This window comes from Corynebacterium glyciniphilum AJ 3170 (assembly GCF_000626675.1).
GTDB classification, from domain to species: Bacteria; Actinomycetota; Actinomycetes; order Mycobacteriales; family Mycobacteriaceae; genus Corynebacterium; species Corynebacterium glyciniphilum.
On sequence record NZ_CP006842.1, the window covers coordinates 1,823,484 to 1,881,154 of the forward strand.

Annotated in this window: 54 protein-coding genes and 1 tRNA gene (2 of these 55 cut by a window edge); 37 read left to right on the forward strand and 18 right to left on the reverse strand. The window is 66.1% G+C overall.

The features are described from left to right. On the reverse strand, window positions 1-619 hold the 5' portion of the coding sequence (locus CGLY_RS08570; RefSeq protein WP_038548566.1) for an ABC transporter ATP-binding protein. It extends 314 nt beyond the left edge of the window; only the first 619 of its 933 coding nucleotides appear in the window; it begins with the start codon at window positions 617-619; its stop codon lies off the left edge, out of view. A gap of 26 nt (window positions 620-645) precedes the next feature. Then, on the reverse strand, window positions 646-2,313 hold the full coding sequence (mptB, locus tag CGLY_RS08575; protein ID WP_320406883.1) for a polyprenol phosphomannose-dependent alpha 1,6 mannosyltransferase MptB: 1,668 nt from the start codon (window positions 2,311-2,313) through the stop codon (window positions 646-648). 190 nt (window positions 2,314-2,503) lie between these two features. Here mptB and CGLY_RS08580 point away from each other — a divergent pair, with 190 nt between their 5' ends. The 7 genes from CGLY_RS08580 to CGLY_RS08610 are packed head-to-tail and all read left to right on the forward strand — an operon-like array spanning window position 2,504 to window position 8,815. Further along, entirely contained in the window at window positions 2,504-3,163 is a 660-nt protein-coding gene (locus CGLY_RS08580) for a helix-turn-helix transcriptional regulator (protein WP_081803845.1), read from the forward strand. Between the two features lies 1 nt (window position 3,164). Continuing rightward, window positions 3,165-4,619 carry a Fe-S cluster assembly protein SufB gene (sufB, locus tag CGLY_RS08585; protein WP_038548571.1) on the forward strand — a complete coding sequence of 485 codons (1,455 nt, stop codon included), beginning with the start codon at window positions 3,165-3,167 and terminating at the stop codon, window positions 4,617-4,619. Window positions 4,620-4,622: 3 nt separating this feature from the next. Next, entirely contained in the window at window positions 4,623-5,816 is a 1,194-nt protein-coding gene (gene sufD, locus CGLY_RS08590) for a Fe-S cluster assembly protein SufD (RefSeq protein ID WP_038548574.1), read from the forward strand. A gap of 48 nt (window positions 5,817-5,864) precedes the next feature. Then, window positions 5,865-6,629, forward strand: a complete 765-nt coding sequence (sufC, locus tag CGLY_RS08595) for a Fe-S cluster assembly ATPase SufC (RefSeq protein ID WP_038548577.1) — start codon at window positions 5,865-5,867, stop codon at window positions 6,627-6,629. Between the two features lie 6 nt (window positions 6,630-6,635). Then, window positions 6,636-7,913 carry a cysteine desulfurase gene (locus CGLY_RS08600; RefSeq protein WP_052539922.1) on the forward strand — a complete coding sequence of 426 codons (1,278 nt, stop codon included), beginning with the start codon at window positions 6,636-6,638 and terminating at the stop codon, window positions 7,911-7,913. After that, a complete protein-coding gene (gene sufU / locus CGLY_RS08605) occupies window positions 7,910-8,356 on the forward strand; it encodes a Fe-S cluster assembly sulfur transfer protein SufU (RefSeq protein ID WP_038548580.1) in 447 nt (148 codons plus the stop codon). Before CGLY_RS08600 ends, sufU begins: the two co-directional genes overlap by 4 nt. Before the next feature lie 9 nt (window positions 8,357-8,365). Further along, on the forward strand, window positions 8,366-8,815 hold the full coding sequence (locus CGLY_RS08610) for a metal-sulfur cluster assembly factor (protein WP_052539923.1): 450 nt from the start codon (window positions 8,366-8,368) through the stop codon (window positions 8,813-8,815). A 102-nt stretch (window positions 8,816-8,917) separates the two neighbouring features. Here CGLY_RS08610 and CGLY_RS08615 read toward each other — a convergent pair whose 3' ends face one another. Further along, window positions 8,918-10,072: a lycopene cyclase family protein gene (locus CGLY_RS08615; protein WP_038548583.1), complete on the reverse strand. Its 1,155-nt coding sequence runs from the start codon at window positions 10,070-10,072 to the stop codon at window positions 8,918-8,920. 474 nt (window positions 10,073-10,546) lie between these two features. On the opposite strand from CGLY_RS08615, the gene CGLY_RS08620 reads away from it, so the two are divergent. Both CGLY_RS08620 and CGLY_RS08625 read left to right on the forward strand, forming a co-directional pair. Continuing rightward, on the forward strand, window positions 10,547-12,175 hold the full coding sequence (locus CGLY_RS08620; RefSeq protein ID WP_038548586.1) for an ABC-F family ATP-binding cassette domain-containing protein: 1,629 nt from the start codon (window positions 10,547-10,549) through the stop codon (window positions 12,173-12,175). A gap of 30 nt (window positions 12,176-12,205) precedes the next feature. Further along, window positions 12,206-13,588, forward strand: coding sequence for an alpha-hydroxy-acid oxidizing protein (locus CGLY_RS08625; protein WP_038548589.1), 1,383 nt, complete (start codon window positions 12,206-12,208; stop codon window positions 13,586-13,588). Here the strand turns inward: CGLY_RS08625 and CGLY_RS08630 are convergent. The 5 genes from CGLY_RS08630 to CGLY_RS08650 all read right to left on the reverse strand — a co-directional run bounded on the left by CGLY_RS08630 (window position 13,566) and on the right by CGLY_RS08650 (window position 19,560). Further along, the gene (locus tag CGLY_RS08630) at window positions 13,566-14,342 is read right to left on the reverse strand and encodes a hypothetical protein (RefSeq protein WP_038552137.1); all 777 of its coding nucleotides are present in this window, start codon (window positions 14,340-14,342) and stop codon (window positions 13,566-13,568) included. The genes CGLY_RS08625 and CGLY_RS08630 overlap by 23 nt on opposite strands. A 14-nt stretch (window positions 14,343-14,356) precedes the next feature. Continuing rightward, window positions 14,357-15,727, reverse strand: coding sequence for a PFL family protein (locus tag CGLY_RS08635; RefSeq protein WP_038548592.1), 1,371 nt, complete (start codon window positions 15,725-15,727; stop codon window positions 14,357-14,359). A 13-nt stretch (window positions 15,728-15,740) separates the two neighbouring features. Beyond that, window positions 15,741-16,007 carry an ACT domain-containing protein gene (locus CGLY_RS08640; protein WP_038548595.1) on the reverse strand — a complete coding sequence of 89 codons (267 nt, stop codon included), beginning with the start codon at window positions 16,005-16,007 and terminating at the stop codon, window positions 15,741-15,743. Window positions 16,008-16,107: 100 nt separating this feature from the next. Beyond that, the gene (locus CGLY_RS08645) at window positions 16,108-16,683 is read right to left on the reverse strand and encodes a TetR/AcrR family transcriptional regulator (RefSeq protein ID WP_038548598.1); all 576 of its coding nucleotides are present in this window, start codon (window positions 16,681-16,683) and stop codon (window positions 16,108-16,110) included. Between the two features lie 75 nt (window positions 16,684-16,758). Then, complete coding sequence (locus CGLY_RS08650; protein ID WP_038552141.1) at window positions 16,759-19,560, reverse strand: aconitate hydratase; 2,802 nt, start codon at window positions 19,558-19,560, stop codon at window positions 16,759-16,761. Window positions 19,561-19,892: 332 nt separating this feature from the next. Here CGLY_RS08650 and CGLY_RS08655 point away from each other — a divergent pair, with 332 nt between their 5' ends. Further along, on the forward strand, window positions 19,893-20,375 hold the full coding sequence (locus tag CGLY_RS08655; RefSeq protein ID WP_038548601.1) for an Rv1476 family membrane protein: 483 nt from the start codon (window positions 19,893-19,895) through the stop codon (window positions 20,373-20,375). A 519-nt stretch (window positions 20,376-20,894) separates the two neighbouring features. After that, window positions 20,895-22,775, forward strand: coding sequence for a DIP1281 family NlpC/P60 protein (locus CGLY_RS08660; protein WP_052539927.1), 1,881 nt, complete (start codon window positions 20,895-20,897; stop codon window positions 22,773-22,775). Between the two features lie 27 nt (window positions 22,776-22,802). Here the strand turns inward: CGLY_RS08660 and CGLY_RS08665 are convergent, their stop codons facing one another. Beyond that, window positions 22,803-23,666: a hypothetical protein gene (locus tag CGLY_RS08665; RefSeq protein ID WP_052539930.1), complete on the reverse strand. Its 864-nt coding sequence runs from the start codon at window positions 23,664-23,666 to the stop codon at window positions 22,803-22,805. Between the two features lie 25 nt (window positions 23,667-23,691). Here CGLY_RS08665 and CGLY_RS08670 point away from each other — a divergent pair, with 25 nt between their 5' ends. Genes CGLY_RS08670 through CGLY_RS08680 form a run of 3 tightly spaced genes read left to right on the forward strand, consistent with a single transcriptional unit; the run spans window position 23,692 to window position 26,270 of the window. Then, complete coding sequence (locus CGLY_RS08670; RefSeq protein ID WP_038548604.1) at window positions 23,692-24,558, forward strand: DUF3097 domain-containing protein; 867 nt, start codon at window positions 23,692-23,694, stop codon at window positions 24,556-24,558. 17 nt (window positions 24,559-24,575) lie between these two features. Then, window positions 24,576-25,013, forward strand: a complete 438-nt coding sequence (locus CGLY_RS08675; RefSeq protein ID WP_038548607.1) for an NfeD family protein — start codon at window positions 24,576-24,578, stop codon at window positions 25,011-25,013. A gap of 3 nt (window positions 25,014-25,016) precedes the next feature. Further along, complete coding sequence (locus CGLY_RS08680) at window positions 25,017-26,270, forward strand: SPFH domain-containing protein (RefSeq protein WP_052539932.1); 1,254 nt, start codon at window positions 25,017-25,019, stop codon at window positions 26,268-26,270. On the opposite strand, the gene CGLY_RS17140 is transcribed toward CGLY_RS08680, so the two are convergent. The 3 genes from CGLY_RS17140 to CGLY_RS08690 all read right to left on the reverse strand — a co-directional run bounded on the left by CGLY_RS17140 (window position 26,167) and on the right by CGLY_RS08690 (window position 27,665). Then, window positions 26,167-26,796 (reverse strand): DNA-binding protein, encoded by a 630-nt coding sequence (locus CGLY_RS17140; protein ID WP_081804050.1) that lies wholly within the window; start codon window positions 26,794-26,796, stop codon window positions 26,167-26,169. The two genes, CGLY_RS08680 and CGLY_RS17140, sit on opposite strands and share 104 nt — an antisense overlap. Before the next feature lie 23 nt (window positions 26,797-26,819). Next, the gene (locus tag CGLY_RS08685; RefSeq protein WP_081803846.1) at window positions 26,820-27,497 is read right to left on the reverse strand and encodes a TVP38/TMEM64 family protein; all 678 of its coding nucleotides are present in this window, start codon (window positions 27,495-27,497) and stop codon (window positions 26,820-26,822) included. Window positions 27,498-27,576: 79 nt separating this feature from the next. Then, a tRNA-Leu gene (locus CGLY_RS08690) sits at window positions 27,577-27,665 on the reverse strand. Window positions 27,666-27,914: 249 nt separating this feature from the next. On the opposite strand from CGLY_RS08690, the gene CGLY_RS08695 reads away from it, so the two are divergent. Next, window positions 27,915-28,472 (forward strand): YbhB/YbcL family Raf kinase inhibitor-like protein, encoded by a 558-nt coding sequence (locus tag CGLY_RS08695; RefSeq protein ID WP_038548610.1) that lies wholly within the window; start codon window positions 27,915-27,917, stop codon window positions 28,470-28,472. Between the two features lie 14 nt (window positions 28,473-28,486). On the opposite strand, the gene CGLY_RS08700 is transcribed toward CGLY_RS08695, so the two are convergent. Further along, window positions 28,487-29,593, reverse strand: a complete 1,107-nt coding sequence (locus CGLY_RS08700; protein ID WP_038548613.1) for a quinone-dependent dihydroorotate dehydrogenase — start codon at window positions 29,591-29,593, stop codon at window positions 28,487-28,489. 12 nt (window positions 29,594-29,605) lie between these two features. Beyond that, window positions 29,606-30,748 carry a hypothetical protein gene (locus CGLY_RS08705; protein ID WP_227590225.1) on the reverse strand — a complete coding sequence of 381 codons (1,143 nt, stop codon included), beginning with the start codon at window positions 30,746-30,748 and terminating at the stop codon, window positions 29,606-29,608. 141 nt (window positions 30,749-30,889) lie between these two features. Between CGLY_RS08705 and CGLY_RS08710 the strand changes: the two genes are divergently transcribed. Genes CGLY_RS08710 through CGLY_RS08720 form a run of 3 tightly spaced genes read left to right on the forward strand, consistent with a single transcriptional unit; the run spans window position 30,890 to window position 33,460 of the window. Next, entirely contained in the window at window positions 30,890-31,717 is an 828-nt protein-coding gene (locus CGLY_RS08710; RefSeq protein WP_038552156.1) for an undecaprenyl-diphosphate phosphatase, read from the forward strand. 52 nt (window positions 31,718-31,769) lie between these two features. Beyond that, the gene (gene mshC, locus CGLY_RS08715; RefSeq protein ID WP_038548619.1) at window positions 31,770-33,065 is read left to right on the forward strand and encodes a cysteine--1-D-myo-inosityl 2-amino-2-deoxy-alpha-D-glucopyranoside ligase; all 1,296 of its coding nucleotides are present in this window, start codon (window positions 31,770-31,772) and stop codon (window positions 33,063-33,065) included. Then, entirely contained in the window at window positions 33,062-33,460 is a 399-nt protein-coding gene (locus tag CGLY_RS08720) for a hypothetical protein (protein ID WP_038548622.1), read from the forward strand. Before mshC ends, CGLY_RS08720 begins: the two co-directional genes overlap by 4 nt. A 17-nt stretch (window positions 33,461-33,477) precedes the next feature. Here the strand turns inward: CGLY_RS08720 and CGLY_RS08725 are convergent, their stop codons facing one another. Beyond that, a complete protein-coding gene (locus CGLY_RS08725; protein ID WP_038548625.1) occupies window positions 33,478-34,302 on the reverse strand; it encodes a thioesterase family protein in 825 nt (274 codons plus the stop codon). Between the two features lie 58 nt (window positions 34,303-34,360). On the opposite strand from CGLY_RS08725, the gene CGLY_RS08730 reads away from it, so the two are divergent. The 6 genes from CGLY_RS08730 to CGLY_RS08755 all read left to right on the forward strand — a co-directional run bounded on the left by CGLY_RS08730 (window position 34,361) and on the right by CGLY_RS08755 (window position 39,632). Beyond that, window positions 34,361-35,032, forward strand: coding sequence for an HAD family hydrolase (locus tag CGLY_RS08730; protein WP_265101945.1), 672 nt, complete (start codon window positions 34,361-34,363; stop codon window positions 35,030-35,032). 42 nt (window positions 35,033-35,074) lie between these two features. After that, a complete protein-coding gene (locus tag CGLY_RS08735; protein WP_038552162.1) occupies window positions 35,075-35,338 on the forward strand; it encodes a phosphoribosyl-ATP diphosphatase in 264 nt (87 codons plus the stop codon). Between the two features lie 59 nt (window positions 35,339-35,397). Further along, window positions 35,398-36,243 carry an ATP phosphoribosyltransferase gene (hisG, locus tag CGLY_RS08740; protein WP_038552165.1) on the forward strand — a complete coding sequence of 282 codons (846 nt, stop codon included), beginning with the start codon at window positions 35,398-35,400 and terminating at the stop codon, window positions 36,241-36,243. 42 nt (window positions 36,244-36,285) lie between these two features. Beyond that, entirely contained in the window at window positions 36,286-37,806 is a 1,521-nt protein-coding gene (gene aspA, locus CGLY_RS08745) for an aspartate ammonia-lyase (protein ID WP_081803847.1), read from the forward strand. Window positions 37,807-37,901: 95 nt separating this feature from the next. Next, window positions 37,902-38,693, forward strand: coding sequence for a DUF1266 domain-containing protein (locus CGLY_RS08750; RefSeq protein ID WP_144313657.1), 792 nt, complete (start codon window positions 37,902-37,904; stop codon window positions 38,691-38,693). Window positions 38,694-38,702: 9 nt separating this feature from the next. Continuing rightward, on the forward strand, window positions 38,703-39,632 hold the full coding sequence (locus CGLY_RS08755) for a Sir2 family NAD-dependent protein deacetylase (protein WP_038548631.1): 930 nt from the start codon (window positions 38,703-38,705) through the stop codon (window positions 39,630-39,632). Window positions 39,633-39,646: 14 nt separating this feature from the next. Here CGLY_RS08755 and CGLY_RS08760 read toward each other — a convergent pair whose 3' ends face one another. The 3 genes from CGLY_RS08760 to CGLY_RS08770 are packed head-to-tail and all read right to left on the reverse strand — an operon-like array spanning window position 39,647 to window position 43,301. Then, a complete protein-coding gene (locus CGLY_RS08760) occupies window positions 39,647-40,453 on the reverse strand; it encodes a RecB family exonuclease (RefSeq protein ID WP_038548634.1) in 807 nt (268 codons plus the stop codon). Then, entirely contained in the window at window positions 40,450-41,868 is a 1,419-nt protein-coding gene (locus CGLY_RS08765) for an FAD-binding oxidoreductase (RefSeq protein ID WP_038552170.1), read from the reverse strand. Before CGLY_RS08765 ends, CGLY_RS08760 begins: the two co-directional genes overlap by 4 nt. Before the next feature lie 23 nt (window positions 41,869-41,891). Next, window positions 41,892-43,301: an FAD-binding oxidoreductase gene (locus tag CGLY_RS08770; protein WP_052539936.1), complete on the reverse strand. Its 1,410-nt coding sequence runs from the start codon at window positions 43,299-43,301 to the stop codon at window positions 41,892-41,894. 74 nt (window positions 43,302-43,375) lie between these two features. Between CGLY_RS08770 and CGLY_RS08775 the strand changes: the two genes are divergently transcribed. The 13 genes from CGLY_RS08775 to CGLY_RS08835 all read left to right on the forward strand — a co-directional run. Beyond that, on the forward strand, window positions 43,376-45,367 hold the full coding sequence (locus CGLY_RS08775) for a thioredoxin domain-containing protein (protein WP_052539938.1): 1,992 nt from the start codon (window positions 43,376-43,378) through the stop codon (window positions 45,365-45,367). Between the two features lie 37 nt (window positions 45,368-45,404). Continuing rightward, complete coding sequence (locus CGLY_RS08780) at window positions 45,405-46,241, forward strand: tRNA (adenine-N1)-methyltransferase (RefSeq protein ID WP_038548637.1); 837 nt, start codon at window positions 45,405-45,407, stop codon at window positions 46,239-46,241. 56 nt (window positions 46,242-46,297) lie between these two features. Beyond that, window positions 46,298-47,932: a proteasome ATPase gene (gene arc, locus CGLY_RS08785; RefSeq protein WP_038548640.1), complete on the forward strand. Its 1,635-nt coding sequence runs from the start codon at window positions 46,298-46,300 to the stop codon at window positions 47,930-47,932. After that, window positions 47,929-49,467: a depupylase/deamidase Dop gene (gene dop, locus CGLY_RS08790; protein ID WP_227590226.1), complete on the forward strand. Its 1,539-nt coding sequence runs from the start codon at window positions 47,929-47,931 to the stop codon at window positions 49,465-49,467. The genes arc and dop overlap by 4 nt, the downstream gene beginning before the upstream one ends. Window positions 49,468-49,526: 59 nt before the next feature. Continuing rightward, a complete protein-coding gene (locus CGLY_RS08795; protein WP_038548643.1) occupies window positions 49,527-49,751 on the forward strand; it encodes a ubiquitin-like protein Pup in 225 nt (74 codons plus the stop codon). Between the two features lie 29 nt (window positions 49,752-49,780). After that, window positions 49,781-51,187 carry a Pup--protein ligase gene (pafA, locus tag CGLY_RS08800; RefSeq protein ID WP_038552182.1) on the forward strand — a complete coding sequence of 469 codons (1,407 nt, stop codon included), beginning with the start codon at window positions 49,781-49,783 and terminating at the stop codon, window positions 51,185-51,187. Then, window positions 51,184-52,185 (forward strand): helix-turn-helix transcriptional regulator, encoded by a 1,002-nt coding sequence (locus tag CGLY_RS08805; protein WP_052539940.1) that lies wholly within the window; start codon window positions 51,184-51,186, stop codon window positions 52,183-52,185. The genes pafA and CGLY_RS08805 overlap by 4 nt, the downstream gene beginning before the upstream one ends. Then, the gene (locus CGLY_RS16750) at window positions 52,182-53,231 is read left to right on the forward strand and encodes a WYL domain-containing transcriptional regulator (RefSeq protein WP_052539943.1); all 1,050 of its coding nucleotides are present in this window, start codon (window positions 52,182-52,184) and stop codon (window positions 53,229-53,231) included. The genes CGLY_RS08805 and CGLY_RS16750 overlap by 4 nt, the downstream gene beginning before the upstream one ends. A gap of 65 nt (window positions 53,232-53,296) precedes the next feature. Further along, window positions 53,297-53,557: a Sec-independent protein translocase subunit TatA gene (gene tatA / locus CGLY_RS08815; RefSeq protein WP_038548646.1), complete on the forward strand. Its 261-nt coding sequence runs from the start codon at window positions 53,297-53,299 to the stop codon at window positions 53,555-53,557. Between the two features lie 3 nt (window positions 53,558-53,560). Next, window positions 53,561-53,770, forward strand: coding sequence for a Sec-independent protein translocase subunit TatA (tatA, locus tag CGLY_RS08820; RefSeq protein WP_038548649.1), 210 nt, complete (start codon window positions 53,561-53,563; stop codon window positions 53,768-53,770). 85 nt (window positions 53,771-53,855) lie between these two features. Then, window positions 53,856-54,773 (forward strand): twin-arginine translocase subunit TatC, encoded by a 918-nt coding sequence (gene tatC / locus CGLY_RS08825; RefSeq protein WP_052539944.1) that lies wholly within the window; start codon window positions 53,856-53,858, stop codon window positions 54,771-54,773. Further along, the gene (locus CGLY_RS08830) at window positions 54,760-57,483 is read left to right on the forward strand and encodes a DEAD/DEAH box helicase (RefSeq protein WP_038548652.1); all 2,724 of its coding nucleotides are present in this window, start codon (window positions 54,760-54,762) and stop codon (window positions 57,481-57,483) included. Before tatC ends, CGLY_RS08830 begins: the two co-directional genes overlap by 14 nt. Before the next feature lie 30 nt (window positions 57,484-57,513). Next, window positions 57,514-57,671, forward strand: partial view of a M24 family metallopeptidase gene (locus tag CGLY_RS08835; RefSeq protein ID WP_038548655.1) — the start only. The gene runs 946 nt beyond the window's last position; 158 of the gene's 1,104 nt are visible here — the first part of the coding sequence; its start codon is at window positions 57,514-57,516; its stop codon lies off the right edge, out of view.

Sequence of the window (57,671 nt, forward strand, 5' to 3'; positions counted from 1 at the left end):
TGATCACGACCTGGTCAGCCAGTGCCTCTGCCTCGTCCATCAGGTGGGTGGTGAGGACCACGGAGACCCCGTCGTTACGCAGGGCGGAGATCAGGTCCCACACCGCCAGGCGGGACTGCGCGTCCAGCCCTGCCGTCGGTTCATCGAGAAAGACAAGTTCAGGACGCCCCACCAGGGCAAGCGCCAGGGAGAGCCGCTGCTGCTGCCCACCGGACAAACGGCGGTAGTTGGCCTTTTCATGGCCACTGAGCCCCACCGTCTCCAGCAACCACGCCGGATCCAGGGGGTCTGCGGAGTAGGACGCCGCAAGACCGAGCATCTCGCCGACGCGGATCCCCGGGTAGGCTCCGCCCCCCTGGAGCATCACCCCGATACGTCCCCTCAGGCGGTCGGTGTCTTGGCTGGGATCAGTGCCGAGCACGTCGACGGTCCCTTCGTCGGGCACGAGGAAGCCCTCGCACATCTCGACGGTCGTCGTCTTACCGGCACCGTTGGGCCCCAGGAGCGCGAGCACCTCGGCCCGTCCGACCGTCAGGTCAAGACCGTTGACCGCGGTGACGTCCCCGTACCGTTTGACGACACCCCGCAAGCGGAGTGCAGATCGACTGCCCGCGTCCATCCCTGCGCTAACCACGGTCCCAGAGTCTAGCTGGTGGCCTTCCTGCGTTGGTAAAGCAGCCAGCCGATGATGATGAACACCACCGAGAACAACGCCGACATCAGGTACATCACCGACACGGTCGACGGCGGCAGGTTCAGGCCCCGGGGCAGGATGAAGTAACTGAGGATCACTGAGTACGCGACCACGGCCACCCGGAAGGTACTGCGGTTGGCCCACGCGGCCAGCGGCATGACGGCCCAAAGCACATACCAGGGGTGGACGACCGGGAAGAACACCACGAGGAAGAAGGTGGCCACGCCCAGGCCGCCGACGGGGTGGACCCGCCCCCGGAATGAGGCCCACAGCATACGCACCACCCAGAAACCACCGATCAGCAGACCGATCAACCGCGCTGTCGACAATGCCGCGTCGGTGTGGTCACCCAGCCCCAGCCACGATCCACTGTTCGCGGTGAGCAGCCCGATGTCGGTGGTCACCGACATCCAACTGATCACCTCGGTCGCACCGCCCTGGACCAGAATCCATCCGAAACCCAGACCGGACCCCAGGGACACGACGACGACCACCACGGCCGTCCCGACGGCGTACACCAGCGCCGCGACAACCAGGTCGCGAAACCGTCCGCCGAGGTAGCGGGCGAGGGCGACGCCGACGAAGCCGAGCGCCAGGAATGCGGTGACTTTCACCATTCCGGCAGCGCTGATCAGGATGACACCGGCAGAGCCCCACAGCCAGCGGCCGGATACGGAAGCGCGACCAGGATCCACGGCACGTAGACCGCATTCCACTCCGGCAAGGAGCAGTCCCATCATGATCGCCTCATTATGGACACCTGCCACCAGATGCAGGTACACCAGCGGGTTCAGGATGCCGAGCCACAGGGCCGCCTGCGGCTGCACACCGCAGCGACGCGCCAGCCGGACGAGCGCCCACGCGGCGACGAAGACCCCGGCCACCGACATCAGCCGGTGGATGATCACCCCGGCGGCAATAACGTCGCCGGTCAGTTTCGAGATGATCGCCGCCATACCGACAGCCACCGGACCGTAGGGGGCAGGGGAGTGCGACCATTCGAAAGGGACCGACCGGGCGAGGTCATTGTCCACCCCGAGCAGGTCGACCGGCCCGGCGGAGTAGGGGTCCAAACCCTGGGCTGCGATCGACCCCTGTGCGAGATAGGAGTAGATGTCCTGGGTGAACATCGGTGCGGTCACCAGCAGCGGAAGCACCCAGAGCACACCGATGCGGACCAGCGAGGCCATCGGCAGCAGGGGAGAGGACGCGTCCTTGGCGGGCACACAGTACCGCCAGAGCAGCAACCAGCCCACGATCAGCAGGCTGATCCCGACGAACACGGCGACGGTGGTGGTGTGCAGCATGCGGGAGAGGAATCCGCTCACCGGCAGCGACCACAGCGAGTTGCCGACCACCGGCAGCGCCCCTGCGCCGACACCACCGACACCGATCAGGACCGATCCTACGATCCCGGTGACGATCCCGAGGCGCAGCCGCAGCAGTTCGGCACCGGTGAAACGACGCGCGGTACCGACAGGGCTGTCGGTGTGCAGGAGGGCACTGCGCGAGCCGGCGGTACCGATGTTCGGCAGGAGGCCGAACATGCCCCCGAGGCCGCGGATCCGTCGACCTGCGCCGGCGGAGACGGTGCTGTCAGAGGGAGGTGGCTGGGTCACACCGGCATTCTACGGGCCGGGGTACGCGCGGCGGGCAGGACACCCGTCTGTTGCGAAAATACGGGGTTCGGTAGAACAGAGAAACAACAGGTCAGGCTGCCCTTATTAGACAACGGGAATGATTTACGCGACACTCGTGTTGTCTAATCATGACCCACTGTCACAACTGTCGTCGAGGAGGGAACAGCTCATGAGCGAACGGGACACCCGCCGTGAAGTTCTGGCGCAGATCCTCCGGAACGGTCCGGTCAGTGCCACCGACATCAGCGAAGCACTCGGCTTGAGTGCCGCCGGTGTCCGTCGGCACCTGGACAACATCGTCTCCGACGGACTCGCCGAGACGATCGAGGCGCCCCGCTCCGTCGGAGGACGGACCCGTGGTCGCCCTGCCAGACTGTACCGGTTGACCGACGCTGGACGAGGACGTTTCGGCCATGATTACGACACACTCGCGCTCCTGGCCCTGCGGGCCCTCCGGGAGACGGGTGGTGATGACGCGGTCGCCGACTTCGCCGACCAGCGGATGCAGGATCTGTTCGGGTCAGTCGACGACTCCGTCCCGGAGACTGTCGTAGACCGGGCGGAACGCATCGCCGAGGCACTGACCGAGCGCGGCTACGCCGCCACGGTCGACGAAGCGGCAACCGGCGTCCAGATCTGTCGTCACCACTGTCCGATCCAGGATGTCGCCCATGAGTTCCCCGAACTCTGCGCGGCGGAGCACCGGGTGGTCACCGAACTCCTCGGCCACCACACCCAACCGCTGGCGACCATCGCCGACGGCAACGGAATCTGCACGACGCATATCCCGCTGACCACAATCCACCCTTCATCCACGAAGGAGAGCTGACATGACTCAAGCTGCACAATTACCCGACAACAAGGCCCAGAACAAGCCACAGACCGATGACGAGATCATTGACTCCATCGGTGCCTACGGCTATGGCTGGCACGACTCCGACGCCGCCGGCGCCGCTGCCGAGCGCGGTCTGTCTGAGGCCGTCGTCCGGGACATCTCGGCCAAGAAGAACGAGCCCGAGTGGATGCTCGAGCGTCGTCTCAAGGCTCTGAACACCTTCGACCGTAAGCCGATGCCGACCTGGGGAGCCGATCTCGAGGGCATCGACTTCGACAACATCAAGTACTTCGTCCGCTCCACGGAGAAGCAGGCCCAGACGTGGGAAGACCTGCCGGATGACATCAAGGAGACCTACGACAGGCTCGGTATCCCCGAGGCGGAGAAGCAGCGACTGGTCGCCGGTGTCGCCGCCCAGTACGAGTCCGAGGTGGTCTACCACCAGATCCGTGAGGACCTGGAGGGCCAGGGCGTGATCTTCCTGGACACCGACACCGCGCTCAAGGAGTACCCGGAGCTGTTCAAGGAGCACTTCGGCACGGTCATCCCGGCCGGCGACAACAAGTTCTCCGCACTGAACACCGCCGTGTGGTCCGGCGGATCGTTCATCTACGTGCCCAAGGGTGTGCACGTCGACATCCCGCTGCAGGCCTACTTCCGGATCAACACCGAGAACATGGGCCAGTTCGAGCGCACGCTCATCATCGTCGACGAGGATGCCTACGTCCATTACGTCGAGGGCTGCACCGCCCCGATCTACAAGTCAGACTCGCTGCACTCCGCAGTCGTGGAGATCGTCGTGAAGAAGGGCGGCCGCTGCCGCTACACGACGATCCAGAACTGGTCGAACAACGTCTACAACCTCGTCACCAAGCGCACCCGTGCCGAGGAAGGCGCCACCATGGAGTGGGTCGACGGCAACATCGGCTCCAAGGTCACCATGAAGTACCCGGCCGTGTGGATGACCGGGCCGCACGCCAAGGGTGAGGTCCTCTCCGTCGCTTTCGCCGGCGAGAACCAGGTGCAGGACACCGGCGCGAAGATGGTGCACATGGCGCCGTACACCTCCAGCAACATCGTCTCCAAGTCCGTGGCCCGCTCCGGTGGGCGTGCCGCCTACCGCGGCCTGGTCCAGATCAACAAGGAGGCCCACCACTCCAAGGCGAACGTGGAGTGTGACGCCCTCCTGGTCGACTCGATCTCGCGGTCGGACACATACCCGTACAACGACATCCGCAACGACCACGTCACCCTCGGTCACGAGGCCACCGTCTCCCAGGTGTCCGAGGACCAGCTGTTCTACCTCATGAGCCGTGGGCTCGAGGAGGACGAGGCGATGGCAATGATCGTCCGCGGCTTCGTCGAGCCCATCGCCAAGGAGCTCCCGATGGAGTACGCCCTGGAGCTCAACCGCCTGATCGAACTGCAGATGGAAGGATCGGTGGGTTAACCGATGACCACTCCCGTAACAACTCCGGCGACCACCCCCGCCAACAGCATGCCCACCAAGGGCGACCGGTTCCAGTCCGCCGACCCGGCGGCATTCCCGGTCCCGCACGGCAAGGACGAGGACTGGCGTTTCACCCCGCTACGCCGCCTGCGCGGCCTTGAGGACACCTCGGCGGGGAAGGCAGCCCCGGCCGCCCGGCCCACCGTCACCGTGGACACCGGTGACCAGGCCGGTGTGAGCTACACCGAACTCGCCATGGACGACGAGCGCACGGGCCGCGCCGGACTGCCCGTCGACCGTCCCGCCGCTGAGGCATGGGTCAACAGCACCGTGGCCGATCACGTGCTCGTGGCGAAGAACACCGTCCTTGACGCGCCGGTCATCGTCACCCTTACCGGTTCGGGCGACGATGTGACGACCTACGGCACCACCGTTATCGAACTCGAGGCACATGCCGAGGCGATCGTCGTCCTGCGATACCAGGGCGAGGGGGTCCACTCCGACAACCTGGAGTTCGTCGTCGGCGACGGCGCCCGGCTGACCACGGTGGTGTGGGAGGACTGGGGCCGTACCGCGGTGCACCTGTCCAACTCGCATATCCTCGTCGGTCGCGACGCCACGGTGCGTCACACCGTCGCCACCTTCGGCGGCGATGTCGTGCGATCCGTCCCGCACGTCCGTTTCACCGGCCCCGGCGGGGATGCGGAACTGCTGGGTGTGTCCTTCGCCGATGCCGGACAGTACTTCGAACAGCGCCTGCTGGTCGACCACAGCATGCCGAACTGCCGCTCCAACGTGCTCTACAAGTCGGCGCTGCAGGGCGAAACCGGGCGCCACGGCTCCGAGGCCCGCACCGTATGGATCGGCGACGTGCTGATCCGTCCCGAGGCAACCGGCACGGACACCTACGAGACGAACAAGAACCTCGTGCTCACGGAGGGCGCGCGCGCCGATGCCGTGCCGAACCTGGAGATCCAGACCGGTGAGATCGTCGGTGCCGGACACGCCGCCACCGTCGGACGCTTCGACGACGAGCACATGTTCTACCTGAAGTCCCGCGGCATCTCCGACGAAGACGCCCGCCGACTGATCATCCGCGGCTTCTTCACCGATGTCATCCGCCGTGTCCCGGTCAAGAGCATCCGCGAGAACCTCGAGGACGTCGTCGAGCAGGAACTCGCCAACACCGTCCTCTGATCCAGCTGAACATTCTCCATACTCCCGGTAAGGAACAACGAACACACAATGAGCACTCTCGAGATCAAGAACCTCCACGCACAGGTGGTCCCCCAGGACGAGAACGAGGATCCCAAGCCGATCCTCCACGGCGTCAACCTCACCGTGAACTCCGGTGAGACGCACGCCATCATGGGCCCGAACGGCTCCGGCAAATCCACCCTGTCCTACGCGATCGCCGGCCACCCCCGGTACGAGATCACCGAAGGCGAGGTCCTCCTCGACGGCGAGAACCTGCTGGACATGGATGTCTCCGAGCGCGCACGCGCCGGACTCTTCCTCGCCATGCAGTACCCGGTGGAGGTCCCCGGCGTGTCCATGGCCAACTTCCTGCGTTCCGCGGCCACCGCCGTGCGCGGCGAGGCGCCGAAGCTGCGCCAGTGGGTCAAGGAGGCACGCACCGCCATGGACGAGCTGGAGATCGATCCGGCGTTCTCCGAGCGTTCCGTCAACGAGGGGTTCTCCGGCGGCGAGAAGAAGCGCCACGAGATCCTGCAGCTGTCGCTGCTGAAGCCGAAGTTCGCCATTCTCGACGAGACCGACTCCGGCCTCGACGTCGACGCCCTGCGCACCGTCTCTGAGGGCATCAACCGCTACAAGGAGCGTGAGGACGGTGGCCTGATCATGATCACCCACTACCAGCGCATCCTGAACTACGTGAAGCCCGACTTCGTCCATGTCTTCGCCAAGGGACGTGTCGTCGAGTCCGGTGGCCCCGAGCTCGCCCAGGAACTCGAGGAGCACGGCTACGAGCGATTCACCGCAAAGGCCTGATAACGAATGACCCCACTGGACACCGCCGCCATCAGGGCGGACTTCCCGATCCTGTCACGCACGGTACGGGACGGTCGTCCACTCGTGTACCTGGATTCCGGTGCGACCGCGCAACGGCCGCTCCAGGTCCTCGACGCCGAGCGGACCTTCCTCACGGAGCACAACGCCCCGGTCCACCGTGGTGCCTACGAGATCGCCGAGGAGGCGACCGACTCCTACGAGTCGGCACGCGATGCCGTTGCCCGGTTCGTCGGCGCCGCCGACGAGGAGATCGCGTTCACCAAGAATGCGACGGAGGCGCTCAACGAGGTCGCCTTCATGCTGGGCGACCCCCGCGCGGGCGACCTGGCGGTCGGCCCCGACGACGAGATCGTCATCTCGGAGATCGAGCACCACGCTAACCTGGTGCCGTGGCAGGAACTCGCGCAACGCACGGGTGCCACCCTGCGGTGGTACTCGGCCACCCCGGACGGGCGCATCGACCTCGACAGTCTCGAGCTTTCGGAGCGCACCAAGGTCGTCGCACTGAGCCACCAGTCCAACGTGACCGGAGCCCAGCTCGACGTCACGGAGGCCGTACGACGTGCCCGCGCCGTCGGCGCTCTCTTCGTCCTGGACGCGTGCCAGTCGGTGCCGCACATGGCGGTGGACTTCCACGCCCTGGACGTCGACTTCGCCGCATTCTCCGGGCACAAGATGCTCGGCCCCAACGGCGTCGGCGTGCTCTACGGCAAGTCACACCTGCTGGAGAGCCTGCCGCCGTTCCTCACCGGTGGCTCCATGATCGAGATCGTCACCATGGAGAAGACGACGTACGCGGCGCCGCCGCAGCGTTTCGAGGCCGGCACCCAGATGACCTCACAGGTCGTCGGTCTGGGTGCGGCCGTCGAGTACCTCCAGAAGATCGGCATGGACAACGTTGCCGCGCATGAGCACGGCCTCACCGGTTATGCCCTCGAGCGTCTGTCCGCGGTGGACGGACTGCGGATCATCGGACCGACCGAGAACGTGGACCGGGGTTCGGCGGTCAGTTTCGTCGTCGACGGAATCCACCCGCACGACCTCGGTCAGGTCCTCGACGACAACGGCGTGTGCATCCGTGTCGGCCACCACTGTGCCTGGCCGGCGCACCGGGCGCTCGGTGTCCAGGCGACGGCCCGCGCCAGCTTCTACCTGTACAACACCGAAGACGAGGTCGATGCACTGGTCGACGCCATCCGCGCCGCCCAACGGTTCTTCGGTACCGTCGCCGAGGAGGACCAGAACGTGAGGCAGCCCCAGTGAAACTTGAGCAGATGTACCAGGAGGTCATCCTGGACCACTACAAGCATCCACAGTATGCGGGGCTCAGGACGCCGTTCAATGCCGAAGTCCACCACGTCAACACCTCCTGCGGCGACGAGGTCACCCTCCGTGTCACCCTGTCAGAGGACCTGGGTACGGTCACCGACATCTCCTATGACGCCACAGGATGCTCGATCAGTCAGGCGGCGACATCGGTGATGGCTGAGGAGCTCACCGGGCTGAGCGTGCCCGAGGCCATGGCGAAGCTGGCGGAGTTCGAGAAAATGGTGACCTCCCGCGGCACCGTCGAGGGTGACGAAGACATTATCGGCGACGGTGTGGCCTTCGCCGGCGTGTCAAAATACCCTGCCCGAGTGAAATGCGCGCTGTTGGGCTGGAAGGCCTTCGAGGCCGCCACGAGCGAGTCAACCAACAAGAAGTAAGGATCCACCATGACTGACGACACCACTACCGACACGGCCACCGGCACCGCCGCTGAGCCGTCGTCCCCGCAGATGGACCCCAATCCACTGGACGCTGTCCCGGAGCCCCCGAAGGAGATCTCACAGGAGGATGTGATGCTCTCCGACCAGATCGAGGAGGCGATGCTCGACGTCATCGACCCTGAGCTGGGGATCAACGTCGTGGACCTCGGCCTCGTGTACCAGGTCTGGGTGGAGCGCACCGACAAGGGCACCGAGGCGGTCATCAACATGACGTTGACCTCGCCGGCGTGTCCGTTGACCGACATGCTGGAGGACCAGGCCACGACCGCCGTGGTGGACGGGATCGAACAGGTCTCGGCCTTGCGGATCAACTGGGTCTGGTCCCCGCCGTGGGGCCCGCACATGATCAACGCCGACGGGCGCGAGCAGCTGCGTTATCTCGGCTTCAGCGTGTAGCGGAGCACCGAGACACGTCCGACACGTCCCCACCCCGGAAATAACCACCATGTGGGGTCCGCCTACAGGCCTGTAGGCGGACCCCACATGGTGGTTTTCTCGTCAGGAAGCAGAGCGCCCGACAGCCATGCCCCACAGCACCCGGGGCACCGGGCGAAGGAACGGCAGGACCCGCCGGGGAAACCGGGCCAGCGACAGCATCGTCACGGCCACGCGTCCACCGTGTTGCCCGGCCAGGTAGAAGGTCTGCCGTCGCGGAGGCAGGTCGAAAAAGGCATCGAAGAACTGCTGGAGCGTCGCCCCGTCGGACATAGTGACCAGTTCCGCACCGAACAGTCGGAGACGGTAGGCCAGTGCAGCCGAGAACCGTTCCTGCCAGGGGAGTGAACCACGGTCGAGAAGGTGGAGCATCCGGTCGACGGTCGCCGCTGATTCGGCGACGGAGTAGCCGGTCGCCGGGTGGGTCATCCCACCCGCTGCTCCGAAGACCGCAACGCCGTCGCGGAGTCCCGTGTACCACCCGCGTGCGCGGCGTGCGACAGGGAAGTGGACCGTCTCGGTGGTGATGACATGCGACGGTCCCGACACCGGAACAGTTCCGGGGACGCGGGCGGCGAGCCGTTGCTTCAGTAGGTCGATCATCGGGCGCGTTCGCTGCCTGGTCACCAGGACCGTCTCCTCATACAGCGTCCCGCCCTCGACAGGTTGTACATAGAGGAAACTGGGGGGCTCTGCAGAGTCTTCGTCCGGGCAGGCGGGACGCCAGTCCATGAACACAGCGGGGGAGTGCAGGCCAGCCGGTGATTCCAGGACAACGCCGTACGCGATCTGACGGATGTCCCCGGGACGGTCGACGACGCCCCGGCAGTCCACGACAACCTCGACACCGAGCGCTTCCGGACTGAGGTCAGTAATCCTGCGGCGGTGCAGTCGCAGCCGGTTCCCGGCGGCAGTCAGTCGCCCCCGGGTGGCGTCCCGGTCAATTATTCCGTACGGCCGGCCGCTCAAGGCACGACGCCGGGGCGTGTTCACGTCAAGGGACGAAGAGACAGCAGAGAAGGCGAGCACGGAGCGCGTCCACGGGGGGAGGCCGTCCAGGAAAACCCCATAGGTGTTGGTCCACCGGGGAAGCAGGAGGCCACCCGCAGGGGTCACCTCGCACCGGGGGTCGTAACCGTCCACCGTCCAGCCGATCGCCGCGGCGCGGTGGGCAAGAAGCGCTCCGGCCGGGCCGAGGCCGATGACGGCGATGTGCATGCGAGTGGCCTCCTGGATTGATCGGTCACCAGAGTTCGGTCCCAGAGTACGGGCGGGTCACTGACGCCAGACCCGGCGGCACCCCCGCACCCGCAGCTTTTCTATAGGCTTACTTAGCATCAGCAAAAGGTATGCTCATAGGCGCGAACGTACCACAGCGGAGCGACGCCACATCAGCCCCGGCTCCGGGGCTTTACCCCCGAGCTTAACGCAGAGGGTAAGTATCGTTCACGAAACACTATCCAAATCAGCCTGGAAAGTTTATATTGATATCTGTCCGACAGGCCCCGGCCGGAAGGACCAGATGTCCGGAGGCTCAGGGGGGCCTGTTGTTCCGGAACTCAGCGGAAGTGGTGGGTGGGTCGCCCGCGAACCTCGACCAGAGGATCGACGCGGCTCTCTCCCTAGGGGGGAGAAGGAGAGCGCGGCGCCCACCTCCACGACTGCCGGGCGTCGGTGATACGATGGACCGTTGTGATTGTTACTCAGGACCTCGAGGTGCGGGTGGGGGCTCGCACCCTCCTCAACGCGCCCGGCCAGCAGCTCCGCGTCCAACCGGGCGACCGTATCGGCCTCGTCGGCCGTAACGGCGCCGGGAAGACGACCTCTATGCGCATCCTCGCCGGCGAGGGCGAGCCCTACGGCGGCACCGTGACGCGTGCCGGTGAGATCGGCTACCTCCCGCAGGACTCCAAGGAGGGTGATATCGAACAGACCGCCCGTGACCGTGTGCTCTCCGCCCGCGGCCTGGACCAGTTGCGGTCCTCCATGGATCGTCAACAGGAGCTCATGGAGTCCGGCACCGACTCGCAGCGTGACGCCGCCATCATCAAGTACAGCCGCCTCGAGGAGCGCTACGCCTCTCTCGGCGGCTATGAGGCAGACTCCGAAGCAGCCAGGATCTGTGACGGTCTCGGCCTGCCCCAGCGCATCCTCGATCAGCAACTCAAAACTCTCTCAGGTGGCCAGCGTCGTCGTGTGGAGCTCGCGCAGATCCTCTTCGCCGCGACGTCGGGGTCGGGACGGTCGGCGACGACGCTCCTGCTTGATGAGCCCACCAACCACCTTGACGCGGATTCGATCTCCTGGCTCCGGGACTTCCTCCAGCGCCACGAAGGTGGCCTGGTCATGATCTCCCACGACGTCGAACTCCTCGAGGCCGTCGTCAACAAGGTCTGGTTCCTCGACGCCGTGCGCGGTGAGGCCGATGTCTACAACATGACCTGGAAGAAGTACCTGGACGCCCGGGCCACCGACGAGGCTCGTCGCCGCCGCGAAAAAGCCAATGCGGAGAAGAAGGCCGGAGCGCTGCGTCAGCAGGCCGCGAAGCTCGGCGCGAAGGCCACCAAGGCGGCCGCCGCGAAGCAGATGATCGCCCGCGCGGACCGCATGATCGATGATCTCGACGAGGTCCGCCAGGACGACAAGTACGCCAACATCTCCTTCCCTGAGCCCGCTCCCTGCGGGAAGACACCGATGAACGCGACGGGTCTGACGAAGATGTACGGCTCACTGGAGGTGTTCGCCGGCGTCGACCTTGCGGTGGACCGCGGTTCGCGTGTGGTTGTCCTGGGCTTCAATGGTGCCGGTAAGACGACCCTGCTGAAACTCCTCGCCGGTGTGGAGCGAACCGACGGAGAAGGCGGCATCGTCAGCGGATACGGTCTCAAGGTGGGCTACTTCGCCCAGGAGCACGACACGATCGACCCGGCTGCCAGCGTCTGGGACAACGCTATCCAGGCCTGTCCTGAAGCTGGTGAGCAGGATCTCCGTGGCCTTCTCGGCGCATTCATGTTCTCCGGAGAGCAGCTCAACCAGCCGGCGGGGACGCTCTCCGGCGGCGAGAAGACCCGACTCGCCCTGGCGACGCTGGTGAGTTCGCGGGCGAATGTCCTGCTGCTGGACGAGCCGACCAACAACCTCGACCCGCAATCGCGCGAACAGGTGCTCAACGCACTGCGTACCTACACCGGCGCGGTCATCCTCGTCACGCACGACCCGGGGGCGGTGAAGGCGCTCGAGCCGGAACGCGTGATCGTGTTGCCGGACGGCGACGAGGACCTGTGGTCGGACGCTTACATGGATATCGTGGAACTCGCCTGACCGGGCTTTCCCGGACGATACTGTCGGGGGATGGAAACAAACGGCACTCCCGACACCGCCCCACCCTCCCGACCCGGGCCCGGACGTGCCCGGCAGGACGCTATCTACCGCTCCGGCGTGTCCGGCATCCGTCCACGAGTGCCTACCGACGCCGCAGGTCTGGAGCGGGCGGCACGCCGGGCACTGTCCAGGAAAGCGTGGGCCTACATCAACGGCAGCGCCGGGGAGGGTCGGACGTACGACAATAACCGGAGCGCTTTCGACAGCTACCGCATCCTTCCCCGTATGGCACATGGCGTCAAGGATCGAAGCTTGTCGACGACAGTGTTAGGGCAGGAGCTGTCGTCACCACTCCTCCTCGCCCCCGTCGGCGCCGGCGCACTCGTCCATCCGGACAGCGATCTGATGATCGCCCGCGCCGCCGGACGTGCTGACGTACCGTACGTGGTGAGCAACCAGGGTAGCTCTCCGTTGGAGGACATCGCCGCGGCATGCCGGAATGCGCGCAACCCCGATAAGTCAAGGGAATATGCTGGACACTGGTTCCAGTTGTACTGGTCGACAGATGAACAGTTGGTCGACAACCTCATCGCACGCGCCGAGGACAGCGGTGCGGGAGCACTCGTGGTCACGCTCGACACCACCGTGTTGGGCTGGCGACCGCAGGACCTGAACCTGGGCTCTCTGCCGTTCTCCCGGGGACAAGGCATCGCCCAGTACACGTCTGACAACCGCTTCCTCCGGATCGTCCGACAGCGTCTCCGTGATCACGTCTCCGGTGGCACCGGCGGAGTCCGCGTCACGCCGGCGGCGGTGGCGTCCCTGCTCTCCATCGCCCGCCACCATCCGGGCCCCACGCTGCGCAATCTTCTGGCTCCGGAGCCACGGGCGTCCGTGGAGACGTTCCTGGACATCTACTCGAACCCCGGCCTGGACTGGGACCTGCTGGCCACACTGACGCAGCGCACGTCGCTGCCCGTCGTGTTCAAGGGAATCCTGCATCCCGACGATGCGGAGCGCGCCTTCGAGGTCGGCGCGGACGCGATCATCGTGTCCAACCACGGGGGACGTCAGGTGGACGGTGCCGTAGCGTCGCTCGATGCCCTGGTCGAGATCAGGGAACGCATCGGTGAGGGGCCGACCGTCCTGCTCGACTCCGGCATCCGGACCGGGAGGGACGTCGCTGTCGCAGTGGCCCTCGGTGCGGATGCCGTCCTGCTGGGGAGGCCCCACATGTACGGGCTCGCCGTGGCGGGCGAGCAGGGCGTCCGGGAGGTCGTGGAGAATGTTCTGGCGGACCTGGACTTGACCATGGCACTGGTCGGGGCCCCGGACATCGCCGGACTCCGGCAGATGGAGCTGCGGCGCTCAGCCCCGGGCCCGTCCCGCGTCAGCGCACGCCGGCAGCTCTGAGGGCGGCACCGATCTGCGTCAACGACAGGTTCGTGGTGACGGTCGCAGAACCTGCCATGGTCTCCTTCGAGCCTGCCACGTACCGCACGACAGTCCACCCGTTGGTGTACTCGGGTTCGAATGCATCCACCGGATTGGGGGCACTGACCAGGTCATGCGGGATGCCGTCACGGTTGGCCAACGCCTGAAAAGGATCCGTGACCACGGTGAACGTCGGGGTCCCGTCAGTAGGGTGCACCTCGGCCACGGCCCGGAACCAGTACCTGTTGTCCTGGTTGGCGCCCTGGCTGTTGGCCCTGCCATGCGTCACCCGGCGGTCGACCCACACCGCCCCCACGCGGGCTGGTGCGAAGCGCAGCCAGCCGTTCTGCCACGCCGTCGCGAGCGCGACAAGCCGCTTCCTGCGACTCCGGGCAGACACCACCGTGAACACGAGTATTCCGGCCCCCAACACCAGCAGAACGCTCCCCACGCCAGTACCGGACACCGAACCCGCACCGAGAAGCAGCAGTCCGACCACAGCGACAGCGCAGGCGGACACAACGAGCACGAGTTGAGCGGTTGCCAGTCCGAAGAGCCGGGCACCGGCGACGGGCATCGTCCCGGTGTCCCGGAGCGCCTCTGTCACCGCAACGTCGTCCGGCGGCAGGGGACAGGGCGTGTTGAATCGCCCCGCCGCATACTCCGTCGAGATCAGATCACCCGGGTCAGCAATAACGGTGGCACTTCGGGCGTGGGTGAATATCCGTGGCACGTCCACCCCCTCCCTCAGTTACGGAAACCGTGGACCGGGGCGGGAATGTATCCGCCGCGTGCAATGAACTCCGCGCTGCTGACGGTACTGACCGGCATGACCGGGGCGTGACCGAGCAGCCCGCCGAAGTCGACGTCGTCACCGGGGACAGTACCGGCCGCTGGAACCACCCGCACGGCGGTGGTCTTGTGATTCATCACGCCGATGGCCGCCTCGTCGGCGATCATGCCTGCGATGGAGGAGGCAGGTGTGTCTCCGGGAATCGCGATCATGTCCAGGCCGACCGAACAAATCGCAGTCATCGCCTCGAGTTTCTCGATGGTCAGGTTTCCCGCACGGACAGCGTCGATCATTCCGGCGTCCTCCGACACCGGGATGAACGAGCCGGAGAGGCCGCCGACACGTGAGCAGGCCATCATGCCACCCTTCTTCACCGCGTCGTTGAGCAGTGCCAGGGCAGCGGTGGTGCCGTGTCCGCCGACCTGCTCGAGCCCCATGTGCTCCAGAATGTGGGCGACCGAATCACCGATGTCAGCGGTCGGGGCGAGGGACAGATCCACGATCCCGAAGGGGACGCCGAGTCGGTCGGCGGCCATCGTCCCGACGAGCTGGCCGGTGCGGGTCACCTTGAACGCCGCCTTCTTGATCTCCTCGGCGATCTCGTTGAGCGAGGCCTCCGGCCCCAGGGCGGCAACGGCACGGTCGACGACCCCCGGGCCGGAGACACCGACGCTGATCACACAGTCGGGTTCTTCGATCCCATGGAACGCACCGGCCATGAACGGGTTGTCCCCGACAGAGTTGGCGAAAACCACCAGTTTCGCGCAGGCGATGGAACTACGGTCCGAGGTCGCCTCGGCGCAGTCCTTGACGACCTGCCCCATCTCACGCACGGCGTTCATGTTGATGCCGGCACGCGAGGACGCGATGTTGACCGAAGAACAGACCACGTCGGTCTCGCTGAGTGCCTCCGGAATCGACCGGATCAGGCGCTTGTCACCGGCGGAGCCGCCCTTCTCCACCAGCGCAGAGTATCCACCGATGAAGTTCACGCCGACGGCCACGGCCGCGCGATCGAGAGCACGGGCGAGGTCAACGGGGTCGCACCCCGGTACCGCCGACGACACCAGCGCCACCGGGGTGACGGCGATCCGCTTGTTGACGATCGGGACGCCGAGTTCCTCCTCGATGCCGCTGCAGACGGGCACGAGCTGTTCGGCGCGGGCGGTCACCAGGTCGTAGACGGCCTCACAGGTGGCTTCCGGGGTGGCACGGACGGCCGGAAGAAGGTTGATCCCCATCGTTACCGTACGTATGTCCAGACGGTAGCGCTGGATCATCTCGATGGTTTCGAGGATGGAGGACGAAGGCAGGAATGCAGTCATTGGTCGGCGTACCTCAGATTTCGTGCATCGCGTCGAAGATCGCCTGGGACTGGATGGTGATGACCAGTTTCTCCCTCTGCTCCACCTCGGACATCCGCCCGTTGACGTCGGTGACCGACAGTGTGTCGGGAAGTTCAACGTGCAGGATCATCGTGAACCAGTCGTCCATGATGGTCTGGGAGACATTCCGGATGTTGATCTCCAGCTCAGCACATGCGGTCGACACGGCTGCGATGATTCCGGTGTGGTCCCGTCCTGTAACGGTCATGATCGCGATCATGGGACACCATGCTACTTGTCTGATAAAGAACGGCACCCACCGGGCCTGTAGGGCTCTGATCGGTGGGCGCCGTGTGCCGAGCGGTGCGTGGGCGTGGTGGTCAGTTCCGGTTCTCCGTGGAACGCAGGGACTGCTCGACGATATCGAGTGCCTCGGGGAGCAGTCCGCTCTCGCGGTCCGACACCAGGTGCGCCATAACCCCCTCCAGCACCAGTTCCAGGAGTTGGAGCGTGGTGGCGGTGGAGATGTCGGTCCGGAGTCGTCCGGACTCGCGTTGCTCCTCGAGTCGCTCGGTAACTGCCGTGCGCAGGGCCATCTGGTCCTGTTCCCAGGCGTCCCGCAACTGATCGTCGTGGCGGATCCTGCGGGTGATCTCCACTCGCAGGCCCCACCATTCGGCGAGTTCGGGATCCTCCAGGAGGTAACGGATCAGGCCGATCATGCCCCGGTTCCCGGCGAGGTCGGTCATACGGACCATGTCGCGGTGGGCCACTTCCCGGAACAGGGTCTCCTTGTTCCGGAAGTGGTGGAAGATCGCCCCCCGCGACTTGCCGGTCTCCTTCTCCAGGCGCGAGACCGTGGCACCGTCGTACCCGTAGGTGACAAAACAGGTCCTGGCCGCACGCAGGATGTCGGTGCGCCGCTCGGAAAGGTCGGTTTCACTGACCTTAGGCATGGACAGTGCCCCTTTCCGGTACACGTCCGCCCGCCTCACGGAAGCCGCGGGGCGGGCGGGGGATGAACACGGGTCTTACTTGTTGTTCATCATGTTGCGCAGGACGTACTGCAGGATGCCGCCATTGCGGTAGTAGTCGGCTTCACCGGGGGTGTCGATCCGGGTGACCGCGTCAAACTCGATGACGGTGCCGTCTTCCTTGGTCGCGGTGACGTGGACGGTGTCCGGGGTGGATCCCTCGTTCAGCGCCTCGATACCGTCCAGGTCGAAGGTCTCGGTGCCGTCCAGGCCCAGGGACTTCCAGGACTCGCCCTCCGGGAACTGCAGCGGGATGACGCCCATGCCGACAAGGTTCGAGCGGTGGATACGCTCGAAGCTCTCGGCGATGACAGCCTTGACGCCGAGCAGCAGGGTGCCCTTGGCAGCCCAGTCACGGGAGGAACCGGTGCCGTACTCCTTGCCGCCGAGCACCACGAGGGGCGTGCCCTGCTCGCGGTAGTTGACCGAGGCGTCGTAGATGAAGGACTGCGGTCCACCCTCCTGGGTGAAGTCGCGGGTGTAGCCGCCGGTCACGCCGTCGAGAAGCTGGTTCTGCAGGCGGATGTTGGCGAAAGTGCCGCGGACCATGACCTCGTGGTTACCACGACGGGCGCCCAGGGAATTGTAGTCCTTACGCTCAACACCCTTGGAGTCCAGGTACTGGGCGGCAGGGGTGCCCGGCTTGATCGACGATGCGGGGGAGATGTGGTCGGTGGTGACCGAGTCTCCCAGCAGTGCCAGGACGCGGGCGCCCTCGACGTCGGACACCGGGCCCGGGGTGGGCTCCATGCCGTCGAAGTAGGGGGCCTTGCGGATGTAGGACGAGTTCTCGTCCCACGCGAAGGTCTTGCCCTCCGGCACGGGCAGGGACTGCCAGCGCTCGTCGCCCTTGAAGACGTCGGCGTAGTCCTCGGAGTAGAGCTCCTTGGTGATGGAGGACTTGATGACGGACTCGATCTCCTCGGTGGACGGCCAGATGTCCTTGAGGAAGACGTCGTTGCCGTCGTTGTCCTGACCGAGCGGCTGGGTCTCGAAGTCGAAGTCCATGGTGCCGGCGATGGCGTAGGCGATCACGAGGATCGGGGACGCCAGGTAGTTCATCTTGATGTCGGGGGAGATGCGTCCCTCGAAGTTACGGTTACCCGACAGCACGGCGGTGGCGGCCAGGTCGGCCTCGTTGATGCCCTCGGAGATCGGCTCGGGGAGCGGCCCGGAGTTACCGATGCAGGTGGTGCAGCCGTAACCCACGAGGTAGAAGCCCATGGCCTCGAGATCCTTCCACAGGTCGGCCTTCTCGAAGTAACCGGTGACGACCTGGGAGCCGGGAGCGATGGAGGTCTTGACCCACGGCGCGGACTGCAGACCAAGCTCGGCGGCCTTGCGGGCCAGCAGACCCGCACCGACCATGACGGAGGGGTTCGAGGTGTTGGTGCAGGACGTGATGGAGGCGATGCCCACCATGCCGTGGTCGAGGACCATGTCCTTGCCGTTGTAGTTGACCTCGATCGGGTTGGACGGACGACCCTGGTTGCCGGTGGCTGCGGACGGAAGGTTGCCCTTGGCGTCGGCGGCCGTGGTCGGAGTGCCGGTGTGTCCACCGACGTTGCCGCCCTCAGCGACGAAGTCCTGTGCGTCCGGGTTGCCGGAGTTGCTGTCGGCGTAGTTGTGCAGGTCCTTGCGGAACTGTGCCTTCGAGTCGGAGAGCTCGATGCGGTCCTGGGGACGCTTCGGGCCGGCGATGGAGGGCACGACAGTGGAGAGGTCGAGCTCGAGGTACTCGGAGTACGTCGCGTCGTTCTCCGGGTCCAGCCACATGCCCTGTTCCTTGGCGTAGGCCTCGACGCGGTCCAGGGTCTCCTGGTCGCGACCGGTCAGTGCCAGGTAATCGACGGTCTCCTTGTCGATCGGGAACATGGCGGCGGTGGAGCCGAACTCCGGGGACATGTTGCCGATGGTTGCGCGGTTGGCCAAGGGCAGCTCGGCGACACCCTTGCCGTAGAACTCGACGAACTTACCGACCACACCGTGCTGGCGCAGCATGTCGGTGATGGTCAACACCACGTCGGTGGCGGTGACGCCCACCGGGATCTCGCCGGAGAGCTTGAAACCGACGACGCGCGGGATGAGCATGGAGATCGGCTGGCCGAGCATCGCTGCCTCGGCCTCGATGCCGCCGACGCCCCAGCCCAGAATGCCCAGGCCGTTCTCCATCGTGGTGTGGGAGTCAGTACCGACACAGGTGTCGGGGTAGGCCATGCCGTCCTTGTCGAAAATCGACCGCGCCAGGTACTCGATGTTGACCTGGTGGACGATGCCGGTTCCGGGCGGGACAACGCGGAAGTTGTCGAAGGCACCGGTGGCCCACCGCAGAAGCTTGTAGCGCTCCTCGTTGCGCTGGTACTCGATCTCGACGTTGCGTTCGAGGGCGTTCTCGTCACCGAACGCCTCGATGATGACGGAGTGGTCGATGACCATCTCGGCCGGGTTCAGCGGGTTAACCTCGTCCGCGTTGCCGCCGAGGGCGACGACCGCGTCACGGATCGTCGCCAGGTCGACCACACAGGCCACACCGGTGAAGTCCTGCATGACGACACGGGCGGGGGTGAACTGGATCTCGATGCTGGGTTCTGCGGAAGGGTCCCAGTTGGCGATGGCCTCGATGTGCTCACGGGTGACGTTCGCACCGTCCTCGTTACGGAGGAGGTTCTCACCGAGGACCTTCAGCGAGTAGGGAAGCTTCTCCATGCCCGGGACCGCGCTGAGACGGTACATCGTGTAGGACCGGTCACCGACCTCGAGAGTCCCCTCTGCTCCAAAGGAATTCTTGCTTTCAGTCACGACAGTGCTCCTGAATCTCTTCTCGTTATCGTCGTCAGTTGTGTGACGTTCGTCTGACGTCATCCCGCCGCGTGGACCTGCGGACCTCGTCTGGACCTTGTCCCGGCACCGGGAAGAGTGGCGCCGACGCGGACTGCCACCATTGTGTCAGCAGTCGTCGCGGATTCCGTCAGAACCACTATAACAGTACGACCGTAATGCTTCATAACCGCAGGACGGAGTGATTCCGCCCCTCGCACACCCGCGTGTCGGCACCCCCGAACGCCCCGCTCGGATGCTAAAAATCTATACAGCCAGATAACAACTCCCGCCCGCCAGGAAATGAGTCAACCGTGGATTTCGAGAATGTCGACCTTCAGGCGGTGCTCGACGACATCGCCGAGTCCGGGTTCTCGGCCTCCCAGGCAGGCGACGACCTCACCCCGTCAGAGATCTCCGGATACCGGGAGCTCGCAGATCAAGGGATAGATGTCGTCATCCTGGACAGCACCTCCGCAGAAGGAACGGGACTGCGCAATCTCGCGCAGACCGTCAAGGACTCCACGCGTTCCGGCAATGCCGACGGGGCACAGACGGTGATCGTGCGCGCCCCTCACAACACCCAGGTCGTCAGCGACGAGATGTCCCGTTTCCAGATCGAGTCCAACCAGGGAGCGCTCCACGGTTCAACGGCCCCGCAGGATGTCGTGGACTTCCTCGCCGATGCCGACGCGGCCGAACCGGACTTCACGGCCATCGTCGTGGCGATCGTCGTCGGCCTCCTCCTCACGGTGGCAGTTTCGGCCGTGTTCGCCACCGTGAGCTACCGCCGCTGACCGCTCGACACGCACTGCTTTTACGCCATTCCGACTGACACCAGGGCCGAACAGAGGGAACCACCTTCCTCCCTGGGTCAAGGTCGGTGGCTTGTCGATGCTCAAGTCAAGGTTCAGACTTTGAGTATGGTGGTTTGCAACCCCGCAACCAGACACGCCGAGAGCGCCATTCATGTGACAAAGATCACACTACGTATATGCGCGATCTCTTCCGCAGGTCAAGGCGCTCAGCGTGACACGTGTTCTTCGTGATTCTTATGTGATTAGTGGGGTTCGGGTTTCGCATGTGTCGTGAGTGTCTTACGGTTCAGTTGTCGTCAATTGGTAACGATCCGATATCGGAACGAGACCTGTTCGTGACAATTCCGGCGGTGAACAACCGGCCCTCCGGAACCTGGGTATCGGGCCCTGGACCACCTCGCGGGGAAGCGCGGTGGACAGGTGGCCGTACCGTGAGGATGTCAAGGACGACGGCTTGACCTAGCTGACCCGGTACGCCACCCCAAGGAGAGACTCACCGTGGCACTTCGACTGAACGCCCGCGGCACGGCCCGCAGGTCGACCGTCCGGTCCACTCGGGCACTGCTGTCTTTCGCGGTGGCCGCAGGACTCACCGTCCCCGCGGCGACCGCCGTCGCGGCCCCCTCCGACAACTCCTCGAGCTCGTCAGACCAGACCGCTGAGGCCTACCTCGCTGAACTGGTCGGCGCGGTATCCACGACAGAGGGCGAGGTCTCCTCCCTGGAGCTGGAACTCGGCGGTCTTCGCGAGTCCGTGAACAAGGCCCGCGTCGATGTCGACCGGAGCCAGCGTGCCGCCCAGGAGGCCCAGGACAACGTCACCGACGCCCGCAGTCGTCTCGACGACTCGGACTCTGACGTGCAGGACGCACAGTCCACCCTGGACGACATCGCGCGTTCCGCCTACACCCAGGGCGGAGACGCGGCCCCCGTCGTCCTCGCCTCGGGGTCGGACGCAACCGCCGACAACATCGACCGCGCGACGTATATGCGGCTGGCCGCGGAGAAGCAGCAGGCGGACATCGACCGTCTCGATCTCGCGCGGACTCAGGCCGCCAATGAGGAATCTTCCCTCCGCGTGTCCCGGGATGACGCCGACGGTCTGGTCAAGGATGCCCTGGAGGCACACAGTGCGGCCGAGCGTGCGTTCACCGACGCGCAGTCGTCGATCGCGGAGAAGTCCAAGGAACTCACCCGGGTCAAGAACTCGCTCTCCGAGGCGAAGGACCGGCTGACGGCAGCGAAGAAGGCAGTGGACAAGTTATCGGCGAATGCCGCCGCCAGTTCCTTTGACAAGCGCCGCGCCGCCGAAGCCGCCGCCGACCGTGTTGCGGCGACCGATGAGACCGCGGACGACACCGCGCACACTGAAGACGCCGGAACCACCGGGACCACCGACGCGTCCGGCACCTCCGGTGCAGTCGACATGAAGGACGACGTGGTCGGCCCCGAGACCCCCGCACCGTCCTCCGGTTCCGCCGACGGATCCGCTGTTCCCGAAGATGACCAGTCGGTTCCCGAGGATCCGGACATCGAAGGAAGCACCGGCAGTACCGGCAGCATCGCCGGTGACGACGCTGAGGTGGATCCTGACGGTGAGGGAACCCCCGACGTCGAGGGCGACCTCGCCGAGGATCCTGCCGCCGGCTCAGCGGAGGTGCCCGGGCTGGACGCGATCCCCGGAAGCTTCGAGGGGAGCTCTGAGGGCGACGAACTCCGGCAGGCCGCCATCGACGGGCTCATCAATGCTGCGGGCCAGGCAGCGTTCGCGGGCATCAACTCCCATCTTGAAGGCAATCCGGACGGGGCATTTGACGCCGCGGCCACGGCAGGGCGAGATGCGGCGGCAGAAGCGTACGAGAATCTCCCGCAGGGACAGGAGGGCGTCGAGCCCGGCCTGCCACCGTCGAACCCCGGTGGGGAACAGCCAGCCGAACCTGACGCCTCCGGTTCTCGCGAGGAGCAGATCGAACGGGTCATTGACCGTGGCATGAGTCAGCTCGGAGTGACATACGCCTGGGGCGGTGGCAACCAGGACGGTCCCACTCTCGGTGTGCGCGACGGCGGCGTCGCCGACTCTCACGGGGACTACTCGAAGGTCGGCTTCGACTGTTCCGGCCTGATGGTCTACTCGTTCGCCGCGGTCGGGATCCAGCTCGAGAAGTACTCCGGCTACCAGTACACCTCAGGCACGCAGATTCCCGTCGGCGACGCCCAACGCGGCGACATGCTCTTCTGGGGAGCGGGCGGAAGCTCACACGTGGCGCTCTACCTCGGCGACGGAACGATGCTCGAGGCACCCCAGTCCGGCGACGTCGTCAAGGTGTCTCCGGTCAGGTGGGACGGCATCGAGCCCATGGCAGTGCGCATGATCGAGTAGCAGGTCTCGTCGGTACCGCGGCCGGAATCACCGCAGGAGTTCACGCATCGCGTGATCGACTGCGGTGATTCTTGCTGTCCGTACGGCTCCGGCCAGGGGGAGAAGATGGGGGTCGAGCGTCGCGCCCTGGTCCGTTGACCGGGTGACCTCGATGACCGAGGCAACGACATCGGCCCGCGCCATGAGTTTCTCGGCACGCGGGGACACCCCGGCGGGCAGACCGGGAAGTCCGAAGAAGTCCGTCAGTGAGCCGACGGCCAGACGAGGGGAGCGGTGCCGGATCCGCGTATTCCCGGACTGCTCAACCAGAGTTGCCGCAGCGTCAGTGGCCTCCCGGAGCTTCGCGTCGGCGTCCCCAGGACCGTAGAATTCACCGGCCCGGACGGGGCCGACACTGCGGTACCACACCCACTGCACCAGGGAAGTGTCCACGACCTCCGGCACCACGACGTGGGTGACCAGGGGGTCCGCGTCCGCGACAGCGATTCCTGCCCCGGCCCGTGAGACAGCGGCCGCTCCACGCGACCCTGCCGGGAGTGCCGGCGGGTCACCGGGCCCGGCGAGGACGAGGCTGACCAGTGGGCGCGAGGAAATCTCGACGGGCAGATCCCTGGTCACCTCGCGCACGGCATGCAGCAGATCGACCAGCCCCGTCGCCCGGTCGCCGAACTGCCCGTCGAAAGGATCATCACCACCGGGATCGATGAGCAGGGTATGGGCAGGCCCCTGGACGTCCTGGAACGCGTCGATGACGTCATCAGCGGACACCAGTCCGTGAAGCCACCATCCCAGCCATACGGTGGTGTTCTGCACCGGGGACCACAGCTGCTCACGCAACGGGGTACCCCTCATCATGCCGGTGGTGTCACCGGCGGGGTTACTGGACGACATTGCACCTAGCCTAGAGTCGGTGTCCATGAGCTTCAACGACAGGTACGGCCGTGACATTCTCGGAGGGTCCGCGTCCTCCCGCTCTTCTGTCTCCTCCGGGCACTCCCGGCGCCCTGACGTGCCCGAGGTACCGGCGGCACCCGGCACTGTCGTGGAGGTTGCCGACGGCGGCTGGGTGGGAGCCGTGGTCGGTTTCGAGAAGACCTATGACGGGGAGTTCGTCCGTCTGGAGGACCGGCACGGGCGCGACCGGCTGTTCAAGATGCGCCCCGGCGGGTTTCTCATCGACGGGCGGTTGGTGACGCTGACCCGTCATGTGTCGGCGGCGGAAACCCCGCAGAACCCGCAGCGGTCGAACTCCGGTTCGCGACGGGTCCAGGATGTCCGTGCCAAGGTCGCGGCCCCGTCCCGGATCTGGGTTGAAGGTCTGCACGACGCCGCCATCGTCGAGCAGGTCTGGGGACATGACCTGCGTGTCGAAGGAGTGGTGGTGGAGTTCATCGAAGGGCTCGACAACCTCCCCGCCATGCTCGAGGACTTCCGCCCCGGCCCGGGGCGCCGGGTAGGTGTCCTCGCCGACCACCTCGTGGAGGGGTCCAAGGAGTCCCGCCTTACCCAGGGGCTCGGCCCGGACGTCATGGTGACCGGGCACCCCTACATCGACATCTGGGAAGCCGTGAAGCCGGCGACGGTGGGGATCCGTGCATGGCCGACGGTTCCGTACGGTGAAGACTGGAAGACCGGTGTGTGCCGTCGGCTGGGTTGGGGGACGCCGACCGACGGATGGCGGCACGTGTACTCGAAAGTGAAGACATTCCGCGATCTGGACGCCACCCTGATCGGCGCCGTTGAGCGGCTGGTTGACTTCGTCACGGAGCCAGACCTTCCGTGACCTGATACCCTGCGGCCATGGGCCCGATTATCTGGTTGATTGCAGCGGCCGTCCTCGCGGTCGGCGAGTTCCTCGTCATGGACTTTACGTTGCTGATGCTTGCGGTCGCCGCCCTCACCACGGCCGGTGTCTCGGCGATCGATATACCGGTCTGGGCCGAAGTCGGGGTGTTCGGCGTCACATCGGCCGCATCTCTGCTGCTCCTGCGCCCGGTGCTCCGCCGCCGCTACATCGCTCAGGGGGAGGTCCGCGAATTTACCTCCAAGGAGCTCGAAGGACAGCCGGCAGAGGTACTCAGCGAAGTCACCTCCGACAGTTCGACCGGCCAGGTGAGCATCGCCGGCGACATCTGGTCAGCCCGGGCGGCACACCCCGGAACATCATTCGCTGAAGGGGACCGTGTGCAGGTCGTCTCCATCGAGGGCACCACCGCTGTGGTGTGGAAGGGAGTGTGAACCATGGGCCCGTTGAGTATTCTGCTCATCGTCCTCGTTGTTCTCGTGGCTGTCGCGCTGTTCAAGTCCGTGGCGCTGATCCCCCAGGGAGAAGCAGCCGTCATCGAACGTCTCGGGCGCTACACCAGGACCGTGTCGGGTGGTCTGACGATCCTCGTCCCGTTCATCGACCGGGTACGCGACCGGGTGGATACGCGTGAACAGGTGGTGTCATTTCCCCCGCAGGCCGTGATCACCCAGGACAACTTGACCGTCGCCATCGATATCGTGGTGACATTCCAGATCAATGATGCCGCACGCGCGATCTACGGGGTCAACGACTACATCATCGGCGTCGAACAGATCTCGGTCGCTACGCTGCGCGACGTCGTCGGTGGGATGACGCTCGAGGAGACTCTGACCTCACGCGACGTCATCAACCGTCGACTGCGTGGGGAACTCGACGCCGCCACCACCCGGTGGGGTCTGCGGATCAGCCGCGTGGAGCTCAAGGCGATTGATCCGCCGCCCTCAATCCAGCAGTCGATGGAGATGCAGATGAAGGCTGACCGTGAGAAGCGGGCGATGATCCTCACCGCGGAAGGGCAGCGCGAATCCGACATCAAGACTGCCGAAGGCAAGAAGCAGGCCCGGATTCTCGGTGCCGAAGGTGACAAGCACGCACAGATCCTCTCCGCGGAAGCCGAACGACAGGCACGGATGTTGCTCGCCGAAGGTGAACGTGCCGCAAAATATCTTGAGGCGCAGGGCCAGGCGAAGGCGATTCAGAAAGTCACCGCGGCCATCAAGTCTTCCCAAGTCACCCCGGAGGTGCTGTCCTACCAGTATCTCGAGAAACTTCCCGAGATGGCCCAGGGAGATGCGAACAAGGTGTGGATGCTGCCGATGCAGTTCGGAGATTCTCTCGAGCAGTTCGCCAAGGCTTTCGCGGACAAGGACGACGACGGCACGTTCCGCTATGAGCCGGCGCCCGTGGACGAGTCAGTGCGGGACGTCGCCAACGAAACGACGTCCGAAGACTGGTTCAGTACCGAGTCAGCCCCGGAGATCGCCAAGGCGGTGGCCGAGGCGAACGCTGTGGCCAACAGGTCGGTCGATGACCCGGACAACCCCCCGGCACCGTCAGGCACCGAACCGTCGGCGCAGTCCGCGATCACGCCGGGGGAAGAGTCTCCGTCCTGGCCAACATATGGACAGCAAGGAGCCACCCCGCCTGCTCAGCCTGCCACCCCGCAGCAGCCAGACGCTGAGACATAGCCTGCTTCGAGATCCCCACCATCTCGGCAGCTTCACTCTGCAGGTGCCCCTGTCTCACCAGTGCCGTCGCCTCCCGCCCTTCGGAAGTGCGGCGGCTCAACACATGAGAGACGAGGGTGAATGCGGCCGCAATGTCTCCTGCGATATCGGCCCCGAGGCCAGACGCCTGCACGCCCCCCGGGCCAGGAGCCTCGACCCTCGCCTGGATCACACCGGGGCGACGCGCACCGCGGACCGCACGGGCCGCGGCAGCGACAAGGTGGTCCCGCAGGGCAGCATCATCCGGGCTGTCTCCGCCGTCGCCGAGAACTGCACCGATCCCGATCGCGAAATCACCGGCCTGGATAAGGTTCATGACCACACCGGCCGCGCTGTCCGCATCATCGGCGAGAACCGTGAACTCCTCGGGACCGTGGACACGGACCTCGACGACATTGTGGGCGTTTCCCAGGGCGTCAGCGACCTGACGGACATAATCAGCGCGTCGGAGCGAGGTGCCCCGGTAGGTGGCGTGGACGGAGTACATGCCAGCCATCATACAGTTTCTGTCTACGGTGAGGGCTTGACCGGCGTCGGTTCGACGGACAACTCCGCGCGTACCCGCCGCCATTCGCCCGCCGTCAGCACGACACCGGTTGCTGCGAGGACCGCACTCACCATGAGGAACCAGGGTTCGCCGCCACTGACAAGCACATCGGAGGACGCGACCACGGCCACCGTGAGTGGTGCCGATCCGGCAATGGTGGCCAGCACGCAGGGGAGCAGTGGGATTCTACTGAGCCCGCAGGCGTAGTTGAGCAGACTGAAGGGGATCACGGGGATCATCCGCAGACCGAGGACCGCAACCCATCCGCGGTCCTCCAACGCCGCCTGGAGAGCCCTGAACCGCGGACTACGTTCGGCCCGTCTTACCGCCGGGCCGCCGATCCACCGGAGGAGAACCAGCGACAACGTCACCGACACCGCCATGCCTGTGAGCGCGAGAAGGCTGCCCACGACCGGCCCGAAGAGCACGCCTGCGGACACCGTCCACACGGTACGGGGAACGGGCAGCTGTGTCGCCCCCACCATGAGCAGCAGAAAGGTCCCCCACGCGAGTAGCCCGGTGCCTCGCACGTTGTCCCGGATCGTGGCGAGGCCGGGTGTGGGGAGCAGGATCGTCGCCGCAACGACGGCAAGTGCGAGAACGGCGAGCCCGATGAGCGACAACCAGTGGCTCCTGGCCATATCCTGCCTCATTTCCACGGCGGCTTTCTCCACTCACGGGTGAACGAAAAAAGAGACCCACCGTAGTGGGTCTCTTCTGTGGTGTCCGGAGGGGGACTTGAACCCCCACGTCCGTTAATAGGACACTAGCACCTCAAGCTAGCGCGTCTGCCATTCCGCCACCCGGACATGGATGCGGACGCCGAACACGGTTGCGGCTGATGTTCAACCCTGTGTCCGTCGCACTCCGGTAACTATAACGAGTCGGCACGACGGTGACAAATCATCGCCTCGAGACGGCAGGAACCACAGGTCAGCGACATCATCCAGGGGCCCGGGCGACCGGAACGGCGATGAGCGTCGGAGCGTGACGCCGCCTGGATATATGAACAGAATCAGTTTCTGCGGGGCAGGTACTCCTGCGGCATACTGGGTGACATGAGCGACTCACCCCGTAACCACCAGCCCACGTACCTCGACGACCGCTTTCCGGCGGCGGACCCTTACGCCCCGCTCACGGACCTCCCCAGTCTCACTGTGACCAGCGCGGACTTCAACGACGGCGACCGGCTGCCCGCCGCCCAGCTCGGCGGCAGTGACATCTCCCCGCAGCTGTCCTGGTCCGGGGCACCGGAGGGCACCGTGTCCTACGCCGTCTCCTGCTATGACCCGGATGCGCCGACGACATCGGGCTACTGGCACTGGGCTGTGTTCAATATTCCGGCCTCCGTCACGTCGCTGGACGCGGGGATCGGTGACGCAGAACTCGCCGGACTCCCGGACGGTGCGGTCGCCCTGCGGGGAGACTCGGGCAGTCGCGGGTACTACGGCGCCGAGCCCCCTGCCGGTCACGGACCCCACCGTTATATCTTCGCCGTCCACGCCGTCCCCCAGTTTCTGGAGATCGACGACAGGTCCACACCGACAATCCTCGGCTTCAACCTGAACTTCACCGCGACCGCCCGGGGGCTGCTGTGGGGCTGGGCGGAGAACTGACAGGCTGAACGGCGTCAGTCTCTCCAGGGGAGGTCTGCGCCCACAGCTTCCGAGAGGTTCGTCAGACCGTGCCGACGAACCTGGTCGGCCACCCCCTGGTGAATGTCGCGGATCCAGTCCGGCCCGCCGTAGATGAAGCCCGTGTATCCCTGGAGCAGGGTCGCGCCGGCTCCGATTCGCTCCCAGGCCTGCTCCGGGGTCTCAATGCCACCGACCCCGATGAGGACCAGCTTGTCTCCGGCACGCGACCGGATCCTGCGCAGGACCTCCAGCGACCGCGCTGCCACGGGGGCTCCCGAGATACCACCGGCACCGAGCGCCGACACGTCGGACGATGGTGTGCGCAGGTTCTCCCTGCTGATGGTCGTGTTCGTGGCGATGAGCCCGGTAAGCCCGAGTTCCAGGGCCAGGTCGGTCACCGCGTCCACATCGGCGTCGGTGAGGTCAGGCGCGATCTTCACGAACAGCGGACGCTCGCTGGCCCGGCGAACGGCGTCCACGATGGGACGGAGGCTCTCCACAGCCTGCAGGTCCCGCAACCCCGGAGTGTTCGGGGACGACACGTTGATCACCAGGTAGTCGGCGACCTCGTCAACTGCCCTGGCCGACTCGAAGTAGTCCGACGGCGCCCGACCAGCCGGAGTTGCTTTCGTCTTCCCGAGATTCACGCCCACGGGCTCGGACTCGACGCGGGTCCGCAGACGGTTCGCCGCAGCCAGGGCCCCGTCGTTGTTGAAACCCATCCGGTTCAGGAGGGCGCGGTCCTCGGACAACCTGAACAGTCGGGGGGTGGGGTTGCCGGGCTGGTGTACCGCGGTGACGGTGCCGACCTCGGCGGATCCGAATCCCAACGGGCCCCAGACATCGACCTCCGTAGCATTCTTGTCGAATCCGGCGGCCAGCCCCAGCGGGCGTGGGAAGCGGATACCCGCCACCGTCTGGGCAAGCACCGGGTCGGTGACCACGAGGCTCCGTCGTAGAACCGCACGCACCGACGCCGACCGCGCAGCGGCGGAGAGGGCACCCGACATCAGCCCGTGAATCCGCTCAGCGCGGAGACGGAAGAGCTGTTTCAGGGAGACGTCGTACACCGTCCCCCGAATCTGGCGGAAGCTGGTCATGGGGGTCACGGGTCAGTCCTTTCGAGGAAGGTCGTCAGAAGAGATCAGTTCGCGTGTGCCGTCGGCGGTCACCAGAAGCAGATCTCCGCTACCGTCGTCGATGATGTGGCGCACGTCAGGCGCGGTAGGCACCTGCCCGACCTCAACCGGGGTTCCGGTGGAGAGCTCATAGCCGGTCAGCATGTTGTCTGCGGTGGTGGACACCCACATCACCTCGCGTTCCGAGTCCCACAACACCGCCCACGCACCCTCGCCGGTGGGTACAGACTGGGTGTGTCGGATGACGTCAGTGAGGGTATAGACCAGTGCCTGGTTGCGGCGTGCGTCGGACGCCACCAGCACCCCGTCCGCCTCGGTTCCCGCCGAGACGGTCCCCACACCCTGGCCGATGCGGAGTGCCGCGAGCCGACTGTGGTCGGCAATGTCGATATCGGTGACACTCGTCTGTGCCGCGTCGATCAGCGCGGCCCGCCACTCCGGGTCACCGTCCTCATCGTTGCGGGTGTTGCCGACCAGCTGCATCGCGCTGGCGGTGGCGGTCATGTCCTCGGACTGTGCTTCCTCACCCTCAGGGGTGAACCAGTACACGTCACTGTCCGAATCCACGGTCAGTGCCACCGTACCGTCGGGGTGGACAGCCGCCGAGGTCACTTCACCCGGGGCATCGACCCGACGTTGTTCCTGCCCCTCCGTGTCGAGGATGCGCACCGACGTCCCACACCCGAGGACGACACCGTCCACGGCTCCGGTGATGGTGGTGCAGCTGTCGTCGACCTCGACCGTGTCGGCCCGCCCTGCGGCGAGATCGTCAAGCGACCCGATGCTCAGCCGACCCTGTTCCAGGGCGGCGACCGGGGCGGGGGAGTCTGCCGAAACCGCGTCGCCGAGACCAGCCCGGACCAGACCGAGGACCTCGTCACCGTCGTCGAGCGTCCCCGTCGCGTCCGACGCCCCGGGTGAACCGGGGGAGTCCGACGGCTCTGCAGCGACGCCCACCACGGTCTCGCCCTCCCCGTCGGGGCCGTCCTCGCCGTCGGTACCGAACATCTGCTCAGCACATCCGGTCAGTGTCAGGGCCGCGACCGCCGGGAGCGCCACTGCCGCTGCCATACTCTTCTGCGGCCACGTCCAGGGCCGGTTCACCAGGCTTCTCACGCCAATCACGCTACTACACCCGGCGCGGGACACCGCCCCCGCCCGACGTGAGGGCATCGGCCTGGCAGGGTACGCTTCTCTGCCATGGAGCTCTCCTCACATCTCGCCGCCGAGGCCGGCGACGCCGTCACCACCACCGACATGGGCTGGCTGCAGACCATCATCCTGTCGATCGTGCAGGGACTCACCGAGTTCCTGCCGGTCTCGTCCTCGGGGCACATGCGTATCGTCTCCCAGCTCGTCTGGGGGGAGGACGCCGGTGCGTCGTTCACCGCCGTGGTCCAGCTGGGCACCGAGCTGGCCGTCCTGGTGTTCTTCGCCAAAGACATCTGGATCATTCTGTCTGCATGGTTCGCCGGTGTCTTCGACCGGACGAAGCGGGACAATCTGAACTACCGCATGGGGTGGATGGTCATCGCCGCGACAATCCCTGTCGGGCTGATCGGCTTCCTGGCCAAAGACCTGATCCGCGACAACCTGCGCAACCTCTGGATCACCGCGATCGTGCTGATCCTGTTCTCCTTCGTCTTCATCTGGGCTGAAAAGGTCGGCACCCACCGACGCACCTATGAGAAGCTGACGATGAAGGACGCGCTGATCATGGGTTTCGCGCAGTGCCTTGCCCTGGTTCCGGGAGTGTCCCGGTCCGGTGCGACGGTGTCTGCAGGTCTTTTCCTGAACCTGGACCGCGAGGTCGCTACGCGGTTCTCCTTCCTGCTCGCCATCCCCGCTGTCCTCGCGTCGGGCCTGTTCAGCCTGCCCGACGCCTTCGAACCGGCAGCGGGCCAGGCAGCCAGCGGCGTCCAGCTGATCGTCGGCACCTCGATCGCGTTTGTCCTGGGCTACATCTCGATCGCCTGGCTGCTGAAGTTCGTCGCGAACCACTCCTTCGCCTGGTTCGCCCTCTGGCGCATCCCGGTGGGCGTCGCCGTGCTGATTCTCCTGGCGACCGGAACCATCAACGCCTGACGGACGGACCGGTGGTCGGGGACCGCCGTTCCGGTGACTAGAATCAGACCCCATGCGTTCATGGTCCACCCCCGACGTCCCCGCCCTCACGGGTGACGGTGTCCCCCTCACACTCCACGACACCGCCGCCGACCGCATCCTGCCGGTCGATACCGGCCTTCTCACCGAAGCAGGAGAGGTGGGTGTCTACGTCTGCGGCATCACGCCCTACGACTCAACCCACCTCGGGCACGCGGCGACCTATGTCACCTTCGACCTGGTGATCCGTCAGTTGCTCGACAACGGGCACGGCGTGCATTACGTCCAGAACATCACCGATGTCGACGATCCACTGTTCGAGCGTGCCGAACGCGACGGAGTCGACTGGCGTGACCTCGGATCGGGTCAGATCGACCTGTTCCGCTCCGACATGGAGGCGCTTTCCGTCCTCCCGCCGCGCGACTACATCGGGGCGATGGAGTCCGTGGACGAGGTCATCGACATGGTGGACCGGCTCCTCTCCGCCGGTGCCGCCTACCGAATGGACGACGAGCACCCGGACATCTACGTCGACTACACTTTCACCGAGCAGTTCGGCTACGAGTCCCGTTACGACGAGGAGACGATGAACCGCTTCTTCGCCGAGCGCGGCGGGGACCCGGAGCGTCCGGGGAAGCGTCATCCGATGGACGCCCTGGTGTGGCGGGCCCACCGGGACGGTGAACCCGCCTGGGATTCTCCGTTCGGCCCGGGACGCCCCGGGTGGCACGTCGAGTGCTCCGCGATCGCCACCAACCGGCTGGGATCATCCTTCGCGATCCAGGGTGGCGGCAGCGACCTGCGTTTCCCGCACCACGAGTTCTCCGCCGCACACGCCGAGGCGGCACACGGTGTCGACCGGATGGCCGGTCACTACGTGCACACGGGCATGATCGGTCTGGACGGCACGAAGATGAGCAAGTCGCTGGGCAACCTGGTGTTCGTGTCCCGGCTGACCGCCGACGGCCACGATCCCTCAGCGGTCCGGCTGGGCCTGTACGAGGAGCACTACCGGCACGACCGCGACTGGTCCACAGATGTCCTGGAGCGAGCCGAACAGCGACTGAACCGGTGGCGCCGGGCTGCAGTAGTGGCCGGGGAGCTTCCGCAGTCCCATGCCGACGGTCTCGTCGCCGACGTTCGCGCTGCGCTCGCGGACGACCTGGACACCCCGCGTGCGCTGTCGTTGATCGACGCCTGGAGTGCGAGCATCACGGCCTCGGACGCTGCACCCACCCGTGACGGGGATGCAGACACCGTTCCGTCCGACGACTCTGCCGGTGCCACGGTACGGACGCTGTGCGCCTCCCTGCTGGGGGTGGCACTGTGAGCGCCTCTGACGACAACACCTTCGCCGCGGCCACCGACGCCGCCCGCCATGAGTTCATCGAGAACCTGAACTCGATGGCGACGGGCAGCTACCTGCGGGACGAGGACCGGGAGTTCTGGGAGGCGCCGTTCCCGGCCTCTGCAGTGGACGAGGCCGCCGAGATCCTCCACCGGCTGGTGTCCGGCGTGCGCGCCGACCCGTCCGGCGAGGTTGTCCTGCAGGTGATCTCCGCACACGATGCACTACGGGCACTGAGCGACCGGCATGCCGGTGCTGTCTACGAGGACGAGGAAGTCGCGGACTTCCGCACCCTGGTCACGGTGTTGTGTGAGGAGGTCGGTGCGGACGCCCAACAGGTGCTGGACGATCTCGACCGCATCATCGAACAGGAGTGACCTGCCCGGACGGACCGCTAACCGAACTTCTGCAGCAGGAGCGACTGGTTCGTCGAGCCGATGGGGCCACGCTCGTCGCAGAGGCGTCCGATCGTGAGCCCGGCCCCGTCGGGTCCGAAGTTCGCCTCCGCACGGACGCCGATCCAGTCGCTGACCGGGAGGCGGTGGAGGGACACCGTGAGGTCTGTGTTCATGAACAGCCACTCCTTCGGGTCCAGGACGCGGTCCGTTCCGTTGGCGACATCCGCCACCGACATCAGACGACTCCACGGCGTGTCGTCGACACCGGCCACCACCGACATCCGGCTTCGTACCCACAGCTGGCCCGGAGCCGGGCGAAGGTCGAGTGAGGCGGTGTACGGGCCGGGCCAGGCCGTGAGGAACGGCGTATCCGGGCCCGGCTCGCTGGCGTCGCTCAGCGGAACCAGGTCGGCCGCACTGGGGACGCCGGGGTTCTCCAGTTCCGTGGTGTCGTGGGTGCGCACCCACCAGGCGCTGCCACGGACGACTTCGCGTCCGGCGTCGTCTGTGATGACGGCTTCGAGATAGCAGATGCGACGTCCAGGCCGCACGACCCGGGCGGTGGCGTGGAGTCGTGCCACCGGTACCGCGCCGAACAGCTCGGTGGTCACCCGGACCAACCGGCCACCCTCTGGAGCGATGCGTTCGATGGCGTGGGTGATCAGTGCCGACGGCGGAGCGCCGTGCTGCAGGTCGGGTCCCCACGGGCTCACCGTGTGTTCTGTGGCCGTGTACTCGGTCCACACGGTCCCGGAATCATCGGTGGAGGAGCCGCCCTGCAGGAAGTAGGCGTCGGTGTCGTCGCTGGTGATGAAGCTCATGGTGTGTGATCTTATCGATCCGGGCATGATGGCAGGGATGAAGGCAATACTCTGGGACATGGACGGCACACTCGTCGACACCGAGCCTCGGTGGGGTGAGGCGACCTACGCCATGGCTGCGGCCATGGGACGCGAGCTGACGCCTGAGGTGCGGGCGGCGACGGTCGGGGGCACCGCCGACGGAACGGTTCGTCTGTGCGCAGAGTGGGCGGGCCTGGACCCCACCGACGAGGAGGTCGAGAAGTGGATCAGCTGGATCTACGACCGGGTCTCCGTCCTGTTCGCCCAGGGACTCGACCTGCTGCCCGGCGTCCCGGGCCTACTGGCGGAGGGCGCGGTCTCCGGCGTCCCGATGATGGTGGTGACCAACACCTTCCGGTCCCTGACGGACCAGGCGCTCGACACGATCGGGTCGGACCGTTTCGTCGGCTCGATCTGCGGTGACGAGGTCTCCGCCGGTAAACCCGACCCGACCTGCTACCTCACCGCCGCCGACCGGCTGGGGATCGCACCCGACGACTGTCTGGTACTCGAGGACTCCACCAACGGCATGACGGCGGCGGTACGGGCAGGGTGCCGGGTCGTCGGGCTTCCGGCCGCCGACGCCGAGGTACCCGAGGGTGCGGTGCCGGTGTCCACCCTACGTGGGGGTTCCACCGGACTGGACGGTCTGGGGATCGCTGACCTGCAGTTTTTCTGGGAGCACCTGGGGCGCCGCCGCGTAGGGTGACCGCATCACCGTGTCGGTGCAGAATGTGACAGAATGAGTGCCGTGAAGAACTTCGACTCCCTGTTTGAGGAACTGTCCCAGCGTGCCGCGGATCGTCCCGCCGGCTCCGGCACCGTGGAGGCACTCGATGCCGGGGTGCATTTCCAGGGCAAGAAGATCGTCGAGGAGGCCGGGGAAGTCTGGCTCGCTGCGGAGTACCAGTCCGACGAGGAACTCTCCGAGGAGATCTCGCAACTGATCTACTGGCTTCAGGTCGTCATGGTCGGTCGCGGGCTGAATCCGTCCGACATCTACAAGTTCCTCTGAGGGGTCCTGTCATGACTGTGTCTGAATCTTCGTCGCCTGCTGCCGAAAACCAGCCCGACCTGCTGCGTGTCGCCGTCCCGAATAAAGGCTCACTGTCCGAAACCGCCACGGAGATCCTCGCCGAAGCCGGATACCCGGGCCGCGGCGACTCGAAGTCGCTCACCGTCGTCGATGCCGACAACGGCGTCGAGTTCTATTTCCTGCGCCCGAAGGACATCGCCATCTACGTGGCCAGCGGCCACCTGGACATGGGCATCACCGGCCGCGATCTCGCGGCCGACACCCGTGAGGAGACCGAGGAACTGCTCGAACTCGGCTTCGGCGACTCCACGTTCCGTTATGCGGCCCCCGCCGACGAGGACTGGACCGTGGGGGCGCTCGAGGGCCGTCGCATCGCCACGTCCTACCCGAACCTGGTGCGCCGCGACCTCACGGCCCGCGGTATCGACGCCACCGTCGTGCGGTTGGACGGTGCTGTGGAGATCTCCATCCGTCTGGGGGTGGCGGACGCCATTGCCGACGTGGTGTCGACGGGTCGCACACTTCGACAGCAGGGCCTGCGACCGTTCGGCGACCCGGTGATCAGCTCTACCGCAGTAGTGGTGGGCCGCCGGGGCGCTCCCGTCGATGAGCGCCAGCAGGTGCTGCTCAAGCGGATCGAGGGGATTCTGCACGCCCGCAACTACGTGATGCTCGACTACAACTGCTCGCGCGACATTCTCGACAGCGTCGCGGCCATCACCCCCGGTCTTTCGGCACCGACCGTGTCGCCCCTGGCCCAGGACAACTGGGTCGCCGTGCGGGCGATGGTTCCCCGCCGGGACGCCAACACCCTGATGGACAATCTCTCGGCGTTGGGTGCCGAAGCCATTCTCGCCAGCGACATCCGCATCGCGCGTATCTGACCACACCACGAGTCGACCCCACCACGAAAGGTTCAGACCACCATGACTGTTCCCGAGTTCCGCCCAGAATCCACGCCTGTCACCTCCTCGACGCAGTTGATTACCGCGGCTGAGACTCACTCGCTCAGCGCCCACGCATCCGACAGCTTCCGCACGGAGGAGGACCTGCTGGGAACGATGCAGGTCCCCGAGCACGCCTACTATGGGATCCACGCATTGCGCGCGGTGGACAACTTCCAGATCTCCCGGACGACTCTGAACCAGTTGCCCGAGTTCATCCGCGGCATGGTGCAGGTCAAGAAGGCCGCGGCGATCGCCAACCAGCGCCTGCACGCCCTGCCGCGGGAAAAAGCGGAGGCCATCGTCTGGGCGTGTGACCGGATCCTCGTGGAGCACCGGTGCATGGACCAGTTCCCGATCGACGTCTACCAGGGTGGTGCAGGCACCTCGACGAACATGAACGTCAACGAAGTCGTCGCGAACCTGGCCCTGGAGTATCTCGGGGAGCCCAAGGGCAGCTACGACATCATCAACCCCAACGATGACGTCAACATGAGCCAGTCCACCAATGACGCGTACCCGACCGGTTTCCGTCTGGGCATCCACACCGCCTTCCAGGACCTCATTCGTCACCTCAGTGCACTGGAGCGGGCGTTCTCCAACAAGGGCGACGAGTTCCGCGACATCATCACCATGGGACGCACCCAGTTGCAGGACGCGGTGCCGGTGAGTCTCGGTGACGAGCTCACCGCTTTCGCCCAGAACCTTTCCGAGGAACAGTCACAACTCAACCGGGCCGCAGACTTCATGCTGGAGGTCAATCTCGGCGGTACGGCGATCGGTACGGGAGTGAACGCCCCGTCGGGATACCAGCAGCAGGTTGTCGCCGCACTGCGCGAGGTCACCGATCTTAAGGTGCTCGCGGCCAATGACCTGCTGGAAGCCACCAGCGACACCGGGGCGTACGTCAACGCCAGCTCGGTGGTCAAGCGAGTGGCGATGAAGCTGTCGAAGATCTGCAACGATCTCCGTCTGCTCTCCTCCGGCCCGCGTGCAGGCCTGAACGAGATCAACCTGCCGGAACGCCAGGCGGGGTCATCGATCATGCCGGCGAAAGTGAATCCGGTGATCCCGGAGGTCGTCAACCAGATCTGCTTCAAGGTCTTCGGCAATGACGTAACGATCTCCATGGCGGCCGAGGCCGGCCAGCTCCAGCTCAATGTGATGGAGCCGGTCATCGCCCAGTCGTTGTTCGAGTCCATCCGTCTGCTCGCCCGCGCCTGCACCACGTTGCGGACGTTGTGTGTCGTGGGGATCACGGCCAATGAGGAGGTGTGCCGGTCCTATGTGGAGCACTCCATCGGTATCGTGACCTACCTCAATCCGCTGATCGGGCACCACAACGGCGACGTGGTGGGCAAGGAGTGCGCCCGTACCGGCAAGTCGGTCCGTGAGGTCGTGCTGGAGCGTGGACTGCTCGATGCAGAGACGGTCGACCAGGTGCTCAGCAAGGAGAACCTCCTGCACCCGGTATGGCGCGGAAAGCTGTACGTGGAGTCCTGAACGGACAGCGGGGGTGTTCCCCGGGGGTCCCCGGATGAGGGGGCCATCGTCCGCCATCCCACCACCAGTTAGTTCATACAGCTAACATTGTCGTTGTGACATATCCTGCAGACACCGCCGCCACGACTGCCCCCACCTACCGCTCTATTCTGCGGAACTTTCCTTCGTCGAGCCGGGGCCTCCCACTGACCTGGGAGAGCGGTCGCAGCGATGATTCCTGCCGTGCCTGGGGCCTGAGCCTGCCGCACGGCTTGACGGACGGTCGGGTCGTCAACGGCCCCGCGGAGGCACACCCCCCGAATGCGGGGTTCCAGAAGCTCTTCGTCGTGGACCCGGGGGAAGCCCACCGTCACCATCTCGCCCGCGTGTTCGGCATCCGTACCACCGACGATATCCTCGAGAGCGCGTCCGCCCGTCTCAGGGACGCCGGCGACCCGGACTACCGGGAGCACCTGCCTCTCCTGGACACTCTGTGCAGCACCACCGGTCCGGAGCGTCCCGCAGCCCACACTGTGCTCAGCCCTGTCGATCCAGCCCACCATCATCTGATCGTCCCCTTCCTCCAGGACAGTGCCCCCATGGCGCTTCCCGAGACTCCTCCGCAGGACACCACCGCCTGGGATGTCTCGGTTGCGGTGCACCTGCTGTGGTTAGCCCACGGCGGCGGGCTGGTCACCGAGGATCAGTGTTCCGGGATGCTTGCCCGGGCCCTCGACCTCGCCCAGTCCACCTACTCCACCTGGGAGGATTTCGCCGACGGTGTTGTCGTGGGCCGTGCGGTCTCCGACGGACGTCTGGACGACTCCTGCGTCCGCTTCGTCCACGACATCGCCGTGGTGCTGAACCACCCCGACTCCCCGTGGTTCCGGTTGTCCTTGCAGGCGTAACCTGAGGGGATGCTTCCTGATCTCGTAGCTCCGGCGCACCGCTCGGCCCTGCGGTCGATCGCTCGCGTAGTCTCTGAGACCACGACGCCCACAGCACCGGACCTGGCCCTGTCGTCGGTCACCGACCAGCTCCGTCAGTCGCCTGCGCTGGTGGTCACCGGTGCCGGGGTGTCTACGGATTCCGGGGTCCCGGACTACCGTGGCCCGTCGGGGTCATTGACCCGGCACCGGCCGATGACGTTCCAGGAGTTTCGCCATGATCCGGACGCCTCACACCGCTACTGGGCACGTTCCTTCGTCGGATGGCGTCGGATGGCGGCGGCACGACCGAACCTCACCCACTACATACTTACCGAACTCGAGCAGGCGGGGCTGGTCACCGGGGTCGTGACCCAGAATGTCGACGGCCTGCATGCCGACGCCGGGACCCGGAACCTGCTCACCCTGCACGGTGACCTCTCCCGGGTCATCTGTCTGAGGTGCGGGTGTCTCGAAGACCGGCGGTCGCTCGACGCCCGGCTGGTGGAGCGGAATCCCGGCTACCTTGAAAGCATCGACCTGGATCCGTCCCTGGTCAACCCGGACGGTGACGTCACGCTCGATGAAGCCCACGTCCGCGATTTCTCCATGGTGGGGTGCCGGCAATGTGGATCCGTACTGCTCAAGCCGGATGTCGTCTACTTTGGAGAGCCGGTGCCTCACCACCGGAAACAGCGGGCGTCCCGGATGCTGACAGACGCCTCCAGTCTGCTGGTCGTCGGCTCGTCACTGGCGGTGATGAGCGGGTACCGCCTGGTCCTGGACGCACAGAAGCAGGGCAAGACCGTCTCGGTCATCAACGGCGGTCCGGGACGTGCCGACCCCAAGGCCGATATCGTGTGGCGCACAGCAGTCGGCCCGGCGTTCCTCAACCTCATCGATGCCCTGGGCATCTCCTGAGGCACCGCTACCGGTCAGGCGAATTCCTCCGGCACACCCGGGTATTCAGGCGGTGTGCCGTTAAAGGCGGGACATATGGCCTGGAAGGAGCACCAGCCACACAGCTTCGAGGTCGTCGGGGCGAAATCGCCGCTACGGGCGTCCTCGCCGATCTTCGTCCAGATGTCTTCGAGATCACGCTCCACGTAGTTGAGCTCTGACGGGGTGGGGGAGAGCACCATGTCATCCCGGACCTTCAGGTACATCAGACGCAGTTGCTCGGGAATGTGGTCGAACATGCGCCACCACACCAGGGCGTAGAACCGCATCTGGAACACCGCCTGCGCAGAAAACCGCGGGATCGGTTTCTTCCCCGTCTTGTAGTCGACCACGCGCACCTGACCGGTGGGGGCGACATCCACGCGGTCGATGAAACCACGGACCGGGACTCCATTCGGCAGGGTGGTGTCCACGAACTTCTCCACCGACTCGGCATCGAAGCCGGACGGGTTCTCCATCTGGAAGTAGCCTTTGACCAACGACCGTGCCTCGACGAGGAAGTCCGTCGTCGACTCGTCGGGCACCAGTTCTTCAAGCTGCGCGTCCGACTCCTTCATCGCCGCCCAGTGCGGCGTGAGCATCTTCACCGCAGCGGGGTAGGTGCGGTCCTCCCGCGGCAGGCCGTGCAGGTCCTCCAGGACGGCATGCACCAGGGTGCCCTTGACCTGGGCGACGGTGCTGGGTTCCGGCAGCCGGTCAATCGCCCGCAGGCGGTAGAGCAACGGACACTGCCGGTAGTCACCGACACGCGAGGGAGACAGGGCGAGGGGACGGCGGGTCACAGGGCTTCCAACATCTTTCCGGGGTTGAGAATGGCGGTCGGGTCGACAGCGTCCTTGATCCTGCGGTGCAGGCGGCGGTTCGCCTCATCGAGTTCCTGCGGGAGCCATGACGCCTTCAGCGCCCCGACGCCGTGTTCGCCGGTGATGGTACCCCCGAGTTCGAGGCCGAGCCGCATGATGCGGTCGAAAGCGTCGGTTCCGGCGGCGACGGAAGCCGCGTCGGAGAGATCGTAGAAGACTGAGGGATGGACATTGCCGTCACCGGCGTGGGCCACGAGGGCGACGGTGGTCCTGGTGTCGTCCCGGATCGCCTCGACGCCGGCGCAGAAGTCGGCCAGGCGACTCCGCGGGACGCATACGTCATCGATCATCTGGCCACCACCGTGGGTGGCGGCATAGCGCTCATTGGCGATCTGCACTGACCGTCGGGCGGCCACCAGAAGCTCGGAGTCCGCAGGGTTGTCGGCGAAAGCGACGTCCACCGCACCGTGTGCCTCGGCAACCTCTGCGAACGCCCGCGTGTCGTCGGCAGCGGTGACCGAATCGGACTGCATGATCAGCACGGCGCCAACAGCGGCGTCAGTGACGTCCGAGTCGGCGTCCGGATCCGGGGCGAAACCGAAATCACCGATCTCGGACAGCAGAGCGATGGTCAGCCCGTCCATCATCTCCAGCATCGATGGATTCGCCCCGGTGGACATATAGGACGCGACGGTGTCCACCGCACCTCCCACCGCGGGGAACGTTGCCAACGCAGTGAGCGGATCCGGTCCCAGCGCAACAACCTTCAGCACGGCCTGCACGATGATCCCCAAGGTGCCTTCGGAACCGGTGAACAGGGACACCAGGTCAAACCCCGCCACCCCTTTGACGGTACGGTGCCCCAGCCGGGTCACCGTGCCGTCAGCCAGCACGACGGTCAGCTCCCGGACGTATTCGCCGGTCACACCGTACTTCACGCAGCACATGCCACCGGCGTTGGTCGCGATATTGCCGCCGATCGACGAGATCGCCACAGAACCAGGGTCCGGCGGATACGCCAGGCCGTGGGGGCGCAGGGCGTCCTTGAGATCCTTGTTGATGATCCCCGGCTCGACGGTGACGGTCATGTTCGCCTCGTCGATGTCCAGGATCCGGCTCATCGACGCCACCGAGAGCAGAATGCAGCCGTGCTCGGCACATGCTCCGCCCGACAGACCCGAGCGCGCTCCCTGCGGGACCACGGGGATCCCGCGGGCCCGGGCGAACTGCATGGTCAGAGCGACGTCCTCCACACACCCGGCGCGCACCACAGCGAGGGCGTCGCCGGAGCCGGGGTGGACCGACTCATCCGTGGAGTAGGCGGCGATGACGTCCGGATCGGTACTCAGTGTGCCCCGGAGCCGGGCAGCCAGCGCGGTCAGTGAGTCTGGCACGGCAGGGGAGTCTGGCACGGTATTCACAGGTGCTCCAGCATCTTTCCGGGGTTGAGGACCCCGGTGGGGTCGACGGCGTTCTTGATCTCCCGGTGCAGGCGCCGGTTACCGTCGTCGAGTTCGGTGGCCAGCCAGCGGTTCTTGAGGTTGCCGACACCGTGTTCACCGGTGATCGTGCCCCCCAGGTCCAGACCGAGAGCCATGATGCGGTCGAACGCGTCCTGGGCGGAAGCCACGGAGTCGTCGTCGGTGGTGTCGAAGAAGACCGAAGGGTGCATATTACCGTCGCCGGCGTGGCCGATCACCGTGACCAGTGCGCCGGTGTCGTCCCGGATGCCCTCGACCCGGTCGCAGAACTCGGCGATGCGGGAGCGGGGGACGCATACGTCGTCGAGCAGCTGGCCCCCGCCGTGTGCCCTGGCGTAGTGCTCCCAGGCGGGCTGCGCGGAGCGCCGGGCGGCGACGAGGAGTTCGGAGTCTACGGGGTTGTCAGCGAAAGCGACGTCGACCGCGCCGTGCGTTTCGGCGACGCTGGCGAAGGCTTCGGTGTCCGCGGCCGCGGTGACGGAGTCGGACTGCATGATCAGGACTGCGCCGACGGCGGCGTCGAGACCGAAGTCGCCGAGCTCGTTGACCATGGCGATGGTGGCGGCGTCCATCATCTCCAGCAGGGAAGGAGAGGCCCCGGTCGCCATGTAGGCCGAGACCGCTTCGGCGGCCGACCGGACCGAGGGGAAGGTCGCCAGAGCGCTCAGCGGGTCCGGCCCCAGAGGAACGACCTTCAACGTGGCTTCGACAATAATTCCGAGGGTGCCTTCGGAGCCGGTGAACAACCCCGCCAGATCGAGTCCTGCAACTCCCTTGACCGTACGGTGGCCGAGCCGGGTGACTGTGCCGTCAGCCAGCACGACGGTCAGCTCCCGGACGTATTCGCGGGTCACACCGTACTTCACGCAGCACATGCCACCGGCGTTGGTCGCGATATTGCCGCCGATGGAGCACATCGCGACGCTGCCGGGGTCCGGCGGATAGGCCAGGCCGTGGGGACGCAGGGCGTCCTTGAGGTCCTTGTTGATGATCCCCGGCTCGACGGTGACGGTCATGTTCGCCTCATCCACCTCAAGGACGCGGTTCATCGACGCCACCGAGAGCAGGATGCAGCCGTCCACGGCGTTCGCGCCCCCGGAAATACCCGACCGAGCTCCCTGCGGGACCACCGGGATCTCGTGGTGGTGGGCGTAGCGCAGGGTGGCGACCACGTCGTCCACCGTCGTGGCGCGGACCAACGCGGCAGGCGTCCCCACCGGGCTGTACAGCGATTCGTCGGTGGCGTGGGCGGCCAGGACGTCCGGGTCGGTGGTCAGAGACCCGGACAGCTGCGGGCCCAGCTGTGTGGTGATTCCGGTGACGGCGGGGGAAGTCGGAGACGTCATTGACGCCACTCTAGTCGTACCGGTCCCTGCGACGTCCCTGTGGTTGCCGGGTTCCTCCGGCTACCGTGGTGGACATGAACTCCAACCGTCTCTCCGGATCGACGTCCCCGTATCTGCAGGCCCACGCCGACAACCCGGTGCACTGGCACCCGTGGGGCCCGGAGCCTTTCGCCGAGGCGCGGGAGCGTGGGGTGCCTGTGCTGGTGTCGGTGGGTTACGCGACCTGTCACTGGTGCCATGTGATGGCCGCGGAGTCGTTCATGGACCCGGAGACCGCCGCGCTGATCAACGACAACATGGTGGCGGTGAAGGTCGACCGGGAGCAGCACCCGGACGTGGACGCCTACTACCTGCAGGCTGCCGTCGCCCTGAGTGGACAGGGTGGCTGGCCGATGACGGTCTTCACGGACGCCGAAGGGCGGCCGTTCTTCGCCGACACCTACTTCCCTCCGGTGCCGAAGCAGGGGCGACCGTCATTCCGCCAGGTTCTCGAGGCGGTGTCACGGACCTGGTCGGATGAACGTGCGCGGGTGGACGAGCTGACCGTCCGGCTCAACGAGGCGATCGAGGCCAGTGGGGAAGAAGACGGGGCGGAAGCCTCCTGGGCTGCCCAGGATGTCACCGCGGAGCTGCCGACACGGATCGTGCAGAAGATGCGGGCCTCGGAGCATCCCACCGGCGGGTTCGGCGGTGCACCGAAATTCCCGCCATCCGCGGCGGTGCTGGGTCTGGTGCGGTGGGCAGAGCGCACCAACTCCGACGCGGCCAGGACCGAGGTGCTGGATATCGTGGGGCGCACGATGGCGGCACTGCTGCAGGGTGGGTTGGTTGACCCGGTCGACGGCGGTTTCCACCGCTACTGCGTGGACGAGAACTGGACGGTACCGCATTTCGAGAAGACGTTGTACGACAACGCGCTCCTGCTCCGCGCCCTGGCCGCCTACAGTGCACGACGACCCGACGACGCACTGGTCGCCGAGGCACTCGAGCTGACCCGGTCCTTCCTGACCCGTGGGTTGGGCACCGGTGTACCGGGGCTGCTGGCCAGTGGACTCGACGCCGACACCGTCGTCGACGGCACCCGGGTGGAGGGTTACACCTACACCTGGGAGCCCGGCGAGCTGGAGAGTCTGGGGCTCTCAGGGGAAGGCGACGTGGACGGACGCGTCGTACTCACCCGGCGCGAGGGGCTACCGCTCTCGCCTGAGCTGCGCGAGGCTCTGCGGCAGGCACGCTCGTCCCGACCCCGTCCCGCGGTCGACGGCAAGGTCGTCACGGCATGGAACGCCATGGCTGCGGTCGCGCTCACCGAAGCCGGCGACCCGGAGTCAGGAGCGGCGGTCACCACCGCCCTGTGGAACCACGCGGTGACCACCGATGCCGGGGGAAGCATCGTCGACGTGGTGCGATGCACCGGGTCCCCGCAGGCACCGGGCACTCTCGAGGACTGTGCCTGGCTGTTGCTCGCCCTTGTCCGCCTGTGGGAACACCAGGGGTCCTGCTCCGACACGGTGGAGATCCCCGCAGCGGTCTCGGAGCTGGTACGCCACATCCAGGTCACCTTCCACCGTGGCCCCGGCACCTGGTACGACGCCGCAGCACCGGTCGCCGGTACCGGGGTCCGCCCCCGGGACCCCTACGACGGGGCGACGCCCACGGCAGTAGCGGTGTTGTCGGAGGCACTGAGCATGGCCGGCACGGTGGCGACCTCCCTCGACGACGCTGATGTCCGCGCGGTAGGGGCCCGGTGGTCCGCCGAGGCGCGCCGGATCCTCGACGCCCACGTCGATGTCGTCGACCGGCACCTGGCCCAGGCCGGTGGCTGGCTGTGTGCCCTGGAATGCCACCTCGCCGGGCCGGTACAGGCCACCGTCGCCGGAGCCACACCGTCGCAGGTGTCGGCGCTGCGCACCAGGCTGGGGACGTCCTGCCTGGTCCTGTCGGTAGAGCAGGGTGCCCGACTGCTCGGCACCAGCGACTCAGCCGGAGCAGCAGTAGTGCAGATGTGCCGGGCGGGGGTCTGCGGGGTCCCCACCGCCCTCGGAGACGACGGGCCGTTACACTGATCGGGTCCACTGCCACACCAACGTAAAGGGGAACACTGTGGCCTACTCCGGCCCGTTCCAGCCCGGCGATCGGGTCCAGCTCACCGACGCCAAGCGCCGCCACTACACCATCACACTGGAGACCGGTGGCAGCTACTTCACCCACAAGGGCGAGATCAAGCACGACGACATCATCGGCAGTGACGAGGGCACCATGGTGGTCTCCCACGTCGGCGGCGAGTACCTGTGCTTCCGTCACCTGTTGGTCGACCACGTCCTGTCGATGCCCCGTGGCGCCGCGGTGATCTACCCCAAGGATGCGGCACAGATCCTGGTGGAGGGCGATATCTTCCCCGGTGCCAAGGTGCTCGAGGCCGGGGCCGGCTCCGGGGCACTGTCGATGACGCTGTTGCGCGCGGTCGGCGAGCACGGACAGCTCATCTCGTACGAGATCCGCGACGACCACCTGGAGTACGCGGAGAACAACGTCGCCGAGTACATGGGGGAGCACCCGGCGAACTGGGACCTGCGGCTCGGTGACCTCAACGATGTCACCGTCAAGGACACGGACGGGCCGGTGGACCGAGTCATCCTCGACATGCTCGCCCCCTGGGAATGCCTGGACACCGTCCGCGACCTGCTGATCCCCGGGGGAGTGTTCATGACCTACGTCGCTACGGTGCCGCAGTTGATGAAGGTCATGGAAGGTATCCGCGAACTGGGGTGCTTCACCGAGCCGAAGGCGTGGGAATCCCTGGTCCGCGAATGGAAGGTCGAAGGCCTGGCCACCCGCCCGGAGCACCGGATGAACGCCCACACCGCATTCCTGGTCTGGGCACGCCGGCTAGCCGACGGCACCGTCGCACCGAAGCCCCAGCGACGGGCGCGGAAGTAGTCCATTTCCGCGGTACTGGATAGGCTACCTTTCCTCCGCATGTAGACTGGCCCCCTATGACGCAGCACACCACGGACCAGAATCTCCACGACGGACCGACCGCCCGGGTCGACTCCGGCCCTGAGTCCTACCGCCAGCTGCAACTGGCCAACCGGACCCTGGGCACACGCAATGCGAAACTCACCGAGATGCTCAGATCCAGCCGCGACAAGCTGGACGAACTCAACTCCCGGCTGGACGCTCTCGCCGAACCTCCGAGTACCTACGGCACCCTGCTGGACACCGGGGACGGTGGCCTGACCGCCGAGGTCTACACCGCCGGTCGGCGCATGCGGCTCGCCGTCAGCCCCCGGGTCTCCCCGGGGGAGCTCCACCCGGGCGCCCTGGTGCGACTGGGGGAGGGCCAGCAGATCGTCGAGGTCTGCGGCTACGCCGACTCCGGGGACATCGGCACCGTCGTCGAAGTCGTCGACGCCGACCGCATCGTCGTCGCGGACAAGCTCGGGGAGGAAGCGCTGATGAAATGCGCCGGGGCCCTCACCTCAGAACTGGCGGCGAAACAGGTAGGCCCCGGGGACAGTGTCATCGTCGACCGTCGCGCCGGGTACGCCTTCGAGGTGATCTCCCGCGCCGAGGTCGAGGACCTGGTGCTCGAGGAGGTCCCGGACGTCTCCTACACCGACATCGGCGGCCTGGAGAATCAGATCGAACAGCTGCACGATGCCGTCGAGCTGCCTTTCCTGCACCCCGAGCTCTACCGCGACTACGGTCTGCTGCCCCCGAAGGGCGTGCTGCTCTACGGGCCACCCGGCTGCGGTAAGACGTTGATCGCCAAGGCGGTGGCGTCCTCACTGTCCCGCAAGATCAATTCTGAGGCAGGCACGCCGGACGCGAAGTCCTACTTCCTGAACATCAAGGGTCCGGAGCTGCTCAACAAGTTCGTCGGCGAAACCGAGCGACAGATCCGGTTGATCTTTGAACGTGCCCGCAAGATCGCCTCCGCCGGCCAGCCGGTGATCATCTTCTTCGACGAGATGGAGGCCATCTTCCGCACCCGCGGCACCGGTGTCTCCTCGGACGTGGAGTCCACCGTCGTGCCACAGTTGTTGGCCGAGATCGACGGTGTGGAGGGACTGCGTAACGTCATCGTCATCGGCGCCTCGAACCGCGAGGAACTGATTGACCCGGCGATCCTGCGCCCGGGACGTCTCGACGTGAAGATCCGGGTGGAGCGCCCCGACCGTGCCGCCGCCGCCGACATCCTGGAGAAGTACCTCACCGCGGCGGTTCCGATGTCGAGTACGCTCAGCGACGCCGCCGGGGGCCCGGAGGGCGCTGCCGCCCGCCTGCGGGCCCGGGTAATCGACAACCTCTACTCCGACGACCGCCCGTACCTCACGCTGCACTACGCCGACGGTACCCACACCGACCTGTTCTTCCGGGACTTCGCCTCGGGTGCGATGCTGGCCAATATCGTCGACCGGGTCAAGAAGCTCGCCATCAAGGACGTGCTGCGCGGAGACGGTGACGGGGTCACCGAAGCCCACGTGGACACCGCGGTGGACGAGGAGTGCCGCGACAACGACGACCTGCCGGACACCACCAACCCCGCCGAATGGGCCCGGATCTCCGGGCACTCGTCACGCCGGGTTGTGGAGATCACCATGGCTGGCAGGGAGGGCAACCAGTGAACGATGCGCCACGGCGGCTGATCGGTACCGAAACCGAGTTCGGCATCATCGCTCCCGACGACCCCCACGCCAGCCCGATCGAGACCTCCACCCAGGCCGTCGTCGCCTATGCGGGGGCTACGGGCCTCGGCGTGAACCGGCGGACCCGGTGGGACTACAACGCCGAGTCGCCGCTGCGTGATGTCCGTGGCTTCGACCTGCGCCGCTACCGCACCGCCCCGGTGATCGATCCCAACGCCCTGGGCTCGGCGAATGTCGTCACCACCTCGGGTGCCCGGTTCTACGTCGACCACGCGCACCCCGAGTATTCCTCGCCGGAGACCACCAACGCCTGGGACGCGGTGATCTGGGACAAGGCCGGGGAGCTGGTGATGCACACCGCTGCCCAGGCGTCCGGAGCCATAGAGGACCAGCCCACGCTAAAGATCCACAAGAACAATGTGGACGGCAAGGGCGCCTCCTACGGTTCCCACGAAAACTACCTCTACCCGCGCTCCTATGACACCGAGGGTGTCCAGGCCGCCCTGATCCCGCACTTCGTGACCCGGCAGATCTACACCGGCGCCGGACGTCTCGGGCTTGGGGCGGAAAGCCAGTCACCGGGCTTCCAGATCAGCCAGCGCGCCGACTACATCGAAACGACCGTTTCCCTGGAAACGACGCTGAACCGGGGCATCATCAACACCCGTGACGAGTCCCACGTCGGTGACGACTGGGCCCGGATGCACGTCATCATCGGCGACGCGAACCTCTCGGAGTACTCGACCTTCCTCAAACTCGGGACCACCGCTCTGGTACTCGACGCCGTCGGGGCGGGTGCGGACTTCTCGGACCTGGCCCTGTACGAGCCGGTGGCCGCCGTCCACCAGATCTCCCGTGACCTGGAGTGTTCGGCCCCGGTACGGCTCTACGGCAACGTGGAACGGACCGCGGTCGACATCCAGCGTGAGATCCGCCGCCGGGTCGCCGAGTCGGTCCCCGCCGAACACCGGCACGACAAGGACGACCTGGTGCTCGAGCTGTGGGGGGAGATCCTCGACGACCTCGACCGGGATCCGATGAGTACCGCCGACCGACTCGACTGGACGGCCAAACTCAGTCTGCTCACCGCCTACCGTGCCCGCGGCCTGGAGTGGGACCACCCGACGATGGCGGTGGTCGACATCCAGTACCACGACATCGATCCTGTGAAGGGGCTGTACAACGCGCTGGTTCGCACAGGCCGGATGCGCACCCTGGTTCCTGCCGACGATGTCGCCGCCGCAGCGGCACAGGCGCCCACCGACACCCGCGCCTGGTTGCGCGGTGAGGTCGCCCGACGGTTTTCCGGCGAGCTGCTGGCAGCGAACTGGGACACGCTGGTGCTCGACACCCCCTACGGAGCATCATCAACGACTCGGGTACTGCTCGCCGACCCGTTGCAGGGAACCGCAGAGCAACTGCAGGAGGCCCTGGCCGACGTCGATGACGCCGCCGGACTCGTCCGGGTGCTGGGCGAGATCATTCCCGGCTCCCTCGACGGTGTCGACTGCTAGCCTGTAGGCATCAGAACGTATTTTCACCATCTCTCCATTCGTGAAGGAAGTGGTTCCAGATGACAGCCGGATCAGGCTCGACGGGCGGCTCCAGCCAGGGCCAGGTGCACGGGGGCCGCGGGCCCGCCGACGAGGACGGTCCAGGCGCCACCGACTCCACGGCGTCCGGCCAGGAACAGCTCAAGGTCAGTGGTACCGATGACCTGCTCGACGAGATCGACGGCCTGTTGGAGTCCAACGCCGAGGAGTTCGTGAAGTCGTATGTCCAGAAGGGCGGGCAGTAGCCACGGCGACCGTGTTCACCCGCCGGATCATGGGACTGGAGACCGAATTCGGTATCACCAGCGTGCTCGACAGTCACCGTCGGCTCGGCCCGGACGAGGTCGCCCGGCACCTCTTCGCCCCGGTGGTGGAGAAGTACCGCAGCAGCAACGTCTACTGGCCCAACGCCTCCCGGGTGTACCTCGACGTCGGCGCGCACCCGGAGTTCGCCACCGCCGAGTGCGACTCACTGCACCAGCTGGTTGCCTACGACCGTGCCGGGGAACAGATCTTCCATGAGCTGGCCTCCCGGTGCGAGGCGTCACTGAACGAGCGCGGGATCGGCGGCAAAGTCTACCTGCTGAAGAACAACACCGACTCGGTCGGCAACTCCTACGGTTGCCACGAGAATTACCTGGTGGGCCGTGACATGCCGCTGAAGAGTCTGTCGGCCCAGCTGCTGCCTTTCCTGGTGACACGCCAATTGATCTGCGGGGCAGGGAAGATCAGCGTGCCGACCGCCGGTGCCCCGAACGAGAACTTCGGCCCCGGCTACTGCCTGTCCCAGCGCGCCGACCATGTGTGGGAAGGAGTGTCCTCGGCCACCACCCGGTCACGCCCGATCATCAATACCCGGGATGAACCGCACGCGGACTCCTCCCGGTTCCGTCGTCTGCACATCATCGTCGGTGACTCGAACATGTCCGAGACCACCACCGCGCTGAAGGTCGGCTCGACCCTGCTCGTCCTGGAGATGATCGAGGCCGGGGTTGCACTGCCGGACTGTGAACTGTCGAACGAGATCCGCTCGATCCGTGAGATCGCCCGCGACCTCACCGGCACCACACCGCTCGCACTGCGCAACGGAGACACCGCGACCCCGCTGGGCATTCAGCGTGCGTTCCACGCCGCGGCGACACAGTGGCTGGACGATCGTCCGGAGCCTGCCGACGGTGACACAGGAACTCCCCGCGATCAACTTCTACCGGTGGTCGACCTGTGGGGGCGCGTGCTCGACGGCGCAGAGTCCGGCGACTTCTCTGCGGTCGACACCGAGATCGACTGGGTGATCAAGAAGAAGCTCATCGACAGGGTCGCCGAACGCGGCACCCTCGACATCACCGACCCCCGGCTGGCCCAGGTCGACCTGACCTACCACGACATCAACCCGGACCGCGGGCTGTTCCACATGCTGGCACGCCGGGGCCAGGCCGCCACCCTCGTGGACCCCGCAGAGATCGACACCGCCGCGCAGACGGCCCCGCCGACCACCCGTGCCGCAGCGCGGGGCCGCTTCCTCACCGCCGCAGAGGCCAGCTCCCGTCAGACCACGGTGGACTGGACCCGCCTCAAAGTCAACGGTGACGGCGGCGCCGAGATCGTCCTGCCCGACCCGTTCGCCCCCTCCGCCGACGGACTTGACCAACTCCTCGAGATCCTGGGGGAGGACCCGAGGTGAGCACCAGGAACCGGCCGACGGAGGTCCACTGGGATCCCGCCTCCTCCCGCCTGCTCAACCTCGTCCTCGCTCTGACCGACCGTCCCCGCTCGGTCGGGTGGATCCGCGCCCACGTCGACGGCTACACCGGCGATGCCGAGACCGTACGTAAACGCTTCGACCGAGACCGCTCCCTGGTCGGCGAACTCGGCCTGGTCGTCACCGAATCAACCGGCACCGATGCCGACGGTCATCCCGAACTGCAGTACGGCATCGACCCCGCACCCAGCTTCCTGCCGGACCTGACGGTCACTGACGCCCAGTGGCAGGCGCTCCGGCCGGTGGCCCAGTGGGTTCCGAACCAGTCACTGGCCGCACCGGTACGCCACGCGCTGCAGAAGCTGTCAACCGTGGCGCCGGCTTCTGACGCCGACGGCGGCCCGGGTTTCTCCGCCCCGGTGCCCGACGCCGTGGATCTCACCGACGCCGACATCGAGGCCCTGAACGTTGCCCTGGACCGCAACCTGAGTCTGCGCTTCCACTACTGGCCGGCTCTGACGGAAGAACCCCGACAGCGCCACCTGGACCCCTGGGGAGTCGCTGCCGTCGACGGCCGGCTCTACCTCACCGGATACGACCTCGACCGGGAGCAGCAACGCACCTTCCGTCTGTCCCGCATCGCCGATCTGGAAGCCGCCGCGGAACTGATCCGTCACCGCGCCCCGGACCGTCCCGTCGCCGAACTCGTGACGGAGGGGCTCCGGGCCGCCTCATCCTTGGTCACGGCCCGCGTCCGGTTCCTCACTGACGGCGCACAGGAGCTCCGGGTCCTCGCCGGGCCAGCTGACGTCGACGGTGGGTGCCGGCTCGGCCCGGTCGACCGCCGGTGGTTGATCCGTACCGCCGCATCCTATGCCACCGACGTCCTCGTAGTTGATCCGCCGGACGTCGTCGCCGACATCATCACGCACCTGGAGGACGCCGTGCGCACCTTCGGGGGAGAGGAGGACCGGACATGACCGAGCCCATTCCCCGCCGACGGAGCGTCGGATACATCACCTGGCAGGTTCGCCGCATCCTGGCGGTCATCGCGTGGTTCCGGCACCACCCGGACGGCTCGTTGATGCGTGCGGCTGCCCAGTTCGGTGTGACCGTCCCTCAGCTGCGCCATGAGCTGACGCAGGCGGCCACGTGCGGACTACCGCCGTATCTGCCTGGGTCTCTGCTGGAGTTCACGACCTCCGGAATGCATGTCGATGTCGTCGCCTCACTCGGGCTTGACCGGGCGCCGTCGCTGACGGCTGCAGAGTCGGGAGCGCTGCTGCTCAGCCTGGAACGGCTTGCCAGCGTCGTGACCGGGCCGGACCGGACTGATATCGAGTCAGCTGCCGGGATGATCCGTGACCTGCAGCAGGACATACGGGATCGTCGCGACCAGTTCACGCCCGACGAGTTCACCACCCCCGCTCGTCCCACTACCGGTTCCGGCACCGTCCAGGACAGGACGGCGGCTGTGCTGGCGGAGAATCTGCCGCCACTACGGGAAGCGCTGACCAGCCGCCGGTGGCTGGAACTGACATACCGGTCGGCCTCCTCGGATTCGGTGGGCACTCGCACACTGGTTCCCGACCAGCTGGAATTCATCGACGGCCAGGCGTATCTGTGGGCACGGGATGACACCGACGTACAGCGCTGTTTCAACGTGTCCCGGATGTCGCAGATCACCGTCACAGGACGGGGAGCTCCGGAGGTACGCGAGCGTGTGATCGATACCGAGGACCCCTTCGGTTTCGACCGGGACGGGCAGCGCTGGGCCGAGATCGACCTGGAGGACGGTGCGGCGTGGATGTTCGAGTACCTGCCCATCTGGCAGGTCGACAGTCCCGGGACCCTGCGGGCGGCGATACCGGACACCGGTGACTGGTTGGAACGGTTCCTGCTGGCGTACGCACCGACTATCCGGGCGGTTGTCCCACAGACCGCGGAAGACCCCCAGTGTGATCTCGCCCACCGCGTGGCCCGCCGCGCCAGCGCTGCGCTGGATGCCTACCGTTCTCTGGCGTAGGGTTACCGGTATCTGATCCACACCGTGGAACACACGCTGTATGACCGACGGAAAGGCCGGTACTGATGGGTGGCATAGGCCCGTGGCAAATCCTGATCATCGTCCTGATTATCCTGCTCCTCTTCGGAGCGTCGAAGCTGCCGACTCTAGCGCGCTCCGCTGGCCGCTCCATGCGCATCTTCAAGTCTGAAATGACCGAGATGAAGAACGACGGCCAGCCTTCCGTCGAGAGTGCGAAACCGACCACCAGCACGGACGGTATCTCCGATGACATCAGCGCCGAACCGGAGTTCCGTCCGAACAACAACCAGTCCCAGGAGCGATGACAGATGCCCGGTGCTACTGAATGGCTCATCATCGCCCTGATCATCGTGCTTTTGTTCAGCGCGCCGAAACTGCCGACCATGGCCCGGTCTCTGGGCAGGTCCATGCGCATCTTCAAGTCTGAAATGACCGAGATGAAGAACGACGGTACACCTGCGGTATCGTCAGCTGCCCCCGTGTCTGAACCGAAGGTCGCTCCGCCCAGCAATGACTGACAGTTCCTCCGATACTCCTCGGCGAGTCCGTGTGCCGCGCACACGACGCTCGCTGAAACGAGGACGTCGTCCCACGGAAGCCGAGATGTCTCTCGTTGAGCACCTCAAGGAACTCCGTCGCAGGATTCTCATCGCCCTCGCGGCGATCGGTGTCGGCACGATACTCGGATACATGTGGTACGGAAATGGTATCTTCGGCACTCCCAGCCTTGGCGACCTGCTCAAAGACCCGTACTGTGAACTGCCACCGGAGTTGCGGTTCGGCGGCGACATCGCCAATGAGTGTCGCCTGTTGGCCACCAGCCCGTTCGAGATGTTCATGCTGCGGCTGAAGATCGGTTTCCTTGCCGGCCTGGTGCTGTCTGCACCGGTGTGGCTGATGCAGTTGTGGGGTTTCATCACACCGGGGCTGAAGAAGAACGAGAAGATGTGGACACGCACTTTCGTGACTGCGGCGACCCTGCTGTTCGTCCTCGGCGCGGTCCTCGCGTACTTCGTGCTCTACTTCGGCCTGGAGTTCCTGCTCACCATCGGTGACGAGACTCAGATCGCGGCGCTCAACGGAACGGCGTACTTCAGCTTCCTCCTGACGCTTCTCCTCGTCTTCGGCGTGAGTTTCGAAGTGCCGTTGATCACCGTGATGCTCAACCTGATAGGTGTGCTCAGTTACACCACCTTGAAGGACAAGCGCCGCTACATTATCCTCATTCTCTTCGTGCTCGCCGCTTTCGCCACCCCTGGTGGCGACCCGGTGTCCATGCTGATCCTGGCGCTCTCGATGTGCCTCATGATGGAGATCGCAATCCAGATCGCCCGGATCAACGACAAGCGGCGCGCGAAGAAGGCCGGGATTGACGGCCTCGACGCGGTCGCCGATGACCTCGACGATGAGACAGCGTCCTCCATCGCCCCTGCCGCGCCGATGAATGCACCCCGCACCTCACCGAACCCCACCCCGACAACACCCAGGATGGACCGCAACAATCTCGATGACCTCCTCTGACCCGGACACCCTCCCGGCACCGGTCGCGGCCTTTGCAGCCGCATACTCCTTTCCGCTGGATGAGTTCCAGCTCACCGCCGCCACCTCCATTGCTGAAGGGCGCGGCGTCCTTGTCTGTGCCCCTACCGGAGCGGGAAAGACCGTGGTGGGGGAATTCGCCGTGCACGAAGCGTTCCGACGCGACGGCACCTGCTTCTACACCACCCCGATCAAGGCGCTGAGCAACCAGAAGTACCACGACCTCGTCGCCCGTTACGGCGAGGACCGCGTCGGGCTGCTCACCGGCGATGTCAGCATCAATGGTGATGCCCCGGTGGTCGTCATGACCACCGAAGTGCTGCGCAACATGATCTATGCGGAGTCCGACCGTCTCGACACCCTCACCCATGTCGTGATGGATGAAGTTCACTTCCTCGCCGACCCCTCCCGCGGGCCGGTATGGGAGGAGACCATCCTCAACCTCGACCCGTCGGTGATCCTGGTCAGCCTCTCAGCAACGGTGAGCAACGCCGAGGAGTTCGGCGCCTGGCTCTCCACCGTGCGGGGGCAGACTGACCTCGTGGTCACCACCCACCGCCCTGTCCCGCTGCACCAGTCGATGATGGTCGGCTCGCAGATCATGCCGCTTTACGAAGAGGGCCGGGGAAGCAAGGGCAAGAGCAAGGACGCTGACGTCAACCGCGCGGTCGTTGCCGCGGCCAGTCGGGCGGAGGAATCGGGACGGAGGCAGGGACCGAAACGTTCCGACGTCGTCGCCCAGATGCGCGGTGCATCGATGCTTCCGGCGATCTACTTCATCTTCTCCCGCGCCGGCTGCGACGGTGCGGTCCGTCAGCTCCTCGTCGACCGGGTACGCCTGACCACCGACGCCGAACGCGACGAGATCCTCGCGACCGTCGACAGGGGAGTGGAGGGGATCGCCACCGAGGATCTCGGTGTTCTCGGTTTCCGTCAGTGGCGCCGCGCCCTGGGCAACGGCTACGGGGCGCACCATGCCGGTATGCTGCCTGCTTTCCGGCACATTGTTGAAGAGCTCTTCTCCCGCGGGCTGCTGAAGGTCTGCTTCGCCACCGAGACGCTGGCACTGGGCATCAACATGCCGGCACGCACCGTGGTGCTCGAGAAACTCATCAAGTTCAACGGTGAAGCCCACGTGGACCTCACACCGGGCCAGTACACCCAGCTCACCGGACGTGCCGGTCGTCGGGGCATCGACACCGAAGGCCATGCTCTGGTCCTGTGGTCCAAAGGCATCGACCCGCATGCGGTGGCGAACCTCGCCCAGACTCGTACCTACCCCCTGGACTCGACATTCCGTCCCGGATACAACATGGCAGTCAACCTGATCTCCACGAAGGGGTACACGGAGTCCCACCGTCTGCTGGACCGGTCCTTCGCCCAGTACCAGGCGGCATCCACCGTGGTGGAGCAGGCGGAGCGGGCCAGCCGCCGCCGTCGCGACCTGGCCAGCCTGGAACGTGACCTGTCGAAGACCCTGTCCTCCCTGAAGGGGGCCCAGGTCAGCGCAGACGACGTCATCGAGTACGCCGGCCTCCGCCGCGATCTCACCCTGGAAGAGCGACGGGCCAAGAAGGACTCGGCCTCGGACCGTCAGGCCGAGACCGCCCGGCTGCTGTCCAGCCTGTCTGTCGGCGACATCATCGCCCTGCCGACGGGGCGCCACCCGCAACTCGCCACCGTCGTCCGCAGCGATTCCGATCACCGACGCCCCCGGCCGTGGATCATCACCGAGGACGGGTGGTGCGGTCCGGTGAGTGCCGAGACCTTCGGTAACGTCCCCGTCCCGCTGGGCCACATGTCGCTGCACAAGGGGGTGCAGCGCAGCCCGAAGCGTAACTCCCGCGCCGTGGCGTCCAACCTGCGGCGGCAGAAAGTCGACCGCCCGCGTGTCCTCAAACCAAAGGCGAAGAGCGGATCCCGCAAGGCCGCCGAACTCCGCGACAAGGTGCACGTCCATCCCGTGCACCTCCTGGCGGAGCGCGAGGACCTGGTACGACCGGCGGAGCGGGTCGTCGCCGCCCGACGCACCCTCGAACGCGAGTTGGAGATCACCGCACCGGAGACCGAGTCGCTGTCGCGGACATTCGACCGGATACTCGACCTCCTCGGTGAGCTCGACTACGTGGAGCAGGACGACGCTGTCCCGTCCTCTGACCGGACCACGACCCGCATCACGGCGGAAGGTCGACGTCTGGCCCAGGTTCACCATGAGGCGGATCTCCTCGTCGCCCAGTGTCTGCGGCGCGGTGTGTGGGACGACCTTGATCCGGCCGAGCTCGCCGCCGTGGTGTCCACGTGCCTCTTCGAGAACCGGCGGGAGAGCGAGGGCCGCCACGAGGACGGGGTCCCCACCGAAGCATTGGCCGACGCGGTGAGCGCGGTCTTCCGCATCCACGGCGAACTCGTCTCCGACGAGGCACGACACCGCCTGCCGGTGACCCGCGAACCAGACATGGGGTTCGCCACGGCGGTGCACCAGTGGGCCGCCGGTGCGCCCCTGGACTACTGCCTGCGTGCCGCCGAGGCGTCCGGGGCGACGCTGAGTGCCGGTGATTTCGTGCGCTGGTGCAACCGGGTCATCGACCTGCTCGAGCAGATCCGTCACACCGGCTACTCGTCATCCGTGAAGGCCTCCGCCAGGAAGGCCGTGCCGGCGATCCGGCGAGGCGTGGTGGAACTGGGCGCGTAGAGGACAGGCTCTGGCCTACACTGGCTTCCCATGAGCTTTCCTGTCTCCACCTACACCGCCCGCCTCGACGCCGTCGGACGTCTTCTCGACGAGCGGGGCATCACCGCGGCCATCCTCACCCCTGGTCCGGACCTGCGTTTCCTCCTCGACTCCGACATCGAGACCCACGAGCGTTTCGCCGCCCTGGT

What these genes read in the sequence shown, in the direction of transcription:
- CGLY_RS08580 (WP_081803845.1), top strand. Translation starts at nt 2,504, where the DNA reads ATGAGCGAACGGGACACCCGCCGTGAAGTTCTGGCGCAGATCCTCCGG.
- sufB (WP_038548571.1), top strand. Translation starts at nt 3,165, where the DNA reads ATGACTCAAGCTGCACAATTACCCGACAACAAGGCCCAGAACAAGCCA.
- sufD (WP_038548574.1), top strand. Translation starts at nt 4,623, where the DNA reads ATGACCACTCCCGTAACAACTCCGGCGACCACCCCCGCCAACAGCATG.
- sufC (WP_038548577.1), top strand. Translation starts at nt 5,865, where the DNA reads ATGAGCACTCTCGAGATCAAGAACCTCCACGCACAGGTGGTCCCCCAG.
- CGLY_RS08600 (WP_052539922.1), top strand. Translation starts at nt 6,636, where the DNA reads ATGACCCCACTGGACACCGCCGCCATCAGGGCGGACTTCCCGATCCTG.
- CGLY_RS08610 (WP_052539923.1), top strand. Translation starts at nt 8,366, where the DNA reads ATGACTGACGACACCACTACCGACACGGCCACCGGCACCGCCGCTGAG.
- CGLY_RS08615 (WP_038548583.1), bottom strand. Translation starts at nt 10,072, where the DNA reads ATGCACATCGCCGTCATCGGCCTCGGCCCGGCCGGAGCGCTTCTTGCC.
- CGLY_RS08625 (WP_038548589.1), top strand. Translation starts at nt 12,206, where the DNA reads ATGGAAACAAACGGCACTCCCGACACCGCCCCACCCTCCCGACCCGGG.
- CGLY_RS08635 (WP_038548592.1), bottom strand. Translation starts at nt 15,727, where the DNA reads ATGACTGCATTCCTGCCTTCGTCCTCCATCCTCGAAACCATCGAGATG.
- CGLY_RS08640 (WP_038548595.1), bottom strand. Translation starts at nt 16,007, where the DNA reads ATGATCGCGATCATGACCGTTACAGGACGGGACCACACCGGAATCATC.
- CGLY_RS08645 (WP_038548598.1), bottom strand. Translation starts at nt 16,683, where the DNA reads ATGCCTAAGGTCAGTGAAACCGACCTTTCCGAGCGGCGCACCGACATC.
- CGLY_RS08665 (WP_052539930.1), bottom strand. Translation starts at nt 23,666, where the DNA reads ATGTCGTCCAGTAACCCCGCCGGTGACACCACCGGCATGATGAGGGGT.
- CGLY_RS08670 (WP_038548604.1), top strand. Translation starts at nt 23,692, where the DNA reads ATGAGCTTCAACGACAGGTACGGCCGTGACATTCTCGGAGGGTCCGCG.
- CGLY_RS08675 (WP_038548607.1), top strand. Translation starts at nt 24,576, where the DNA reads ATGGGCCCGATTATCTGGTTGATTGCAGCGGCCGTCCTCGCGGTCGGC.
- CGLY_RS08680 (WP_052539932.1), top strand. Translation starts at nt 25,017, where the DNA reads ATGGGCCCGTTGAGTATTCTGCTCATCGTCCTCGTTGTTCTCGTGGCT.
- CGLY_RS17140 (WP_081804050.1), bottom strand. Translation starts at nt 26,796, where the DNA reads ATGTACTCCGTCCACGCCACCTACCGGGGCACCTCGCTCCGACGCGCT.
- CGLY_RS08685 (WP_081803846.1), bottom strand. Translation starts at nt 27,497, where the DNA reads ATGGCCAGGAGCCACTGGTTGTCGCTCATCGGGCTCGCCGTTCTCGCA.
- CGLY_RS08695 (WP_038548610.1), top strand. Translation starts at nt 27,915, where the DNA reads ATGAGCGACTCACCCCGTAACCACCAGCCCACGTACCTCGACGACCGC.
- CGLY_RS08700 (WP_038548613.1), bottom strand. Translation starts at nt 29,593, where the DNA reads ATGACCAGCTTCCGCCAGATTCGGGGGACGGTGTACGACGTCTCCCTG.
- CGLY_RS08710 (WP_038552156.1), top strand. Translation starts at nt 30,890, where the DNA reads ATGGGCTGGCTGCAGACCATCATCCTGTCGATCGTGCAGGGACTCACC.
- mshC (WP_038548619.1), top strand. Translation starts at nt 31,770, where the DNA reads ATGCGTTCATGGTCCACCCCCGACGTCCCCGCCCTCACGGGTGACGGT.
- CGLY_RS08725 (WP_038548625.1), bottom strand. Translation starts at nt 34,302, where the DNA reads ATGAGCTTCATCACCAGCGACGACACCGACGCCTACTTCCTGCAGGGC.
- CGLY_RS08730 (WP_265101945.1), top strand. Translation starts at nt 34,361, where the DNA reads ATGGACGGCACACTCGTCGACACCGAGCCTCGGTGGGGTGAGGCGACC.
- aspA (WP_081803847.1), top strand. Translation starts at nt 36,286, where the DNA reads ATGACTGTTCCCGAGTTCCGCCCAGAATCCACGCCTGTCACCTCCTCG.
- CGLY_RS08755 (WP_038548631.1), top strand. Translation starts at nt 38,703, where the DNA reads ATGCTTCCTGATCTCGTAGCTCCGGCGCACCGCTCGGCCCTGCGGTCG.
- CGLY_RS08770 (WP_052539936.1), bottom strand. Translation starts at nt 43,301, where the DNA reads ATGACGTCTCCGACTTCCCCCGCCGTCACCGGAATCACCACACAGCTG.
- CGLY_RS08775 (WP_052539938.1), top strand. Translation starts at nt 43,376, where the DNA reads ATGAACTCCAACCGTCTCTCCGGATCGACGTCCCCGTATCTGCAGGCC.
- arc (WP_038548640.1), top strand. Translation starts at nt 46,298, where the DNA reads ATGACGCAGCACACCACGGACCAGAATCTCCACGACGGACCGACCGCC.
- CGLY_RS08795 (WP_038548643.1), top strand. Translation starts at nt 49,527, where the DNA reads ATGACAGCCGGATCAGGCTCGACGGGCGGCTCCAGCCAGGGCCAGGTG.
- pafA (WP_038552182.1), top strand. Translation starts at nt 49,781, where the DNA reads ATGGGACTGGAGACCGAATTCGGTATCACCAGCGTGCTCGACAGTCAC.
- CGLY_RS16750 (WP_052539943.1), top strand. Translation starts at nt 52,182, where the DNA reads ATGACCGAGCCCATTCCCCGCCGACGGAGCGTCGGATACATCACCTGG.
- tatA (WP_038548646.1), top strand. Translation starts at nt 53,297, where the DNA reads ATGGGTGGCATAGGCCCGTGGCAAATCCTGATCATCGTCCTGATTATC.
- tatA (WP_038548649.1), top strand. Translation starts at nt 53,561, where the DNA reads ATGCCCGGTGCTACTGAATGGCTCATCATCGCCCTGATCATCGTGCTT.
- tatC (WP_052539944.1), top strand. Translation starts at nt 53,856, where the DNA reads ATGTCTCTCGTTGAGCACCTCAAGGAACTCCGTCGCAGGATTCTCATC.
- CGLY_RS08830 (WP_038548652.1), top strand. Translation starts at nt 54,760, where the DNA reads ATGACCTCCTCTGACCCGGACACCCTCCCGGCACCGGTCGCGGCCTTT.